Origin of the sequence: Citrobacter sp. C6_1 (assembly GCF_014596835.2) — a bacterium.
In the GTDB taxonomy this organism is placed as follows: Bacteria; Pseudomonadota; Gammaproteobacteria; order Enterobacterales; family Enterobacteriaceae; genus Citrobacter; species Citrobacter pasteurii.
Genome location: NZ_CP115031.1, coordinates 1091664 through 1149334, shown reverse-complemented (window position 1 = coordinate 1149334; position 57671 = coordinate 1091664). Strand labels below are relative to the sequence as shown.

Below are 57671 nucleotides of genomic sequence, written 5' to 3'. Positions count from 1 at the left end.
GATATCTTCGTTTACATTGAAGTGTTCTACAACTGGGCCCGGCATCACAGTAACCTCGACGGCGTCAGCCCGGAAGCCTTCAAGCAGGCCTCGTCGTGAGGACAGAATATGTCTACTGTTGTGGGGTCAGTCCAATAAGAACATACTGGTAAGCATAACGATACTCACTTTTTTACTTCTTAACCTTAGCAGTGAATGCTTTAATGCTGCAAAATAGTTAATCTGTGTAGTGTTAATAACCAGAAAGACCATTAATCAACATGAAAACTCCAGTTTTTAAACTCGATGGCATAGATCATAAAATTCTTAATGTACTCACCAGAAATGCCAGGATGACCACAGCGGAGATTGCAGAGCATGTAGGACTATCGCCCACACCATGTGGGCGTCGTATCCGTCAACTTGAAGAGGCCGGTGTCATTGAGGGTTACACAACCCGACTTAATCCTGAAGCTATGGGGCTCGGTATATGCGTTCTGGTTTCTGTGAAACTCTCTTATCAGGCCCCTGAAGGACATGAACAGTTTCTTAAAGCAACAAGAGATCATCGTGAGATTACTGAATGTCTCCTTGTTACTGGAGATAGCGACTACCTGTTACGTGTGTGGGTAGAAAATATGGCAGCCCTGGCAGAATTTATCCCTGCGGTGTTACAGGGGCTCCCTTGCGTTGCTGAAACCTCGACCACACTTGTACTGAAACATGTTCACGGTGCGCCAGGTAGTGCATGAACACGACCTTCAACCTCAGGCTGAATGAGATAAGACTGGTGTCAGATGAAGATAATGGGTTATTACCATTTAGGCATTCATCCCCCCTAAAAAGTAATAAATTTTTTTGGAGACAGTGCAGATACTCCACATGATTATTTCCGTTTTGATAAATAAGAACTTATGCATCCCATTGGTTATGCGAGTTGTACCCAGTTCAATGCGTAGATTTTCGGTATTCCTGCCCCGCCAATAATCACATCACATATGGTGAGTAAGATCAGCTTTTACCGTAAAAAAAAACCGGTATTCAAAATACCGGTAAAATAAAAAAACGGAAAATAAACTTCATTTCACAATGAAGTAATTCCGCGATAATCACTATAGCATTCGTTACCATAAGACTATCACGAACGGGGGTTTACATTAATCCAACGCCTGTTAGCGCCATATTAATATCTTCGATAATATCATCCGGATCCTCAAGACCAATACTGAGGCGGAAAAAACCATTATGGAATTCTTGAGGATAATATTTAATTTTTTCTGAAGTAACTTCATTATAAACTATCAGTGTTTCCCCGTCGCCGAGTGATACAGCATGAGAAATAAGAGATAAAGCATTTAGGAAAAGATAGTTGGTTTTTTCATCCCCTTTCAACGCAAAACTAATCATACCCGAATAGTCCGCCATTTGCTTTGTAGCAACAGCATGTTGAGGGTGTGATTCGAGCCCCGGATAATAAGCGAACCTGATACATGGAAGGGCTGATAAATGAACGGCCACTTTATGTGCAGAAATTGAGTGTTGCTTCATCCTTAACGGTAATGTTACTAACCCACGATTAATTAAGTACGCGTTGAAAGGACTCAGGATCCCGCCAAAGTTAACCATTGCAGTAAGCTTTATTTTCTCGATAAGTTTCTTATTACCTAAAACGCAACCTCCGAGAGCATCACCATGGCCATTAATATATTTTGTCATACTATGTACGACAAGGTCTGCACCTAACGCCAGTGGTTTCTGATACAGGGGGGAAGCGAATGTACCATCTACAGATAACAAAATATTACTAAGAGATGCCAACTTAGCAATTTCACTAATGTCACTGATACCTGTAGTAGGATTACCGGGAGTTTCAATATGTATCATTCGGGTATTAGATTTAATATGATTGCCTACATTCTTAGCATCTGTGGTATCAATCATACTTACTTCAATACCAAGTTGTTCAGGCAGTATTTCCCGAAAAAGAATATTCACGGAACTGTAACAAACCTGAGAACAGATTACATGATCTCCTTTTTTTAGTAAGGTAGCAAAAACAGCGTGTAGGGCCGCAGCACCACTGGCAAAAGTAGCACAATCTTCAGCCTCTTCAAGTGCCTTAAGTTTTTCTTCCAGAGCAGTCTGGTTAACATTACGGTTTCTGGCATAAATATTGGAATTAATACCACTCCAATCAACTGGCGTACCATCGGTAGGCAGCCGGTAATTACTCGTCAGATAGATGGGAGTATGCAGGGCACCGTAAAAATCGTCATTATTGTTACCTGAATGAACACATACTGTATTAACCTTCATATAATTTCCTATTAATGTCAGAAACTTAGAAAAGATAATTAGACAGGTGTATTGATCAACCTTGTTTCTGCAAAGCCATCCTGAAAAAAGATGCAACTGTGGAACAAAACTGTTTCTTAATACCTGCCAGACAACAATATTTATTTTATCAATTTCCCTAAAAATGTTCCGGTCAAAATGAATAAGAAAACATTACCTTATTTGCATGATAACTCTATTTTTCATGAAAAATTAGAGGAAAACTGCAAGTTTATTTTATTTGATATGACATGTACATCAACCAAGACATAAGCATTGAACGTCAAGATGTTAACTATATGTTAGTAACAAATCATGTGGCTTTTCTGGCTATCCTGAAGATGTTTTCTGGTGTGTAAAAATATATTCTTATTTATCATTGAGTTATACAAAAAACATATCAAGCAATAGTAGCAGAGAACGTAAAACTAGATATCGGTCAATATTTATATCTATAATGGTCATCATAATGACCTGGCGTTTTCTGACGATACGCAAACATTTAGCTATTGATATCTAAGTCTTTTATACAGGCAGCAGATGTAATGCCATCAGCATGCCGGCAAGAGGAAACCTTCATGTTTTCAAACAGGAACCCTGTCAGCCCTCCCGGACAGGACGTACACGAACCAGTGATTTTAAGAGACAAGCAACATTACGGCGTGCGCATTTTAAGAGGAAAAAATCATGACTAACCCTCCTAACACCAGTTCTGAAATAGGACTCGGAAAATATCCATGGCCACAGGTAATTAAATGGTTATTAATTATCTTAGTAGTATATGCCATAGGCAGTGTGTTTATATCCAATCCATTTTCTATCTTCGTTGATAGAACCACCCCGGTTGATTACTCTAGGGTGATGTATTTTCATGGCATGACTGTTGGTCTTGCAGGAATAACAGCTCTGATTATCAGCCAGGTTTTTAATCTTGATAAAAAATTCAAGAAAATTATATTCTTCTGCACAGTCGCCACTGTGATAATTGGTGTTACAGGTGGAGCGGTTAACCGCTCAATGGAATATACTAAAATTTTTCTCTGGTATCAAATCCTCGCATTTATTGCACTTGATGTTATTTTAATCACGATGACATACGGTTTAATAGTGATTAAAAATGAGGATCTCAAACGATCAGCTACATATTATTTAGTTTTATCGGCGTCAGCCACTGCTGTTATTGCCGCCCTGATTGGTGATCTGGCAGGATTTATCCTTGACTTTGGTGACTGGCCGGGGATTCTGGGATGGTACGCTGGCAAGATAGGCTATTCCTTACAAGAATGGCAGGATAATTTGTTAAGATCGCATTCAGATATGATGGTAGTAGCAGTAATTGGACTTATTTTATCTGTCATCAGTTGGAAATATGGACGCCATCTGTCAGGTTCTGCAGCAGTTGCAAAATCCACAGGGGAATGGATGGCCATAACAGGTCTGATTCTACTCATTATAATCATGGTTGTTTCCGGTTTTGGTGGCTCTGGTATGCAGATTCCTCATATTTTTACTGAGAAGGGATTCTATGCTCCACGGGGTCAGAGTGTGGCTGGCATTGATCTAGGGGACTTTACTATTGGTACGTTCTTCTTACTGGGCGGTATGTTACTTATCAGTGCTATTTTGTTCGGTAAAAAAATGCCGGAACATACGCTAACTAAGACAGCTAAATATACTCTCGGTGGTATTTTTATTACCTGGAGCAGCATTGTTATCACTGTTGCAGGCATGGGATTTCTGGAAGAGTACCGGGCCGATCTTTACAACTCCTCTAAAGATGTCCCCCTGGGAGACTACGGATTTGCTTTCAGAATGCTACATCTTGATGTCAGCCTAATCCTTTTTCCAGCAATCATGGTAGTGATGTTGCTAGCCCACCATTTTTTAAGAGATGACGAGAATAAATTTATTCAGTGGATATTGCGCACTGGTGTGATGCTCTGTTCTGCTGGCTCGCTTGTGTATATGGTTCTTAATCCAGGGCCATTTGGCCCAGGTTACTGGATTGTCGGGATAGGATTTGTGATTATTATCCTTGCTATGATTTACTTTTTCGTTCGTAGTGATAATAAAGAAAAAGAGAAATTCAATGACCATACTATAGTATAGACGCCAGTATATTATTATGGGTGCTGCAACAGCACCCTTATTAATTACTGGAACCTGTTTTTTACTACACCATATCTATGGTGGTAATAGAGCCAGTCCTGATAATTTTCTTCATACAGAAAAATACCCTTATCTTTAACACTAATAACACCATATTTAATTCTTAGCTTAAAAAGTGTATCCCGAAGTTCATTATATTTATATTTTCCTTCAGTCCTCATTTCCAGCGAAATCATACGCTTTTCCTCCAAAATCATCTTGTAGGCAGACCTGCAAGACTGCTGAAACCAATCCATGCCAACCTCTTAAGCATACTTCACTATTTTTTCCTGAATGCTGCTTCCTTACTGAAAAGGCTACAGAACCTCAATCACAATGACTCAAATAGTCATTATATTGACCTTTTATAGATCAAGGTCAAAATACCTACTTCTTTTGATCATTATATTGACCCCAAAAAGGAGTATGAAGTGCAATTTTTCAGCTTTTTTAGGCGTGAATACAGTGTTTGGATTTCAATTTAAGTAACTGATTACTTTAGAAAGAGGGAAGTATAAATGGCTTCATATCTGGAAAAGATAAAGGCATCAAGACGTACTTTATTAAAGAATTCAACAATGTGCGGTCTTGCTGCCATTGCAGGTAACGTGTTCATGCCATTTGCCAATATTCCACCTGTCAGGGCAGCCGGACAAACAGCAAGTCCTGACAAAGTGGTTTGGGGGGCATGTTCTGTTAACTGTGGCAGCCGGTGCGCATTACGCTTCCACGTCAGGAATGATGAGATTTACTGGGTGGAGACAGATAATACCGGTCTGGATGAATATGGTAACCATCAGGTCAGAGCCTGCCTGAGGGGACGATCAATCAGGCGACGAATCAATCATCCTGATCGGCTTAAATATCCAATGAAACGCATTGGCAGAAGGGGCGAAGGAAAATTTGAACGTATCAGTTGGGATGAAGCACTGGATGCGATTGCATCATCAATAAAAAAGGTGAAGAAAGAATATGGCAATGAGGCAATCTACCTGAACTTTTCTACTGGTGTCATTGGTGGAAACATAACCTATTCAGAGCCTTTCGATTCCCTTTTTGCACGTTTGATGAATTGCTATGGCGGTTTCCTTCGCTATCACGGTGACTACAGCAACGGACAAATTAATACCGCTATGGAGTATACCTATGGCCAGGATATTGGTAACAGCATGTCCGATGTTGAAAATACCCGACTCTTGGTCATGTTTGGTAATAACCCAGCAGAGACAAGGATGAGCGGAGGTGGCGTAACATATTACCTTGAACAGGCGCGTGAAAAATCAAATGCCCGGATGATAGTTATCGACCCCCGCTATACGGATACCGCAGCAGGCCGTGAGGACGAATGGATCCCTATTCGCCCTGGTACAGATGCTGCTCTGGCTGCCAGTCTGGCATGGGTGCTTATTACTGAAAATATGGTCGATCAGAATTTTCTGGATAATTACTGTGTTGGCTACGATGAAAAAACACTACCAAATGGCGTCCCGGCCAACAGCCATTACAAGGCTTATATACTGGGCTACGGTGAAGACAATACAGCCAAAACACCTGAATGGGGTGAAGGCATAACCTCTGTTCCAGCTGAGAAAATCATTAAACTTGCCCGTGAAATAGGTTCTGCAAAACCAGCATTTATTTGTCAGGGATGGGGGCCGCAACGCCAGGCAAATGGCGAACTCAATGCGCGCGCAATCTCCATGCTGGCGATACTTACCGGAAATGTGGGTATCCATGGCGGAAATAGTGGTTCCCGTGAAAATTCTTATATGATGCCAATTGAGCGGATACCGGTTTTTGAAAACCCGGTTACAACCAGCATTCCCTGTTTTAAATGGGCTGATGCGGTTGATCATGGTACTGAAATGACCGAACTAAAGGATGGCGTAAGGGGTAAAACCAAGCTTGATGTTCCGGTGAAATTCATATGGAACAGGGCTGGGAATATGTTAATTAACCAGCATGGCAATATTAACCGGACACATGAAATTCTTTGTGATGAGAATAAATGTGAAATGATCGTCGTCTCTGAAATCTTCATGACTGCCTCTGCTAAATATGCCGATATTTTAATACCTGATCTTATGAGTATTGAGCAGGAAGATTTTATGCCAAATGAATATGCCGGAAATATGGGGTATCTCATTCATGTTCAGCCGGCAACCAATGCTAAATTTGAGAGGAAACCTATATACTGGACGGTTAGTGAAATTGCTAAAAGATTAGGCGATGACATCTATAAGAAGTTTACTGAAGGCCGGACACAGGAACAGTGGCTGGAGTTCCTGTATGATAAAATGCGCACTGATGACCCTTCCCTTCCCTCCTATAAGGAATTCAGGGATATGGGGATTTATAAACAAAAAGACCCAGCTGGACATCTGGTTGCCTTTAAGGAATTCAGAGATGATCCGGTAAAACATCCCTTATCAACACCATCAGGTAAGATTGAAATTTATTCTTCAAGGCTGGCAGAACTGGCGCAGAAATGGGAACTCCTGGATGATGAAGTCATCAGTCCGCTTCCGGTTTATGCATCAACCTTTGATGGCTGGGATGCTCCTGAGCGTAAATCTTATCCGCTACAGATGACTGGATTTCATTTTAAAGGACGAGCCCACTCCAGCTATGGAAATATCGATATCCTCAAAAGTGCCTGCCCACAGGAAATATGGATCAACCCACTTGATGCAGAACAAAGGAATATCATACACGGAGATACTGTTAAGGTATTTAATGCCAGAGGTGCGCTCACTATTAAAGCTAAGGTTACCCCAAGGATCATGCCTGGCGTAGCAGCGATGGGAGAAGGCGCATGGCATAACGCAAATATGGACGGGGATAGAATTGATCATGGTTCCTGCATCAATACTCTGACCAACCATCGATCTTCTCCGTTGTCCAAAGGAACTGCGCAGCATACAAACCTTGTTGAAATTATAAAATATGAAGGGTAAGTAAATGTCAACTCAATATGGTTTCTATATAAACAGTGAACGTTGCACTGGTTGCAAAACCTGCGAACTGGCATGTAAGGACTATAAAAATTTAGCTGCCGATATTAATTTTCGCAGAATATATGAATATACAGGTGGATCATGGCTCAGAGAGGAAGGTGAAAGTATCCATAATAATGTTTTTACATATTATCTCTCAATATCCTGCAATCACTGTGCCGATCCTGCCTGTACCAAAGTCTGTCCCAGCGGAGCCATGCATAAAAGGGAAGATGGCTTTGTGGTGGTCAACGAGGATGTTTGTATTGGGTGTAAATACTGCCACATGGCCTGTCCTTATGGTGCTCCGCAGTTTAACGAGGAACTTGGACATATGACAAAATGTGATGGTTGTTATTCGCGGGTTCATCAGGGAAAAAAACCGGTCTGCGTTGAGTCGTGTCCGCTTCGTGCAATTGACATGGGACCAATAGAAGAGCTCAGAAAGAAATATGGCCAGTTAGCTGCTGTTGCACCTTTACCGTCATCACATTTTACCCGGCCCAGCCTAGTCATTACGCCGAACGCAAACAGCCGGCCAGTGAATGATCGCACTGGATACCTGGCAAACCCTGAGGAAATTTAAAATGAATAATGGATGGCATGAATTACCCCTCGTATTTTTTACTGTACTTAGCCAGTGTGTGGTGGGAACGTTTATCATTTTAGTCTATGGGTGGTTTAGTAATAATAACAGTCTGGTAAGAAAAAAAATCCTGACAAGGATGTTTATATTGTGGATCATGATGTCTGTTGCGTTTGCAGCCTCGACTTTTCATCTGGGCTCTCCATTTCGCGCACTAAATGCGCTTAACCGAATTGGTTATTCAGCATTAAGCAATGAAATAGCTGCAGGGTCTGCTTTTTTTGGTATTGCTGGTCTATGGTGGCTAACCTCATGGATTAATATACTGCCTTTGAAATTAGCAAAGTTTTTTTCTCTTGTTGCGGTCATTTCCGGACTACTTTTTCTGTATCTGATAACAAAAGTATACTCTTCGGTGCCAACCATTCCTACATGGAATAATGTATTTACGCCATTGTCTTTTTATATGACAAGTTTAATAGTAAGCCCTGTTCTTGGTGCTATGCTGTTACAGTCCAGTGGTGTTGAACTTAAAAAAAATATATTGCATATTTTTATGGTACTGGTCGTATTTCTTAGTCTGATGATTACCCTTTTACAATGGCATGATCTGTCACTCATAAGTACCACGTTACATCGTGGGAGCGAAATTCTGCCAGAATTCCCCTGGCTGGTTGGATTGAAATACTCATTCATTATTTTTGGGGTATACCTGTGCATATTTTTCATTTCAATACGCGTTTCCCCTAACCCTGCCTGGCTTTTTTTATCATGTATAATGGTATTTTTCGGAGAAATAGTAGGTCGATTCATTTTTTATAGTTTACATTTCACTGTTGGACTTGTTTAGGGTAAGGATGATTAAGTAATGGGAATTTTTAATGCTGACAAATTAGCTTTAGTAAAATACAGCGGAAGAATTTTAGGTAGCCTTTTTCTTAATCCCCCTTCTTCTGGTGGAAACAGGGAAATTATATCTTTTATTGCTTCTCATAACTGGATTTGTGATTGGCCAGAAAGAAATAAACATATAGACAGATATGCCTCACATTTAACATCAAGCCTGGAATACCAGGGGGAAACCCGGGATACAGCTTACACCCGCCTTTTCATGGGACCGGGGAAACTTACAATTCCACCATGGGGGTCAGTGTGGCTTGATAAGGATTGTGTGAATTTTGGACACTCAACATGCGAGCTTCGTAACTGGATGGATGTTAAAGGTATTGCATATCCCCGCAAGGATGCTGAACCTGAGGACCATCTGGGTTTGCTTTTATTGTTGGGTTCGTGGCTTGCAGATCAAGATGATGAAACTGGATTAAGTGAACTCATGTCTATACACCTTCTTCCGTGGGCGTTTCATTATCTGCACAGCCTGACCTTATATGCAGACCACCCTTTTTACTCATCATTAAGCGCACTGACTAATGAAACGCTCAGGTTATGGCAGAAAGAGAATCCAGTACCTGTCCGGAGCCGGAAAATATACTTTTCAATCCGGGAGGGCAGGTGAAATGGCGAGACTGGTTTTTCATTAGTCTAACCCAACGGTGAGCTGTATTCTGGCATGATAGATGAATAATTCCTGGCTCAGAACAGAGTACAGTTCAGCTTCTGATAATTCCTAGCTACCTGCTAGGAAAGCTTCTGCACAGATGTTATAGTCTTGAGATGACTAAATTATAACCGCCTGAGGACGACCTCCGGCGCGAGTAACCTGAACGGGACGGCCCATTTTCTTCTGGTGAGGAATATGGGCCTTTTTTATCTTTTTCATTTCACTTTCCCTGTTTTACTTCTTGTAAAACCACGTGGCCCCCTCCCCTTTTTTAGTCTGGCTGATCTGGTTTTTGTTGCTTCAAGCCCGAAAGTATTCCCTCATTCTATCTATCAAAAAAGGAGTCTTTATGGTAACTGGTAACGCAATAGTCGGAGGTTCGTGGGCACTGGTCGTTTTTGTAATCGGCGCCATCTCCATCAGCACTCTCCTGCTGATACTCTCACGCTTTCTTGGGGGACGTTCAAAAGGTCACAGTAAGCATGAACCCTTTGAATCAGGTATCTCACCAGTAGGGACTTCCCGGCTACGGATCTCAATTAAATTCTACCTGGTGGCCATTGCCTTTTTGATTTTTGAAGCGGAGGCCTTATTTTTGTATAGCTACGCCATCTCGGTGAGAGAAACGGGTTGGGCCGGTTTTATTGGTGCTGCTGTGTTTATCGCCATTCTGCTGGTAGGTCTTATCTATGAAGCACGCATGGGGGTTCTGAAGATAGGCGGACAGGACAACACGAGACACACCCGGCCTCCGACAGATAAATGAGATGGCTTTTGTTGCAATCTGACAGGACAGTATTCCGTTGGTTTAAGGTTAGCCAGCCGGAATACTGTACCATTGTTAAATGTAATAAATGCGGTCTGAGTCATCCTGTCAAAGCGGGTTCAGGGTCAGACAAAAGTGTATGATCCTGGCTGTGCTGAACACCGTGAACAGCCCGTGCTACAGGAAGAAGATAATCAGTGTTACCTGCGCCTTTTTTTATCCACTATTCCTCCTAGTTTCCAGCCGATTATTGCCAGTACAGGAGGTATGGAGAACATCAGAAATGAGGCTTTGAATCCTGGATCAACACCTGTATCAATGATTAGCTGCACGATGATATAGCCAGTCATCAAACCGATAAGCAGAAAAAGGGGTTGAACAGTACTCATGATACACCTCCGGATATAATCCGAGGGTCGTCCCTCTGGGAAATAGTTAGATAATACACTGCGGGTCGTCCCGTCAGCCCAGGCCCTGTTGCACCTGGAGAATACTTTATACCACAGATTCAATAGCGCTTAAAATATATAATAGCATAAGTCATTGCTCAATAATTTTAACCACTCATAAACAGATCAGGAGCAACCTCAACCTTTTAACAACGAGTCAGTGATCTTTATCATCAATTTTTATCTGGCCATTATGTTCAATAAAACAGTTACAAACACGCGTATCAAAACCAGTAGGCATAAGAGACATTTAATTTTAAGTATTGTATCTCTCTCTTCAATGTATATAATTGGAATGTAGCCGGGACGACCCGGTTAACATCAACACTTCGGGACGACCCGGCACGCAGGAGTTCTTATGGCCTGGTTGTACTTAATTCTGGCTGGTATTTTCGAAATTGTCTGGGCAGGAGCAATGAAGGAATCACAGGGATTTACACGTCTCATTCCCAGCATTGTTACTCTACTGTTCATGATCCTCAGTTTTGGTTTACTGGCTGTATCAATGAAAACTCTTCCTCTGGGTACGTCCTACACAATATGGGTCGGTATCGGCGCAGTCGGTGCCTTTATGCTGGGTATCACCCTCTTCGGTGAGGCGGTTAACCCGATGAGGTTGATTGCTGCCCTATTGATCATTGGGGGAGTGATCATGATGAAGTTCGCCACGAGATAATTTTCGCCTGCAGGAAAATATTGCTTTTTCCTGCAGTCTTCCCCTTTATAGCACATCCGTGATGACCAGAGATTAGTGTCCGGAGCTTGATGCGCACTGCCTTTCTGATAAAAATCTACGTGATGCTATGTCGTTACATTTAAAGTAACAGCGTTTTCAATAATTCCGGGAATGCCGGTTTTATTGTGGGCATAGTATTAAAATGAAAATATCTTCATATTTTATGCCAAGCATTACTGTTTATGAGGACTATGAGACCAAATAAGATGTTAAGTCTGTTCAGATTTTCGATTTAAAACAAACATTTTTGTTGACTGCAAGTTGTTAAATAAGAATACGCTACACTCGACATCATTTTATTAAACTGCCGGGAGGATACATCTCCAGCCCGGCAAAAATATGTCGTCAGGATGCGATCTTCATCATTATAAGACCAACCACAATTATTACTGCAGCCAGTATGCGCATTGGAGTGGCCGGTTCACCCAGAAAATACAAACCAGCACCAAATGAGCCCACCGCCCCTATCCCGGTCCAGATAGTATAGGCTGTTCCCAGAGGCAATGAGCGCATCGCTGCAGACAGCAAAGCAAAGCTCGCAATCATTCCAGTGATCGTCACTATTGTGTACAGCGGTCGGGTGAATCCTTCTGAAAGCTTCATGGCATATGCCCAAACCACTTCAAGTACACCTGCGCCAGCAAGCATTAACCAGGCCATATCTACAACTCCTATAACAGATCGGGTCGTCCCGTAAAAGCCCTATATGTAGCGGGTCGTCCCGCCACGGCTTGATTGTAATGAAATCCAGTTATATGCAGCGCCAGTACCTCTGCATATTCCCGTACGAAGAACATAGAGACTGTTAGGTCCGGGGATCACCATGATAACCAGCTCACCGGTCAGAAAGGTCCAGAAATTCAATACCCATAATCCTGGAGCATAAAGCCATCCCCTTATACAGCTCCTGAAATCTTTACCGTCTTCAGGAGCAGCCATACCTACCTGATAAAACCGGCAGAAAACGTTTTCTGCTGACTATCCGACGGGTTATTTTGTCAGTGATTATTTTTAAACGACAGCCGAATGCGGCCCGACAGGGAGATCACGAGAACTGCTGACAGGACACTCAGGCTTAATACGAGCGGCGCGTAGGTCCCCAATGTCATCATCTGGCCAGCTGCAGCGGTACCCAGTGAGCCAGCGGTGATCTTCATGGCTCCAACCCAGACGAAGACCTGGCCACGACAGGATGGTGGAGAATATTCGCAGCGCGCGGCGAGCGTTGCGGCAAAAAAAGCTGAATTGAGCATGCCAGTGATAAAAAAGCAGACAAAAACCGGAAAATAGCCACTGACCCAAAAAATGGAAAACAAGCCGCCGGCAGTCAACCATCCTGTGCTCAGCATCAGCCCGTCGGGTTCTCCTCTCAGTGGAATAATCATTAGGAAGACTGATCCTGCCAGATTACCCGCTCCATAGGCTACAGTCAGGAAAGCGGCTGTAGCAGAAGTGACACCCAGAACCTCTGACATATTTACAGCAACAACCGGCAGGACTGCGACAGCAAACGCGACAGCCATCGTCAGAAAAAGCGTCCAGCGCAGATGAATGTGCCTGATCATCAAACCCACCGTTGCAATGGCACCGGTAACTTCTACAGGCTTTCCGGATTGTGTGACCGGCGAAAGTGGAAGACGCATGATAAAAAAAGCTGCAATAACAGTACCCACAGCAAGAAGGTAAAAAGCAGCGGAAGGAGAAGCCCAGGCGGAGATGGCGGCAACAGCAGAGGGACCCAGTGTGCCACCGAAACCGTAGGTCGCCACGTCAAGACCCTGAGCCCGGCGCTGACTTTTCTGCTCCGACCCTGCAATGGCAGGCAGAAAAGTGCTGATCCCACCAGTGAAAAGAGGACCACAGAGTCCTGCAGCGACCAGAAGTAATACAGTCAGAAGTACAGGGACGTGGCCGAAAGTCGCTGTCAGTAACCCTATGAGGGCGGCATAAGCCAGACAGGCAGTTGCAATTACCCTGCGCCCGTCGATGGCTGTATCGATCCTGCGGGCAATGAACGGTCCAAGCATATGTGGGAGGGTAATGCAGGCTGCCATCCACCCCGTAACCGAGAAATACTGTTCAGATGACTGGCACAGTAAAATCACGGCCAGCACCCCGCCCCCATCTGCAATGCGTGCCAGCATCGCTGCACAGGCATAGCGAAAAAGGCCTGCCTTAACAGGAGCGTTTGTACACCGTAGGGTTGTCATGAGGATTATTGCCCGGTCATTTTTCAGAAAGACCGGCAGAATGCCAGTCCTGTGGGTGGGTTACTTCAGCTCAAGCTCAGTTATCACATGGGCAATATCCGCGATATCGCCTGCTGACAAAGGCTGTAGAGGACGAGGCAAGCAATCCGTATCAGTCAGCCCAAGCACGCCAGCAGCTGCAGCAATAACGCGAATACTACCGCCATGTTTACGGAATAACGCCCACAACGGTTCCAGCCGGGTTGTCAGTTCGGTTACACAGGCATGATCCCTTGTTGCTGCTGCCTCAGTGATCTGTTTTGCTGTTTCCGGGAACAAACCGCCGCACACTGAGTACCAGACCTCACAGCCTGCATTTAATCCCAGTCCGGCATAAGCATCGCCACTAATACCGATCGTCACTCCCGGGTGAAGATATCTGCGTAGCGCAGCCACCCTCTCAGTGGCCGCAGCCAGATTATTAGGGACACCAGGAATCTTAACTGAACGAACGCCTTCGAGTGATGACAGAAGACCATGGAGTTCATCTGTAAAGGTAAAATGCGTGGTGCCCGGATTATCATAGACACATACAGGGACAGACACATGCCGGGTCACCGTCTCAAAAAGTGCAAAGACCTCTTCATCACGGAGTGATTGATAGCTGACCGCCGGAAGCAACAGGGCATCCGCGCCCGCTGCCTGTGCATCATCTGCCAGATACAGGATGGCATCGGTACTGACCGCCCCCACACACACCATCACAGGAATATCTCCAGCAAGCTGTTTCGCCAGAGTAGCAATACGATTTCGCTGTTCCCGGGTCAGATACGCATAACTTCCTGTTGATCCCAGAATGCCCATCGAATCAACACAGGCCGCCGTAAGGCGGGCCAGAATCTTACTGAACCCCTGTTCGTCGACGCCGCTGGCGGTGATTGGGGTTAACGGGAATGCAGACAATCCGGTGAACATTGTGTTTCTCCTGAATGATATTACTGTCATTGCTCTTCGATGAGAGCCACTTCAAACCACAGACCGGGCATCATTTGTTCAAGGCCGTCAGTCAGCTTCCTCCCGGCTTCATGAAGCTTCTCGAGGGGCATTTGTGGCAGGCTTTCCAGAATGAACCACATTTCTTGAGCATCCACACTTAAGCGGGTTCGGATCCCCTGTCGCCAGTTCCAGCGACGGCAGGTCACTCCAAGGTCATCACACCAGATAACTTCACCTTGTGGAGGATATTCAACGGCAGTCTCACCTTCTTTCACAGTATCAAAAGGTTCTGTACCTCTTGCCACAACCAGACGTGGTGAACCCTGATAGGCAGAGATATTCTCCCCGCCAACCGGAACGGCATACTGCAGACTGACAGCGTTGTACAAATCCACTACCGGGTCGAGCGCCGGCATTGTACCGTCGCGAAGAACGCGCTTACGTAAGGCATCTGCTGAGCAAGGAGTACGTTTTGGCTTGGCACCAAATCCCTTGAATGCTTCTGCCCAGGCCGACAGATGAGCCTCAGCCCAGTCGGGATTGCCAGCCAGAACAGCTTCACAGGCTTCTTTCAGAGCCATTTTTCCAACGTGAGGGTTAAGAACAGGCGCCGCCTGCACATAAATACTAAGAGCACGGAAACCGGGGGCGATGCCGTAAACTTCAGGAGCAATTGACGGAGATACTTTCGACACGAGATAATCCTGTAATGACCAATTTACTTCATGATATCGACCAATGACCAAAAAAGTCAATTTAGTGACCGAAGCCGGTTCAGATGTTAGTATCATTAACGAAGCTGTTTCGCACCGGATAAAGCAGTACCGCAAGCAAAAAAAATTATCTCTCGATGAGCTATCCAAACGAGCAAACATCAGTAAAGGCATGCTGGTAGAGATCGAGGGATGTAAGGCCAACCCCAGTATTGCGCTGCTGTGCCGTCTTGCTGCAGCCATGGGGGTATCCGTTGCGGATTTTGTTAACGTCAGTACAAAGCCAGATGTCCGCATCATTGCGAACACTGAGATCCCTGAGCTCTGGAAAGGAGAAAAAGGGGGAAGTGCCCGGCTTCTTGCAGGATCGGGAGGGCCGGACATGACTGAACTCTGGATGTGGGAAATGATGCCTGGGGAAAGATTTTCTTCGTCAGGGCATCCTTCCGGAACGCTGGAATTACTTTATGTACAGGCCGGTACGCTTACGCTGGGAGTAAAAGAGAGTTTTTTCCAGGTGAGTTCCGGTTACTCCGCGATCGCCAGAACAGATGTCCCGCACTTTTATGAAAATCAGAGCGATGGCATCCTGAATTTCATCATGACCGTTAACGAAAAATCATCCTGAGGGGTGTCTGGCAGAATATGAATTTTACATAACCACATGGAGCACATGAACATGCATAAATCATCAGGCTTTTTCGTCACACTTATGGAACTCAAGAAATATCAGGAAATCGCTTTCTATGACCTGTTACTTTCTCCTGAATGCCATTCCCGGCCTGATGTTGTTCGTGTGGGAGCATACTGGCTCAACCACATTCATATCGTGGATAAGATTTTTAAGGCACATTTATGTGGAGAAAAGCATGGCCTTGACTCTACTGTCAGTGATGACATTCCCGAGCTGCAGGTGCTCAGGCAACAGGCTGTAAACAGCAACGACTGGCTTATTACCTATGCCAGATCTTTGAATTCAGACACAGCCGCTGAGAGACTGCAGTTCACTTTCACTGACGGGGACCCTGGCGACATGACACGTGGGGAGATCCTTCTGCATCTGCTCACACATGCCATTTACCATCTGAGCACCTGCAGTCCGTTACTGGAGAAAAACAGACTCCCAATCCCTCCCATGCTCCTGACCACCATGCTGAGTTCCTCTTATGAAGATACTCTTTGTGGCAATAAATAGCACCTAGGCTGACAGGTATCCTAAAGGAGGTGCCTTGTGCACACTCAACATCTGACTTTTAAAAAAGACGGCTATACAGTGACAACTGACCCTTCACTTTTCCGGACTGATGCCATACGCGATTATCTTTCGCAATCATCCTGGGCTCCCGGAATTGATGAGGAAACCGTCAGGCTATCCGTGTGTAACAGCCTGTGTTTCGGCTTACTAGACGGTTCGGATCAAATCGGATTTGCCCGGCTTGTCACTGACTATGCCACCTTTGGTTATCTCTGTGACGTGTACGTACTTGATAAGTACCAGAAGACCGGACTGGGCAGGTGGATGATTGAGTGCTGCCATGCGCACCCGGTTTTTTCACGCCTTCGGCGGATAATGTTGGTTACAGACAGTGCGCCGTGGCTATATCAGAAATTAGGGTTCAGTCCTCTGAACCAACCTGATTTTGTCTGGCAAATCAACCGACCGGACATCTACCGGAAATCTGGCCAGAGTGAGTGAAACCTGAACGTCCGATAATAAAATATTCAGTGATGTCTTACCGTCAGTCTGCACGGGAAGCCGTGCAGAAATCTGCCACCCGGGCGACTCTTATGCGAGAGTCGCTTTGCTTAATTTCGGCACTCACTTGCCCGACTTCGGCCTATTTGCGTTCTGCCCTAACCCGAGTGACCTGCTCCCCTTAAATTGACACAGAGAATTGTGTTGGCAAGGTCCGCTTCTGGCACTAAGCGGACGAGCTTAGTGAGCAGAAGATCTGCTGTGAGCGAGATATAGTCATTCGCTCCCTGAGAATTACACTTTGAAGTGATTCAGGGTATGCGCTTACTGGTTACGAATATTGAGCGAGAATCACGAGATGACCGCCGCTTTTCTTTCGAGCCAGTAGGTGCTCTGATACTACCCACATAATGTGTACGCGGCTCTAAGCGAGGTTCTGACTTTCAAACTGTTTCGGGCTGAGACTGATCTTACCTGCGAATATTGGACACGCGACTAAGAGAGTAGACTCTTTGCCAGCATGCCGAAAATACTCCCTTTTGATAGGAACTATTGTCCCTGAAAATCAACTATCGATCAGAGCAGCAGAGAAAGCAGGCCGTAAATATTTTCTCAGATATGAATTTCTTAGCTTTATTGGTACACCTATGAACAATAGTTTTATTCGAATTAAAAGTTATACCTGAGCACAGAATAAATGAGATGATATAATCCAGCTTTTCACCTCACTCTAACAATCACAATATGGATAGAGTTGAAGAAATTCTTTATTGATGGAACACTTTTACTGAAAAACCTTCCTGCTATATAAAATTTCGAATAAATGCTGCCCTGCTCTCTAGATAGCATATACCCCAATTTATACCCCTATCAACGCCTGATATTTTCAGCCACCCACTGACAATCATGTAATTTCCGCCACAAACAAACAAATTTATTAATGATAAATAAAAAACAGCACTTTTTGAAAAAATTACATTCTCTATATAAAACATCGAATTAAATTGATTAAATAAAAAGAAAACGCTTTCTTATTTTTAATCATTAAAAATAAATTTGATTTTTATTTAATTAATAATATATATTCATTTCATTCAAACAATAAAGGAGAATGAAAATGAAAAAACAAAATTACCCAACACTAACAAACTATCTTGCTAAAACAAAAAAGAATGCAGATCTCTACAGATTATATAACCCACAATTTTCTGTATTTAGCAAAACAGCCAATGAAAAACAGGATTTTTATTTTTGCTACTTCTCCAGACATATGATTACTCAGAGAAATATCTTAACCCTCTTTTCTATTCATACCTTTCTCTCTTACAACATAAGCAAGAAAGAGACAATTAAATCATTTGTTCATTTTCTCAGAAACGCGAACCATGACGCCTTCAACAATGCATTCCAGTTTCGCGGGTGCAATATCATTTATCAAAACAAGAAAAGAGAAGTTAAAGAGATCTCATGGTTTTCATTCTCTCGGATCTATGACGATATCGTCAAAATCAAAGAGTATAGTGCTAACAATGAAATTTATAACAAATTCGCAGCTTAATAAAGGAGAATAGCCATGACAATGTATACAATAGATAATTTGTTTTGCAGTTGGACCAGAGAGAACGTCCATGATTGTATCAAAGCAGGAATCGACATTAATTCATTAAATGAAGATGGTCGTAATGCTCTTTTCTTTTGTAATCATGTGGACGCTGTAAAAGCAATGATTGAAGCAGGCATAGAAATAAACCTCACAGACCGTTATGGTAATAACGCACTGTTCTGTAACACTAACCCCAAAATTCTGGAATTGTTAATCCATTCAGGCATTAATATTCAGCATAAGAATAATAAAGGTCAATCCTGCCTTCACACGAAGCGCAATGATATAAAGTGCGCGGAGATCCTTTTTAACTCAGGAGTAGATATTCACAGTATCGATAATAAAGGCCAGACCATTCTGTATAATCTCTACTTCGAGGATATTTTTGATTACTGGATAAAAAAAGGCTGTAATATTAATCACACTGATCATAATGGTAAATCAGTACTCGATTTGTCTGTGGACAATGGAAAGTGGCATTACAAATCAAACGTCGGTGCTCTTATCCGTCATATAGATAAAATCGATAGCACACCTGTTTTAATCAGACATATCACCTATAACTCTTTAGAGCTTATTAAATTCCTCAAACAAAATGGTGTTAATTTCATGCTTGCAGAGCATTGTACAGTTGAATTATATGTTAAAGACATGAGATCAATCTTTAACGAAATAAAACAACATATCGAAATAAAGCACACACAGTTTTATAATTGTCGCAATGAGCATATTGGTATCTACACCGGCATAGAGAGAGTGAAATGGTTTATCCGAAATGGTATCCGAATGGACGACGATATACTCAGACAGCGTTCTGACTCCGATAAGATTTTTTCTTATATCGCAGGAAGAGAGAAAAAAGATCTGTTAAAAGAAATGAAGCCAGAGATCCCCCGTGCGCCTGTGCGAAAAAGACTCTAAAATTCAGAAGTGAACACCCTTCTTCTAAGTCTGAAAGGTTTTATTTCATGATAACTCAGTTTATAAGTCCTCTTGGGTATACTATTTGTTAAATGGTATACCTTTCTTAATCCAGCTAATTAAAATATTTACCCCACAACAACTTGACTTATTCACCTCATCAGTTATCTGTAGTAATAAACATGCAATAAAAGGATAACTATGAACAGTGACATGAGTAATGATGATGATATAACCAGAGTATCAAAACGCGGTAAATTCCATACTGACAAACTTCCTGATAATGAAATACGAACTCACTGCATCAGTGTCAGATTAAATGAGGAAGAGTTAATTATTCTCGACAGTAAGAGAGGCCAGTATAAAAAAGGAGAATGGCTTAGAATGGCATCTCTGAATAAACTCCCACCGGTTCTGCCTGAAATTAATCGTGAAGCATGGGTTAAACTCGGCAACCTTTCGCAGGATTTAAACCACCTGCTGAACCATCTCGACAGCAAAAGCCCTGACAGCGAACTGACCCGTACAGAACTCTTTGCCCTGCGCAGACAAATAAAAACTCTTCGCGATCACCTTATTCCTACAACCTTTCTGGAGTCAGACCGATGAAAGGCATGCAGAAAATAAAAAGGGGTAAACAATTCGCTGGTGTGATTCTCTACAGCCTGAAGTCAGGTTCTCACCACAAAATCACGCCTTATGTTATCGGTGGCAACATGACGGGCAGCGCTGCTGCAGAGCTTATAAATGAATTTGAAGGCACCCGACTGCTGCGTCCCGATGTCGCCAAACCTGTCTGGCATAATTCGCTTCGCCTGCCAAAGGGTGAGAATCTGTCAAACAGACAGTGGGCAGCATTCGCTGACGATTATATGGCCCGAATGGGCTTCACTGACACCCATCTTCGCTGCTATATCATGCACGATGATCCGGATGGGCAGCATATTCATATCATTGCAAGTCGTATTAACATGGTCGGTGGAAAACTCTACCTGGGGAAAAATGAAAATCTTATCAGCACGCGGATTATCAGTGAGCTGGAGAGAGTACACGGTCTCACCGAAACTACGAGTGTAACGGGTAGTCACCGCCAGGATAATAGGAAGCCTTCCCGTAATGAACTGATGATGGCAGAACGCACAGCAGCTCCCTGCCCTAAGTCACAGTTGCAGGCCCTTATCGGCAATGCATTAACCCCCCGTCCCGATTTACTAACTTTTGTTCGCTTACTGGAACAGGAAGGAGTGAGCTGCAAACCCAATATCGCCACAACGGGTAAAATGAATGGATTTTCATTTCAGTACCAGGGTATCGCCTTTAAAGCCTCTCAATTGGGTAAAAAATATGGCTGGTCTTCCCTGCAAGCACTGATTGATTTTACGCCGGAGCATCTGACTTTACTAAAAGAAGCGCAGAAGCCAACAGAACCTACAACTGTGCCAGTGCCAGTGCCAGTGCCAGTGCCAGTGCCAGTGCCAGTGCCAGTGCCAGTGCCAGTGCCAGTGCCAGTGCCATCATGCGCCCCTGAAGAACGGGTTGCAAACCGGGAAACGATTCTGGAGAAAATCCTTCAACTTGAAAAAAAAATTCGTCTGGAAAGACAACAGGAAACAGTGGGTGTCATTCAACTCAGGAGCAAACTGCATAATACAGCTCGTAAGATACCCCGCCAGCGTCGTCTGCATTCGTGGCTTGTATTGCTCGGCCATATTGTGGCACTTCTCAGGCGCAGGGGCATGTCTCTGCTACATGCCACTGCACATCCTTTCCACCAAATCCTGCACCTGCATCTTCTGACACCCTGTCATTCCATGACAACAAATCCCATTAAAGAACAATTAGTTAAAACTAACCCCCATCCTGCACCATAAGTTAATTAGTCCATACTTTAGTGATAGTCAATAAAATATTGATCGTTTATATAGATCGATAATCTAGTTATAATAGGCGCAGACTATCAACTAAGATCCATCGATCGGTACAAGCAATTTTACTAAAGCGGATCATTCATCGAAAATGTTCAAAAATACATCACCTTAAATCAGGCCACGGAGTCATGATGGATAATAAAACGATTAGCTGCCCCTTCTGCTTTACACAAAGCCCGCACGGCGTGCGGATTTGCAAAGGTTGCCATGCAAAAGTGGCCTATGGTGAAAGTCCGCTCAGTGTGGCATTCCTGTTTCAATTCGTGGCATTCGGTCTCGCCTGGTTAGTATTTTCATTGACCGGCAGCACTCCTGTCTCAGTCATTACATTTTTTGCCAGCGTCATTATTCTTATCTGCATAATTAAAAAGAAATATGCAGACAGAGTTGTTTTTATACGGTGATATTAATTTCACACCACCGCAAACATAAAAAATTAATATGAGAGAACTTATGAACAGATTCATGATTTCTGTGTTTTTTATTTCTTCTTTACTTATTTCTGGCTGTTCATCATCAGGCAACCAGCATCTAAAAAAAGAAACATCACAAAGTCTGCAGTCGAAAATCATCAAAAATAAAACAACGAAATCAGAAATCATTACCGCATTCGGTCAGCCCGAAACCAAAACTACACTTGATAGTGGCAATGAAGAATGGACTTACTCGATGGACAACAATCAGTTTGATGCCACCACATTCATTCCCGTGATTGGACTGCTGACAGGGGGTTCACAGACGCAGGCCAAAACGCTGGAAATCGAATTTAAAGGCGAAACGGTCAGCAATTGGACGTTCTCTGAAAACAGCAGCAAGATGAAAACCGGTCTTATTCAATAACGTACTCTACAGTCTGGGATTATTTTATGAAAACATATGCATTTACCACACTCATTGCGTCCATTTTTTTGCTGAGTGGCTGTACCGGTGAACCGTCTGAGCAGGATATTTACACTGCGATGAATAAGGTCGTGGAGCAGACGAATTCCATCGTTAAATCCATAGCGAGAAACGATATCACGCCTGACATGCTGCGGACGTTAAAATCAGTCAAAAAACACGACTGCGAAAAACTATCGGATAAAAGCTATAAATGCAATGTAACAGCTGTTGTCGATAACGAAAAACGCACAGCGGCTGTCACGCTGGTCCAAACGGATGATGGCTGGCAGGTCGTTGATAAGTAAGGCCACAGTAAAACAATCCCGCCTGGCAGGACACCAAACCGGTGGCTCCTGCCTTTTTAATGCCCGGTAACGTCTTGCGGGAAACGACTGGTTTATGTCACTCAGCCATACTCAGCCTTGTCCGACGCATTTCCGCTGTCTCACAGCCTTTTCCTGACCACGGATCCTGGTGGTGTATAAGCCAGAGAACGTGCAATGCGTTTCTTTTCATACTGTGCCAGTAAATCAGCATAGATGTGCTCTGCTTCATCCAGATTGCCTGAAATATAATTCACGAGCGAATTCAGGCAATGCAGCAATGTGTTACTGTTTGCGAGTTGCCTGAGCAGAGGGGCCTTCAGGGTAGAAACGACTCCTATAAACATCTGCATGATATTATCAACGTGATAACACGAATTGCGATATTGCGCCCGTGAATAAAAATACTTCAGATGGTATCCAGCGAAAAGCACATAAAGTTTTCTGTAAAAATTATTGTTGTTAACACTGTCGCGGTGGTGTGTTATATACTTATCAACAACAAATATAAACTTTTCTTCCTGAGAAGAAACACAAACATTACTCATAACCCTCTCCTTTTTTGTTTTTATAATTAAGTACTATCAGCTTTAAAATTTAAATCAATACAAAATTGAAAATATTTTATTTTAAAATGACAACTATTTATCCTGTTAATACTGGAAACAGCTTTCGCTGTTGCAATATTGAGCCCGATCGATTGCATTACCACTTTCTTTTTTCAAAAGCCAGGTAGTTTCCAGATTTCAGATAAAACCCCTTCAGGAATTTTTTTGAGAGAGTGCTACGCACCGGCTCACGCCCCGACGACAGATATATGTAGATTATTTTTACCCGTCAGATGAAAACCCAACGTTTAATCCCCCTTGCAGCGCCGCTGAGTGCCCACAGCACTCACTCGCTGAAGCAGAAAGGATTTTTCCGAAGGGGTTCCGGCGTAAGCCGTATTAAGTTAACGGGTAAATCATGTAGTCGGGTCCACTCTTTCGCTAAACTCAGCAGTCTGAATCTCTGCGCGAAGCGTATTTTTGCAGAGAGCTAAACCCGACTGTCCGAACTCCTGCGCGAAGCGTATTTGTACTGAGAGCTAAACCCAACTGTCTGAACTCCTGCGCGAAGCGTATTTCTACTGACAGTTAAACACTATAGCAATGTTCTGAAGCCCAGTGGCGCAACACACAGGTGCGCAGGCTTCACTTAAGGAATAATATTACGAAGGAAAATCAGCAATGGCAGTGTTTATCAAACTGTGTACAATGGAATTTTGTGTCAGTCTAAAGCTAAATTTCGGTTTCTTGTTTCTTTAGCACTCTTTTATCTTGCAAATTCAAAAATAAAATTAATCAATTACATTAACAAGTTAAGATAGAATATTGGTTGTATCTTTCAGAACCCAAAATTATTAATGACATAACAGGTGATGGTGAAATTTAGCACCCCTCGTAATAACTCTGACAACCCTTAATATTCCACTAAAAAAAATAATCACAGCGCAATAAATATAATATTTTTTAAATTTTCATTACTAATAGCATTGACAAACAAATTTAATATGCCATATCTGTTATCACAATAATAAAAAAGGAACCATTATGTCAAACACAAGTGTTATGTTAACTAAAGAACAAAAAGCAATTATTGCAGAAGCATTAGATGTTATGCCCGAAGATCTGGAAGAAATAAAAGTTAAAGCAAGTGCCTGTAAAAAGACATCCTTTCGTGACGATTTTTCGATGGTCTTTAAAGATAATACGGCCACACTCGCCCGAATGGATTTGACACCAACGGCATTCAGAATTGTTCTTTATCTTTTCTCAGCCATTGATTATGGAAATATTATCCCTGACTTTTCACAGTCACGTACCGCCAGAGAGTTAGGACTGAATAAATCAAATGTTTCACGTGCATTCAGAGAATTATTTGAGAGGAAAATACTGATCCGTAATGCTGAAGATGGTCAGGTTTACCTGAATTCTAATTTATGCGTAAAAGGCATTCCTCATCGTTTCAATGAAGATCTGATGGATAAATTCAGTAAATCCAGACTTGAGACTGAAGATTTTGCCACTTCATTCAACTTTTATCGCGCAGGACGCAAAACAAAGCCTGTAAAAAAATCCAGAAACAGATATCCAACTGACGGCATTCCCTTTTAAAAGACATAACAGCGCGGTGATTTTACGCCCCACACCAGTGAAAAACTTAACAAAATAAAAGATATCTTTATGAAGCAAAGACTCCCTGCTTACCTTTACCAGAATAAATTATCAGATGAACAACGCAATCTGAACAATACTGCTCACAATGTGTTTTGGCTTCTCACATTAATCGCTTCATACACACCAGATAAAAACACTGTTTACCTGAACTTTCACCGTGCAACATCCATCACACAGCAGGAAGAGATACATATTACGCCAGCCCGATTTTATCGGGCCATCGATAAACTGATTGATACGAATGTTATTATACCTACTGAGTTTAAATACCAGTATCGTTTAAACCCTGTATTTTTCAGTTATCTTAAATAAAACAAAGGGCAGAGAATGAAAGTTCAGGATATTCCTATCCTGCAATGCTTGCTATAGCAAAACCACATGACCACTATCAAAAGCACATAATTTTTATATACCATTGCCAGTAGAATTAAAATAAGAAGGTACAGACTTGTGCTGTCTGTACCCATGATAATTTATTACAGACTTTACACCTTTTTACCTGCGTTATTCTTTCTGATAATATTTTTTTCATTGACAAGGTGCTCAATACACATTCGTACTTCATCATTAATGGTAACATCTGTAGCACCCTCCACCAGTATAGAACACAACAAATAAAGAAGGACGTGCTCAAACTCTATCTCTTCGACTGGATCTACATAATTACGATAGGTTTCAATAGCCTCATACAAGCTATCCGGTGAAGTCACAAATGCACATACAAAATCTTTATCTTCCGGTACTCTGATTGAATTATTCATTTTAAATCTCCTGTACTTATTAATCTATAATGTCACGGTAAAAATGCGATTATAATTTCCACCAATGACTATTGTTATTACTTCTTAATACCAAAGCCTGACCTAATACTACTTGTAAAATATCAGGCGGCCCTCTGCTCATTGTTGAATAGCACCATTTATTTTTACACACCAAATTTAATACACTCATCATTAACCCCGTAATCAGGCTGCATTTTTACGTGAACGCTCAATTGCAGATGCGATCCATTCATCAATTTCGCTTTCGACAAATGCAATTGCACGCGAACCAATTTTTATGGGTTGTGGAAATAAACCTTCGTTGATTAGACGATAAATCCAGGCCTTGCCATAGCCGGTTCTGTTCATAACTTCTGGCAAGCGAATTAGGCGGGTATTTTGATTTTTCATTTTGTTTTCCCTTTATCGTTGTGATGGGATCACTATACGAACAGTTGGGAAAAGAAAGGAGCGAGTTTCCTAACTGCAGGGTTACGGTCTGCCCTGCAGTAGTAGACTTCGGGAATTCGAGATCAGTTAGAATCAGAGAGTTTCATCACATCTGAAACTCTCATGTTTTTCAGGTGGGGATTTCGGTTCATGAAAAAATTGAACTGCCTAATGAAGTCTATCGTTGCAGCTTTCATCGCAAGCGGACGATCTGAGTCTTTAATGTGATACCCTAAACGGGTAGTTGTTTCTTCATCTTCATCAGTATAAAGAAGCCGGGAGAGGCGATCATCTGAGATTCTTAGTTCTTTCCTTTTTGCCCAAAGTAAGATGTCCAGCATCGCAACCAACCTGTAATTTATGATTTTTTTAATGGTTCCATAGCCGAAACGAACGATACCGGTTTCATTAACTTCCACTCCTTTTACCGATCTCCATTGTGGCAGGGCCGCTTTTATCGATTCAGCTATTTCATCGTCAGTACCACTACCAAGATCGATTTCAAGCAACACCGTTTTCTCACATAAGGGGGACAAGAGTTGTGACACATAAGCTTCGTGATGAGGCGCATTAACACAATATTCATCGTTTCCTTCCTCCCAAGTGAAAAGATTCACACTAAGGGCCATCACACTAAGTTCAGCAAGCCTGGTGATATCCGTGATAAAAATGTGTGGAGGACTGTAGAGAGTATCGTTAACTGTTGGATAATCGAGTTGCTTCCCTTTGAAAAGATGGGGGTTCCCACTGAAAATTTCAGTCATGTACACCCATAGCCCTTTCTTTTCTTCGTCAGTAGGCCCTGGCTTGTACAGAAGCGCTCTTGCCCAAAGTTCGTGATACAAGGCATTTAAACTGATGTCTTCGAGCTTGCGATAGTTATCTATGTCAAGCCAAGCTTTGATTTCTTTAGTATGCTCTGGTGTCCAGTTTTTCAAAATTCAAATCTCCTGCCTTCTTAAAGATTTAAGTCATACGAATAGAGTTCAGTTAGTTTGAAAAAACTACCGTATTCACTAATCGATGAAAAGCAGTTCCTGCTTGCACGTTAACCTAGCCAGAAGGAAGTTGAACTGAGAAATTTGTTATCTTTTGATGCAACTTGCCAGGGTCTACGTCCTGTCAGGAGAGAAGAGGCAGAGATATGGCCCGACTACGCCCTGCCTCTTACTTTACTCTGGGCGTATCTTGTCGTTGTTCTCGACCTGTTTGCCAGAAAACCCGGTGGGTGGCAATGAAATTCAATTCGCACCTGACAGCAAACTTACCATCAGAGCACTGGAAATGGCTTGGGAGCGCCAGGGGTCAACAAGGGGTAAAAAGTGATCCACATACCTCCACCACCGACATTCTAATGTAAATCCACCTTGTTTACTCAGGATTAGCTTCAGCGACAACCCCGGCTTTCCGTTTTTGCTTCAGTCGATAGCCTTCTTCTTTTTATTTGTACGATGTGTGTGATGTAAAATCCGGTTCAATATTGCCGATATAATGGTAGCATCTCCCACGAAGGTTTGGTCCTATAGTCCGGACGGTAGGTTACAGGCGTAAATTTACTGCAGGTGTTTCTGATGTATCCACGGGTGGTTTGTTGAAATTTTTATTCCGCACATCATGAACACCTTTCCCCAGTTGTTGCATTTCACAGAATTTCTGATATCTAATGACTTAAACATTTTTTCATGGGGGTGTTTATGGACTTAGTCATGTCCTTATTACAAAAGGGATTATTAGAAAAGGCATTAGACCTTGCCATTTCTGAATCATTCTTCAATGCAACGTCGCCTGATGGTATAAAGAATGCTTTAAAAGTTGGCTATGATATTAATGCTGTTCATAATAACGGTGACAATGCCCTTTTTAGCTGCAGAACCCTGGAAGCCATGGATTGCCTGCTAAGTTATGGAATTAATATACACCATATCAACGGACATGGGCAAAATGCGCTCTTTCATCAAAAAAATCCAGAAATACTGAGGAAACTGATTGGACTGGGTTTAGACACCTCGCATACGGATACTAATGGCTACACATGCATTTTTGAACATTACAGGAATGCTGAAGGACTGACAGAATTAATTAATGCTGGTTGTGATATAAATCACATCGATAAAAAAGGAAGAAATATTCTCTTCTTGCCCCTCTCCCCGGAAGTTTTATCCGTAGCAATAGATGCTGGATGCAATGTCAATCAAATTGATCATTCAGGGAAAGGGTTTATTGACAATGTATATGATTATGAATTACATGATATCATTCTCTCGCATATTGATAGATTTGACAGAAGAACGCTGCATGTAGATTTTTGTAATCTCGACTCAGCCTTTTTTTTGTATTACCTTTCTGAACATGGATTCAAAATAGAACTTAATAAAGACCATTTCACCATTAACAGTTACATTGGTGATTATAAAGAAATCTTATCCATACTTGATTTCATCAGTGAAATTCATGATATTCACTTCTATAAATACAAAGGCGGTCCTCTCTATAAGGATATCGACAAGCGAATTGTAAAGTGGATGATAAGAAATAAGCTCTTGGTTGATTTATCAAAAATAAATAAACACAAGGATTACGAAGAAATTAATTCATACAAAATCCGTCGCGAACAGAAAGAAATCTCCAAGCATTTAAAACCTGCTAAAAGTATATCTGTAACAGTTAAAAATGGCGGAAGATTGTGAGAGCTTATATGTGTGATTTATTCGAATTGTTTCAATATACTGCCTCAACATGAACAAAGAAATTCAGCATTAACTATATTGGGAATTACTCTATGAAACGTATGGTGCTAAGGGTCTGACGCCTCTGCCTGGTGATGTGGAAGCAGCAGGCAATTTGAAAATATCTGCTCGTTGTTTAGTGAACTTGTCAATCATTATTTCGTCATTAGATCAGGACTTCGAAGAGCGGGTTGTAGCTAGGCTTGTCGAGTTAGCGAAGACCAGACAGGTCATAATATTCACACACCGCCTTTCGCTTGTTTCCATCATTGATGCTGTAATTAAAAAGCACAGTGAGAATCCGGCTAATGAGAAAATTAACCATACCGTGCAGTCGCTTAGACGATTAGATAAAATTTCGGGAATCTTGGCGCAACACAGCTTGCGGGATGCCAAGCCTGAAAAGTCGCTTAATATGATTAGGGATCATGTCATCCCTAAGCTCAAAAAGCATCAAGCCGATGCAGATGCCGATGTTTATGATCTTACGGCAAAAAGTGCATGCAGTGATTTTCGGATAATCTTGGAACGAATAGTAAATTTGTCCTTTTAAATGATGTGATTGTCCGGTTCAGACGTGATGTCAATACTAAAGGGAAGCTGCGGGGTATCACCAAGGTAATAGCAGAAGACTGTGATCTTATTGACGCGCTGATGACCAAGTATTCAGTTTACGAGCACTCTCAATCCGATGAGCTGCCTCTGGTTCCGGTTGAACTCGATGAATTCGAAAAAGATGTATTGGAGCTCATTGCATGGATAAATGAGTTTAAAACTCGAATCGGCTGAAGTTAAAATTGCGAGCGGCCTCGCAGCCATGGGCCGCTATTCGCTCACAACGGATCTTATAACTTTGCTTTCTGTCCGCTCCGTGCCAGGAACGGACATAGAAAACACGATGTTAAAAGATTAGGCGCATCTATCCGATCGTATTCATTGGACGTAATGATCGTACTAAGCCGATCTCAAAGGAAAGCATTAATCAGGTAATTGGGCTATTAGGATAAAAAGGAAGGCTGACGGGGCATGGTTTTCGTCACACAATGAGCACCATTCTGCACGTAGAAGGATACAACTCTGCATGGATCGAAACACTGCTTGCACATGTGGATAAGAACGCTATTCACGGGGCTTACAATCATGCACAATATTTGGAAGGGAGACAACAGATGATGCAGTGGTATAGTGATTACATAGATAGCTTGTCTAGAAATAAACTTCCGCAATTTTTTCTTCAAAAAAGGCTGTATGAACAATAAGTCTTGTTGATGCATACAAAGGTTTATTGTCGATAGCAAGAGGAGCGTCACAATCATGAATGTACAGGAAACCAAATTTTCATCTAAAGAATTTCTAAGGCGCCGTCGCCCTGAAAAATTTTCTGATTCAACAATCAGAGAGACTGGTACTTTAGATAGAGTTGTACTGGAACACTTCCTCTCTACTCTAAATACAAGAAATCAAGAATTACAATTCGAAGATTTTGCAAAAAAAATATGTGAAAAAATAATTTGCCCTAATCTCCTGGAACAGACTGGTCCTGTAGCAGGGGGGGATGGTAAAACTGACACACAAACATTCCCTGTTTCGGAACAGAATAAGCTTCTTTGGTTCGAAGGTGTTAATGAAGCATCAAATAAAGAACGTTGGGCCTTTGCGGTAAGTACACGTAAAGACTGGAAGAAAAAATGTCATGAAGATGTACTTAAGATAAAAGAAACAGAGCGTGGGTATACTAAAGTATTTTGCGTAACGAATCAATCTGCAAAGTCCAATATTCGTTCAGAGGTTGAGGATACACTAAAAACAAAAACTGGAATAGATGTCCGTATATTAGACATTAATTGGCTATTAGATCAAATTTACAAAAACCATTTTGAGCAATTGGTCATTGATTCATTGTCAGTTCCAACACAATATAAAAGAGAAATTATTTTTGGAGAAAATGATTATAAGAAACATAAAAAATATGAAGAATTAACCGAGTATATTAGAGAGGAAATAAACCCTGCTGAAATTTCATATGAACAAGTGGATATAGTTTTAGAAATTGCAGAGTTAAGCGCTGAACTTGAGAAACCTCTAATTGAAACACAAGGTCTATTTGAAAGAGCTATAAAAATCTCAAAAAAATTCGGGACTAATCAACAATTGCTAGATGCGTATTATCAATACGCCTGGAAGTCCCATTTTTGGATGGAAGATTTTAATCTCTTCGAAGAAAATCTTCAATTAGCGTATGAAAGTATAGCATCATCAACTAATTCCTCAAAATGGGAAAAAGTTTTAAATTTAGTAACCGTTCATAAAAGTTATATTAGACTTAACAACGCAACATCTACAATCGACATTGAGAATATTGAACGTAACATGCTCGCCAAACTAGATGAGATAGCTGACGATGATTCACGTCCCAGTAATGCGCTAACAGCGAGAACTCACAAAGCCATTTATAAATTGACAACGTTTTCAGATGTAGAAGATGCTTCGGTTGTATTTGAAGAGTTACATGAAATTTTTAAAAATAGTGGGAATTTAATAGGCTATCCTTTTGAGAAAAACTTCCAACTTTTGAACGAACTAGATGACATTTTTTTCGATGTAGATGCATATGAAAATTTATTAGACTATATGACTGAGCAATCTGCTGTTAGAGGTGGTGAAGTTAAAGGGGCATTATTAAATCTACGAAGAGGTATAAAGAGGCTTCAAAATGGTCACCCTTATCAGGCAATCAAGTATTTAGGAAAATCTTTTATTCCACTCTATAAAGAGGAATCACGAGATAAATTTATATTAGCATTAAAAGCTATTGCTTATGCTTACGAATCCATTGGATTGCTATGGAGTTCACGTTCATGCTTGCTTCTATCCGCTTCTTTGATTACAGATAACTTCTGGAAGTATGATGAGATATCATTAAAGCAGGCTGAGATTTATTATAGTTTATGCCTAACAGAAATAAAACTAGGGAAATTAGCACATGCCATTTTATGGTATGAACTGTTTTTAATAATTAACGAGAATATCAGTGATAGCTCGTTCGGCGATAAAGAAAATCAGCAAGTCGATTTTTACATAAGTCAACTCATTTTGAACACTGACCTAAAGGGAATAAATCGACAGAGTAATATCCCCGATGAACTCGATAGATTAGGCCTTTTTGTATCATCGGGATGTCTTAAATATGCTTTAGGTTATATTGAAGATTTTGAACGTGAGTACGAAGTTACTGCCGATAAAGATCATAATGATTTCTTGCAAAAAATACGTGACTTTGATGCAGGATTTAATAGTAAGGGCATAAAAGATAACCATGACAAACGAGGAGTACATACATCTTTTATTTTTGGATGCACCATAGAAATTAACTTTCCGAATCGGTCACCATTTATAGAATTTTCAACTAATGTCTTATCACTTTTAGAGGGTGCTTTTGCAACCTGTACGATTGACAACATCCATCTTAAAGAAGCATTTTTAATTATTGAAGTAATAGCAGATGACGATGATGACTTATCCTTATCACATGAAATAAATAGCAATAGTGGAAAACTAAATCTTACAATAAATTGCGCTGGTTTTGATGCAAGTGATTTTAGAATCGAGGCTCAACAAAAAATCACAAATGAATTCAAGAAATTAGTATTTGATCTTCTCCCTGAATTATTTTTTATAAAAAATACAGAATACATTGAAAAAATGATCTTCGAAGATGCTGCATTCGACAGAGCAATTAGTTTTGGTGCCTGTATCAAATCTATTGAAAATGTTCTTGGAAATGATATTGATCAACAAATTAAGAAAATTTATTCCACCAGTGCTGAAAAGAAAACTTATCCTCTTTTAAGAGATAAATCCTGGGATAGTGAATTTCCGAAAGTGTTGGAGATCGAGGATATAAAAGCTCCAACACCTGGTAAAGGAAGAATGCCTGAAGAGGAACTTAATCCCGAAAATATAACACATAAAGATTATTCCATACAAAGTCTAATCAAACCTCGTCTATGGGATAGAACACGCTGGCAAGGAGTAGGCTTCGCTCAATTTAAATCGTGTTATCCAGGGTTATATCTATTATTTAAACACCCCGATATAGGTGAGGATATTTTCAAAGATCTTATATCATCAGTAGGCTTGGTAGATAGTAAAGCCAGATTACGGGTTTGTATTGTCAAGGGTATTTCAGTTAAAAACCCAACTCATTATAGAGTACTAATATCTGAAAATATGATGACAACTCCGTTAACTAAAAGAATGACAATGATCAGTAGAATTAATACGATGACTCCTGATAGCAATGTCAATTTAGAAAGGTTTTTTGCTGCATATCAGGCTTGTGGAAAATTCTATCTTGGATGTGATGCGATGTTAAAAAATATTGTTCCTGAGCATCCACAAAGAGATAGTTTAGGGATAGAAATGAGTACGTTAGATGTTAGGTGGGCTTGGGAAATTGGGTTAAATGATGTTGATTGCATTGGGGTTAATTTAAAAGAAGATGACCCCTATATTCCTAGTGATGTAGCTGAGATCCCATTATTGCAATTGATAAACAGTAAATAAAATGTTTGCCAAGAATACCGCCTCTTAAGGGGGCGGGTTCTAAACAAATCTTTAGCCTCTTCACTAATGCTATTAGTGTTATTGCTTTCACAATAAATTACTGACCTACTCCCCATTGCTTAACACGCATCGAAGTAAGTATGCATTCCGAGGTTTCGCTCCTCGCTCATAGCAGACCTCGCCTCCGCTACGTGCCAAAAGCGGAAGTAGCTAACAACAGCCTGTGTTGATTCACGGGGAACAGGTCACTGGGTTAAACTAATTATGCCCTTTTAGAACCTTTTTTCTTAAGTGAATATATTCACACATTATTTTCTACTGCCTCAGTCATAAAGTTTATTTTTTGGCTTTTGACATCATGAGAAGAAAATATGAAGGGTGGCTCTTTATTTCTGAAGAATGGCTTGTTATATTAAAAACATCTTTTAGAATCGTAAAAGCTCCTGTAGCCAACGACACTGGATTTGGTGCACCAATAAAACCTATCAATGATGGCGCAATGTTAAGAAAAAGTTCTTTATTACTTTTCCGCTTATAGGCCTGTATTTTTTGCTCAATATCCGTCAATCCTTCATCCCATACGCGCTCGACAAAATGTTGATTTATCAGTTGTCTCTTATATGGGTCACTTTCTGCTTCTATGTCATACGCAGCTTCACGTAGTACAGAGCGGAAGGCATTAAAACTCGACTCGTAGTCAGTTCTAATTTTGTAGAGTTCTCTTGGAGTAAGTCCCTCTAAAAATGGAACGTCAATAGAGAGTTTAACCCTCTGAACTTCATTCTTTTGATCAAGTTTACGGAGAATCTCTCCATGAAATGGGCAATATGCCCCCAGGGACGCTCTACATGAATGCGCTTGGTTAAGATCAGTAATAAGGTTTTTATAATGAAAGAGAACTGTACGGTTTTTTGCTCCCTGCACCCACCGTTCATAACTTTTTTTTCCGCTATGATTTCCCATGACAAGTTCCATAGACATGGTGCCGTCATCATTATCAATGGCATTTTTTATATGTTGATACATATATCCATTTGTATACGAGCTTTCGCAACCTTTAATTTCCAACATGATTTCATTCGTTAAAGCATTTTTGTTTAATATCCGTATTTTATTTGTATTGCCCAGACGTTCTATATTCTTTACGGATAGTCTATTTTCATACAGACGGGCAACATTAGGGGGGAGATATCGAAATATAAAATTAGCATCAGAGTTATCGTCTAAAATTCCATTAGCTCTCTCCGAATCTTTAATAGAAGATTCGCTTCGTACAAAAACGATAAACTCTCCACGGATAAGATCAAAGTTTTCTTTAGCAAACCTGATAAACCTAGCAATTTCCTTCCTGAGATGTTCAACCTTCTCATTGCTATCGCTTTCAATAAATTTTTCAAATACGTTTTCTGAAAGATTCACCCTGTATCGTATGCTCAATGAATACAGAATGTCATCAAGAATGACTCTGTCCATTGAAAACAAACCACTCTTATACCTTTCAATATTACGATTCCCCGCCATGTAAACATTCAGCCGAGACTCCTGTACAGAATTTGTTTGTTCGATAATCAGTGAATCTATCCTTTTATTATATTCAGCTAACTCAATTAGCAATTCGTTCAATCCGATATTTTCATATTCCTGATCTAGAAGTCGATCAACCCAAAAAAGGCTTTCTGTGAGGGCATAGAGGTTGTTGTACATACTAGTTCCTTTTTACTAGGCTTCAGTACTGTGTTCCCAAAGTTTGTCAGTGGTTTCACACAGAGTACATATCATTTTACATTTAAATGTACTTCCAAGCATCCTGCTGTTAGTGCCGGATTACAGCATCTATCAACCGTATGTTTGGAAAACAAACTGCGCATAATCCTTGTGAGTTGTGATGTCCGCTCCTCGCTCACAGCGGACCTTCTGCTCAGTTAGTTCGGCCGCTTCGTGCCAGGAGCGGACTCAATGTAATGCTATCCATTAAATCCTTATTCGATGCGCTCCACATTTGGATAACGCTCGGTAGTAGCTTCATGGAAAATGTCACCCAGCCAGCAATCTCACCTTCTGCCATATCGTCTAGAATAGCGATGTCATAAAGTCGAGAAAACTTTCTCTCCGTCAGGTCGGCACGAAATACTAGCCACCGATCATTCTTGCGTTGAACACCAATATGCCGTCCAAAAACGTTATAAATCAACATATGCAATCTCCGATCATGCTAATGAGTCCCTGAATCTATGATACATACGTCTGGGCGGGTCATATGAAAGCCCAGCATCCATCCCTCACTCACACCAGCCATTTGCTTTACTTTATATCCTCCTGACAACTCGGAAGAAAATTAAGCATCGACCTTTTGAGATTGATTAGTTTGGCTTTATTTCATCCGTTACCCATCAGACCTAATCTGTCGGGCCCGAAACGCATTACTTCGCGGTTCGGCGGAGCTTACCAGCCTGCCGGTTAGCGCAGCTGGGCTGACGACCCGGCTGGCCGTGGTGGAACCGGAGGGGGCATTTAGGTTCGTTAAGGGAGATGTGGTTCAATGCCGTTAATAAAAGTAAGGGAAAGATCTGACTCGTTATGCGGGTTCGAGTACCAAAAACATAAGTTGCTGACAACAATCTGCATTCACTCTGAGCTAACGAGCTGAATGCTGTGGCCAGGATCAAATAACCAATCTCGTCATCACAGTAGACTCACCCTACACAAGCCAGTTTTTTGCTCCAAAGCTCAAATCTGTAGACAAAATGTACAACCTGAATGTATAACGACCAATTGGGATTATTCTTACTTGCTGACTGATATCTGGCACCCTGCCCACGGCTCTCACTTGGATGACAAATATGGAAATTGAGAAAAACACGATTGATGATGTTATGCGGACTGTGTTTGAAAATATCCTGTCAGATGGAGTTACTGTTGAAACAACACGGGGACCGACAAAAGAGATTCTGGGTACACACATCATTTTAAACAATCCGATTTGCCGGATTAGCAGAACAGAATCCAGGGGTAAAATATTCACCTGTCTGGGGGAGTTAATGTGGTACCTATCGGGCAGTGACGATGTCGAATCTATTCGCTATTACATCTCAAAATACCAGGATTCTGCAGAAAGTGATGGCACGATTAATGGCGCTTACGGGCCTCGTCTCTTTGGTACCAAGAATGGAATCAACCAGATTGAGAATGTCATCCGGCTTTTAAAAAAACGCAACACATCCAGGCGAGCAGCCATACAACTGTTTGACGCAAATGATATAGCCCATCCCTTCGTTGATGTCCCCTGTACTGTCGGGCTCCAGTTTGCGATTAGGAATGATTCCCTCGATATGTTCACATTCATGCGTTCTAACGATGCACGGGCAGGACTGGTTCACGACATATTTGCATTCACGATGCTTCAGGAAATGATTGCAAAAACCCTCGGTTTAAATTTGGGTGTTTATCGCCACTATGCGGCAAGTCTGCACATCTACATCGAGGATATTCCCCTCATCGAAGCTGCGCTCAAAGAGGGTTATGCGCCATCTGTACCAGTTATGGTAGCAATGCCCACAGAGGATATAACTAACTACTTATGCAACATTGTTGATGCAGAGAAACGCATCCGTGAGGGCGATATTCCAGATATTGATGCGCTAAGGCTGAGTGAATACTGGAAAGATGTCCTTCGTATGCTGGCGATATTCAGATGCAAAAAAGATAAGAACCTGCCAGCTGCTCAGGCCATTGCAGGGAAATTGCAAAATCAGTCCTACAAAATTTATCTTGAGTGGTTGTGAGGGAGAAAAATGAAACGACAGGACCTAATTGATGAAATTTCAGAACAGCTCAAATCATTCAGTACACATGAAACCCCGCTTGAGGGATTAGATACCCCCGACAAAATCACAACGCTCGCCGCACAGATACTCGACAGCAAGCGTCGCATTGAGTACGTCGGAGCCATTGGCAGAAATAAGATATCCCCGCTACGGGGAAATCCCCACTGTGATATTTTTGATCCGCTACGGGCTGCGTGGTTGCATGTTTATGAAGGGAATGTAGATGAGGCGTGCTGGCTTATTTTCCTGTCTACCCACTTTGGCAAACATCTTAAGTACGGTTGGCAGTTGTGCGCCGACATTTACGGTGGCCTCGGTGGCGATGTATGGACCTGGGAGAAAGTGGTTGCGGAAGTGGACACCTTTCACGCCTGGTATGAGGGCTGCTATCGCCAGATGCTGGCAGACGGTCAGAAAAGAAGGTTTGGGAACCACAGAAAGTACGAATCCCTCAGACCGGACTGCAAGCGCCCCCTTCCACGCGTCATCAGCTCATATGTAGCGTGGGTAGGAAACGCAGGTAGTCATGAAGCGCGGTTTGCTGAAGCCAAAGCCGCATCCAGTAGTCAGGAAGAGTACTTTGATATTCTTTACCGGAGCATGAAGGCGGTTTTGTCATTTGGGCGGGCTGGAAGGTTCGACTTTCTGACGATGCTCATCAAGTTCGGCATTATTGATGCCAAGCCGGGGACGCTGTATCTGAACGGGGCAACAGGACCTCTGGATGGCGCAAACCTTCTGTTTTACGGTGAAGCGAGAAATGCGGCCAATTATAAAGTATTGGACGAACTTCTGGCGAGGCTCAGCGCCTTCATGGACATGGGGCAGCTTGAAATGCAAATTCTTGAAGATGCTCTTTGCAACTGGCAGAAATCACCCTCTCGCCACGTTTACTTTGGAGGATGACTTCAGGACAGATCTTCACGGTTATATTTGACTTTGAATTTGGCAAAATGATCAAAGGGGATTCTTTGGGCGTGCTGTAACTGCCCCAGCACTATCCCTTTTGATACACCAATTTTCCGGGCAAATTTAATAATATTTTTCCAGTTCCGCCCAGTCAGCGTGTCAAACTCTGCACGGTATGCAGGGGGAATCAGGACGCTGCTGGAAAACTCGTTTGCTTCCTGTTCTTCTTTTTCAGAAAGGCCACTCATTCCTTCTATGCGGTGCTGTTCACAGTTGTGCAGAACCAGATGGCCAACCTCATGAAACAACGTAAACCAGAAATGATCGTCTCTCAGATACCGAAAACTCATTATCAGTGTCGCTTTGCCGTGTTCAAAAAAACAGGTAGCGCCGCTTGCTGGACATCCTTTTGGCGTTGGCAGGATCACAAGCGCTACACCAGCGTCAGCGAGTATGCTGCGTATCGCAGGAAGAAATACTTTGGGATCAGGCTCAAGAGAATGTTTTCTTAAATCTTCCAGACTGCCTTTAAGTATTTCCTTATCCCATGCATAAGTTCTCTGTTTCCGCGAAATATATTCAGCTTTCTTGAGCCAAGTAATTACGGCCATTTCTTCCGTTCTGAAAGCTTCGGATTTTCTGAAAGCTATAGCAGTCTGTTTATTTTTATAATAATTAAACCATTCGGGTACGGATGAAACGCCGAAAAAGCTCAGGCAACACTCGACTTTTTTATTACCGCTCAGGCCCTTCGGAATCCAACCCAGTTTACTCATATCTGACGTAGGCAGAGACTGAACCCATTCATTATTTTGGCGAATGATCGCATCTTTATGTTGGCGATATTTGTCTTCACGACTGAGCCAGAAAGTCGTGCTGACATCGAAGAGAGATTCGAGCTTGTTGGCAATCTTCTCAGTGAGAATAAGCTCACCAGAAATCAACTCACGACCTTTAATCAGGGAAAGGCCAACTCTTTTACTGAGCTCTTCTTCGTTGAAACCATGTTCGTCCATGAGGTCTATTATGGTATCTCCGGGGGCTGACACCCAGTCCGGGTTAAATCCGTTATCAGAAACCATAATCTTCGCCTATATGAACCAGTTTCAACCGGGTTACCCGCCCCCAGTCTAGTGAGTTGTCTGCCTTCCGGGGGGGGGCTAGATGCCCATTTACAAAGTACATTTTAACCCCTTCTGTGAGGTTAATTGTAATGTAATCGCATCCATTTTCGCATAAAAATTCTGTTTTAAGAAAACCCGGAAGCTTAGCTACCGATGCTGAAGACCAGATATCAGCACACCGCACGCGCAGTTTTGCAGCTACTGCATCACCGAACAAATTTATCCCTGCTTCTTTGAACTCAATTGAGTCTCTGAGTTCGGAACTGTCACAAAAAATCTGCAATGGGTTACCAACGCTGAGCGATTTATCAGAGAATATTATATTCTAATGTATAAAAAATCCACGATTTCACGGGTGGTTATGACCAGCTCCCCGTTGATTCACACAGAAGGCTGTTAGCAATGTCCGCAGATCGCTCATAGCAGACATGAATACTCTGCTGATTGGCCACTCCGTGCCTGAACGGGCGAGGTACACCATCTACTCAAACGGACAAGTTTATGGATCACTACAGTATTTGAGATAGAGCCGTTTTTATTGACCCCCTCAGTAATCAGACGCTAAATATCCCGCCACACTTACATTTAGTATGCCATAGAGGGTGTTATTTTGAAGTCGCTAGGCATGTTGGAACCATGCGAGGTACTGTGGTTCTACTTTATGGTTCCTTTTTGGAACCCATAACGAAATTAATTTAAACACAAACATTAAATATCAATACACTATGATTAAAAGTACAGGGACGCCAGCCCACCAAAATTCTCCATCGGTGATTACCAGAGTCATCCGATGAAGTCCTAAGAGCCCGCATGGCACAAGCCCTGCGGGCTTTTTTGTGTCTGTCGTTGTCCGAGAACATCCGGCTAAATCCAGAGAAAATTGGGCACCGCCTCATGTGAGCGGATATAGCGACCGACTGTCTGATTAATCTTCCATTTTGTCACGTCGATATTGTTGCGCAACTCTTGCATTCTGCGCAGGCTCGGTTCATCACCGGCAAGGGGCTGCTCGCGATATTTCCATTCAAGGTCGGCCAGCCCACCAAACACCGGTGACAAGCCCTCGGCGTAAGCTGAGGGCATTTTGTATCTGTTCGGTCTAACCCTAGCCCCACGAAAATTGGATTAGAACAACACCAAATTGCATCTGGACAACATATCATCTGCTTACTGTCATTCAATTGGGTGAATAAAATAGAATGAATACATCCGATTTTAATATATATATCCACAAAAAATAAAAACCGCATGGCACAATAGAAAAAAATCAAAACATCTAAAAAATAATGGTAAAATTCTTAGTAAATTTAATAATAAATAAGAAACCACGATCCATAAAAATTTAGCTTTAGTCAGCCAATAACAATAAGTTAGGCCATCATTGATTGCATTAATAGAACGTTTCAGGGACAATAAAAAACTGTTCTCCATTTTAAATTCATGCAGGAGGCATGATGGAGCAGCTTGATAAACAGGTCATACCCATTCGTCAATTACTTTCTGTTAAGCAATTAGCGATTCCGAGTTACCAGCGCCCTTATCGCTGGAATAGCAAAAATATAGCTGACCTTTTTTCCGATCTGGGATCACATCGTGATAAAACGGCCTATCGACTAGGCTCCGTTGTTTTCCATAAGCACTCGGAAGAAGAAAAAACGTGGCTGGATATTGTTGATGGTCAACAACGAACCCTGACCTTAATGCTGGCAGTCAAAGCATTGACAGAAACTCGCCTGCACAACCTCAAACGCAAAGACCTGGTCGAGCAACTTACCAAACTCAAACCTGATGTCGATGCTTTTATGGCACGTCAGCGTTTTACCAGTCTGGATTCACAAGCCAATCTTCGACGTAATTACCTGGAGTTACTCAGGCTTGTTGAACGCACCGAGTTCAGCGAAGAACTTATCGACTTTATGCTGAACCGCTGCGAAGTTGTCACTTTCGTGTTGAATGAAGTTTCAGAAGCATTTCAGTTCTTCGATTCACAAAATGCACGCGGTAAAGATCTGGCTCCCCACGATCTACTTAAAGCCTTCCACTTACGTGAGTTTTCCTCTGATGAAGCTGGGCTAAAAGCTAAAGCCGTCGCTCACTGGGAGAGGTTGCCTAGCGAAAGGCTGGCAACGCTCTTTGCCAATTACCTGTTCCGGGTTCGTCAGTGGGCAGAGGGTAAATCAGCCCGCTTCTTTGGCAAAGGTGAAGTTGACCTGTTTAAAGGGATCAATATTTCTCAGATCGCGCATTTCCCGTATGTGGGTTCATTGCGGATCGCCCACCACTATGTCGATGATTACAACAGTCAATACCAACGCAAAATTGACGGTCAGAGCCTAAGCTTCCCCTTCAGTCTGGATCAGATGATCATCAATGGCCGCCGTTTCTTTGAAATGGCCGAACATTATCAAAAGCAGGTCGCCGTTATTATCAACAGAGAAAAAGATGCTGATGAGAATAAGCCAATTACTCTATTGAATGAGGTGCTGGAACCCTGCGCAAGCAATATTCTATACACCCTGAACAGCTATGTCAGGCGCACCCGCACTGGCGATCGCTATGTCCGGGCGATGTTCGATTGCGCTCTGATTTTTTATATTGATAAATTCGGGACTCAGGAACTGTCTCTGGCGATAGAAAAATGCTTTATCTGGGCATATACCTGCCGTATTGGTCAGCAGGTGGTTCAATTAGCTACCGTCGATAACTATGTGCTACATAACAACCTACTACGTACTATCCGCGATGCACGTCACCCCAAAGATCTACATGCTTTCCCCCTGCGCACACTCGGCATCCAGGATAATAAAAATAATCGCAATGGAACTGAAGATGAGCTAATCATGCTATTCAGGAAGATGAGATATTATGAGTAATTCCCACGTACGGCCTTTTTTTATAAACGATTTACTTAGCGACCGCGCAAAATATTTGATTCCAATGTACCAGCGTAATTACGCCTGGGGCCAGGGCGAAATCACTCAGCTTTTACAGGATGTGCTGGATTATCAGAAAAAATCCACTTCCGCCAGGCACCCGCAGACTTATTACATCGGTACATTAGTGGTGTTTTCCCGGGGTGATGACTGCTATGAAGTTATTGACGGGCAACAACGCTTTACAACGCTCTCCCTACTTGCTAACTGGCTCAAATGCCACGCAGATAAATCTGTTGATATGCAGTGGTATCAAAAACTCAATCTCACTTTCGAAAGTCGTCCTGTCTCTACCCTCACCTTCGAAAAGTTATGGCAAGGCGTAGATGTGCAACATATGCGCGGTGACGATTATAACGAAGGTTTGATCAGAGGTTACGAAATGATCGGCAAAGCATTGGCTGAGCTTCAGCTTAAAGGCCGCGCGTTGAAGGTGTTTTGCAAGTATCTGTTCAATCACGTGCAGATTTCTCGTATCGAAGTGCCAGCAGATACCGATCTTAATCATTTTTTTGAGGCGATGAACAATCGCGGCGAACAGCTCGAAAAACACGAAATCGTCAAAGCGCGTCTGATGAATGTCCTGAATGGGATTAGGAATACCAAAGAGCGGCACAAAAGTCTTGATACTCTGGCCAGGGTATGGGATGCGTGTTCGAATATGGAACGTTACATCCAATACGGTTTTACGCCAAAAGAACGTCAACAACTGTTTGGCAAAAAGCATATACATCAATTTAATCCGACCAGTTTCTCAAATTTGGTTGAATTGCTGGATCAAGCTGGCTCATTTCCAGATACCGACGCCACAGAAGCGCAACATCAACGCCAGGGGCAAACTCTGGAAGAAATATTGTGTGACACTCGTCTGGACAGTACTCTCCAGCAAGAGGAAGACAGCGCAGGCTCAGAGCGTTTTAACAGCGTGATAAATTTTTCAAATTTCCTTCTTCATGTACTCCGTCTTGTCAGCAGAGACCCGGGTACAACTGAGGGAGTGCCACTTGATGATAAGCAACTCGTTGAGCAATTTGAGTCACGCCTGCTGAAGCAGGAAAAGCCAATCGCCGCGGTAAAATCTTTCATTTATAGTTTACTGAAATGCAAATATCTTTTTGATCGCTATATTATTAAGCGAGAATTCACTCAGGGCACTGACGGATGGAGCCTGAAACGCTTGTATCAATACTCGTCCCAAAGTGTAGGTTATGTTAATACCTTTGATAATAACGAGGGAGAGTTTGATGATATAAACCGCCAGGTCCTGATGTTGCTATCAGCTTTCCATGTCTCAACGCCAACACTGGTTTATAAACACTGGCTCAATGGTGCGCTGACATATTTGTTTGATGAGCACAGTCCGGAAGATGAAATTGATGCTGGAGACTACCTGGCATATCTTGAGAACATGGCTCGCCGCTTTGTCTTTATGCGATTTTTAGCCCAGGATGGGGCTGTATCATATTACAATATGATCTTTGGTGATGATGATTTTCTTCCAGAGATCATCTGCGACAAACGTTGGTCGCAGGCTATCAACGCTAAATTACGATTCGGGACTATCGAAAACAACTTTGTTTTTAACTATCTTGACTATTTACTTTGGAAAAAACAAAACACGAGTAACGATATTGCCCGCCGTTTTGAGTTTACCTTCCGAAGCTCGGTGGAACATTTTTATCCTCAGCACCCTATAGATGGCCACCCCAAAATGGATGAAGAGCAGTTACATGATTTTGGGAATCTCTGCCTGATTAGCCACAGTAAAAACTCGCGGCTAAGTAATTTCCAACCCCAGCAAAAGAGAGAACATTTTGAAGCCAGCCTGGCTCGTAAAGAGATCGACAGTCTGAAACTTCTGGCGATGCTCGAGCTGATGAAGCGCAATAAGCAGTGGAGCGAGAAAGAGATTATCAGTCATGGTAAGGAGATGGTAGCGCTGCTGGCCGAGGAAGTGGAAGAGATGTATTAATGCAGAAAGCCGCTCCCGGCAAGGTGTCGCGAGCGGATATAACGTTGTCGGCGTGTTATGGCGGTGCGGGCACCTATGCCGTCATTCTTTCATTGTTTATCAGCGTTGCCAGGCGCTTAATCTGTTGTCCTTCGCTATCAAAATTACCCTCATCAAGCCAAAGGGTGAACGCTTCGCGTAGCGCTGGGTATTCACTATCAATGATCGAATACCACGCGGTGTCCCGATTACGCTGGTGTACAACAACGGCCTGACGGAATATGCCTTCAAAGGTAAAACCAAAGCGTGTTGCTGCCGCACGAGAAGGCGCATTAAGCGCATCGCATTTCCATTCAACGCGACGATACCCCAGCCCCTCAAAAACATAATCTAACAGCAGCGACATGACCTCCGTTGAAACCCGCGAACGTTTCATGCGTGATGAATAGGTCACCCAACCCACTTCTATTACGCCATTCGATGCATCAATGCGCATAAGTGCCAGCGTGCCGACAGCCTGCATACTGGCCAAATCGATTACGGCAAAATGCATGGGGTCGGTCTGCGCCGCAATCTTCGTTAAATAGTTTAAGAAAGAATCAAAGGTCGCGAATGGCCCTGACGCGAGATAGGTCCAGTCGCGAGAGTCAGGCGTATCGCAATAGGCTTCATAAAGTGCCTTTGCGTGGCGTTCGACGTTAATACGCTCAAGTTTGCAATAATGACCGGTGATGTGCTGAGCCGCGGGAAATCGCGCACCTTGCCAGTCCGGTAACGCTAAACCAACGGGTTGCTGGAATTCATTAAACGTGGATGACATGCTATTTACCTCTCATAATAGAGTGTCAAATGACTGCAGAATAAGAGACATCTGACGGGGTAAAAAGAACCACAATGGATGTTTTTAACAGATCCACATGGCAATGCTATACCGAATACCAGCACCGTATTGCTTATGCGCAATTAAAAAATACCGGTCATGCAACTGTGGTGGAAATAAGAAACACTGCTATTAATGACATTATTATGCGCCATCGCTATCAGCATCAAAGCGACGCTACATGGCATGGGCAAGACGACGAATACCCTCAACAATAACCTCTGGTGGATGATTCGCAAAACCGATCAAAATCCCCTGTCGGGAGGTATCCCCATGATAATAATGACTCAATGATTGAATCCCCAGCCCCAGCATTCTGGCTTTCTGTTCGACCTCATCGCCAGTCAACCCGTCATGCAACCAGCAGACAATATGCACCCCAGAATCAGAAGGCTGAACGGTCATTTTATCGGCAAGATAGCATTGAATAGCATTGACCAACGCCGTTCGCCGCTCGTAGCATGCCTTACGAACCCGTCGCACATGGCTGGCGTAATGTCCTTCTTCAATAAAACTCGCCAGTACCGCCTGCTCAAGATAACTGGAGCCAATATCGGAAAAATATTTTGTCACGATAAACTGTTCTTTTAATCCTGGCGGAACAACTAAAAAACCTAAACGAAATTCTGGGTACATCATTTTTGAAAATGTCCCTGAATATATTACCCGCTGATGCTGATCTAATCCCTGCAAGGCTTGCAAAGAGCGTGCGGCATAACGAAACTCACTATTGTAATCATCTTCAAATATCCATGCCCGGTTAACCCGAGCCCATTCCAGTAACTCAAGTCGTCGGGATAAACTGAGTGTTCCGCTAAGCGGGTACTGATCGGAAGGAACAACATAGGCCAGTTTCGCATGAGGGAAATGATCAATGCCGTATTGAACATTCATTCCTTTGCTATCCACCGGCACAGGTCTCACAATTGCCCCTGTTGACATAAATACCCCGCGCGCACCTTTATAACCAGGGTCGTCCAGCCAAACGTCATTTCCTTTTGTAAGTAACGCCCGGGCAGTAATATTTAACGCCTGCTGAATACCGTTTACGATAATTATCTGATCTTCACTACAGTTAACCCCTCGCGTTGTTTTCACGTAGTGAAAAATTGCTTTTCGTAAGGGATAAAAACCGCAGGGGCTGGTATGAGAGCCGAGTTGATGCCGGGATTGTCTCCAGACTCGTCCCAGTAACTTGCCCCATAATGAATGAGGAAAGAGATCAGTACAGCCCACACCGACGGCGAACAGACGGTTCATTTCACGCCCTTCAACATCACCAGACCATAGACCACGAACGGATACGATATCCGCATTTAGCTGCCCATCGGCGGGCAGTTCATCTCCTTGCTGCGATTCAGGATAGAGCCCGCTGATGCTGCGGTCAGGAAGACTTGGCGTGACAAAGGTTCCAGCGCCTTTGCGCGTTTGAATATACCCTTCGTCTAACAGTCGGTCATAACCCGCAATTACCGAGTTCCGTGAAATTGACATCATCTCGGACAGCCCCCGGGTTGAGGGTATCTTTGTCCCTGGCGGCAGACGGCCTTCTACGATTGCGTTGCGTAGCGCATGGTACACCTGTTCCTTAATAACGCCTTGCTCTAAGAAAAGCTCCTGAAATAAAGGTGCACTATTTTTTTTCATTGCACTCACTCTTACGTTAAAAGTGGATCCTGGAAATATATGCAAAGTGTCTCTTTGCGGTGGCTTAAGCAATATTTAGGATAACCGCCATAGCAAACCACTCTGACTAAAATTATCAGGAGACCTATGAGTAACCAAAACACAACTACGCCGATTACCATCGAACCCGTCACCCAGCAAGACTACGCGGACTGGCTACCGCTTTGGATAAATTACCAGATTTTTTATCGTACTGAAATTTCAGACAAGGTCACACAATTAACCTGGGGCCGTTTTCTCAATCCTGTGGAGCCTGTTTTCTGTGCTGTCGCAAAATCTGACGGTAAAATTGTCGGTCTGGTGCATTATCTCTTTCATCGCTCAACCTGGGCGGAGTCTGATTATTGCTATCTGGAGGACTTATTCGTTAGTGAAGAAACCCGGGGCAAACACATCGGCAAGCAGCTTATCGAGTATGTTCAAAAACACGCCCGCAAGCGCCATGCTGCAAGATTATACTGGCACACACATGAAACAAACCTCCGCGGTCAGCGCCTTTATGACTGGGTTGCCAGCAAGAGTGGGATGATCGAGTATCGTATGTAAAATAAATAATACCCATTAAATCGGGTAGTTCTAAGTAAACATCCCCCCGTACTGTACCTTCATTTTTCAACACTTCGTCTGCGGCTCTGTTTCGCAAAGCCGCAGAATCCGAAATTGTCAGATTTCCGAGGCCAAATACCCGCTACGCTGAAAAGTGACATATTCATATATATTCTAAACTTGCCATCAATAAACAAGCATTACTTTTCAACACGTTGTACATATCTTATTACTCATGGTTTTTATTCCCACATAAAATTACCCTACACTTGTTTCTACATCTCTATATTGATGGAGCGTTCTCTAAACAAGCCGCCGGGTTGCATTTAATTGATGGAGTGCCAATGCAATTGTTCTAAATGTAGTTCATTCACCAGAGAAGTATATAAAAGAGCCAGACCATTAAATGCCGAGGTTTTAAATTACCTTGACGTCTATACAAATTGTTTCCCTAATAACAATGTTATACACACCTATCCTGAACTGGATGAAATAAATAGTAAGACATCTTATTTTTGCAGTTTAAAAAATCCGCTATTGTTTTCCTTAGAGAGAACGATTAACGGTTTAATTTAACAGCATAACTATAAATCCTGTGGCTCTGGAACAGCAGAGCCACAGACATTTGACACTAATCAGGCTTTACTGGGTATTGCACCTACGGCATGCGAACCTTTTACGGTCAACGTCACCACGGCGGAACATAACAGTGCGGCGATCATAAAGATAAATGCACTGTTGTAACTTCCGCCGCTGCTTTGGATCAGCCAGCCAATAACCGGTGCAGAAACTACCCCCGCCATCTGACCGCCAAAGTTAACGATACCGGAAGCCCGCCCCATGATATTGCTGGGGATGGTATCCATTAAAATGCCCCAAAATGTCGCCATGGCAAAAAACATAAACAGCGCAGAGATACACTGATAAACCACCGCCATATCCGCACTGCTCACGCTGAAGGTCAGATACAGGAAGCCCGCCGCAATAACCGACGTCGCGACATACAACGTCTTGCGCATCGGTTTGAATTTATCTGAGCAATATCCGCCGATTAATGTCCCACCCGCGCCAAACAGGAACGGAATTGCCGCCATCACCCCCGTCTTCGCCAGTGAGAATTCACGCACCGTGATCAGGTAGCTTGGCAACCAGGTTGAAAACCCCCAGAAGGTGATATCAAACAAGAACCAGATACTGGCCATCTGCCAGAGCACCGGCATCTTGAGCACATCTTTAAACGCGATAGCGCTCGTATTTTGCAGACCACCCTGATCGTCAGCTGCTAAATCGGCCAGATCCTGTTGCGTAATCGCAGGGTGATCTTTCGGGTTGTCACGTGTGAATAAGTAGATACCCGCAGCAATAAACAGGCCCGGGATCCCCAGCACAATAAAGACCATGTGCCAGCCAAACGCCCCGATAATACTTGCAGCAACCACCACCGCCAGTGCGGGGCCTAAGGTATTTACCGTTGACTGAATTGCTGTAGCTCGACCGCGTTCTTTCGAAGGGAAATAGGTGGAAATCATTTTCCAGGAAGCTGACGGGAAGCACCCTTCGCCAATACCGAAGAAGAAGCGAACAGCCAGCATCAACGGCAGCGTTAATACCGCACCGGTTAAGCTGGTGAAGACAGACCACCAGGCAATACCAATGGCCATAATTTTACGTGAGCCAAACTTATCCGCCAGTAAACCACCGGGGATTTGGAACGCAGCGTAACCAATGAAAAAGGCGCTAATAATTAAACCTTGTTGGGTTGTATCAAGATTTAAATCTTTGCCGATATAAGGCAACGAAACGCTCATGACCATTCTGTCGAGGAACGAGAGCAGCCATGCCAACCAGATTAATGTCAGGACGGTATATCTTGCTTTCCAGGTCTTAGGTTTACCTGAAGGTAAAGATGTTTGTAGGTTCATTGTGATGTCCTTGGGGTGTAGTGATCTACCGCGGCCATAAATGGTCGCGATAGATCCATGCGTGTTTAGCGTTATTTATTAATATTGTTTTCTGATAACAGTACCGCTACAGGCATAACTTTCCGTGCCATTAATTAAGGCTATGCGTCCATTAACCATCACGATTTCAATCCCTTCCGGATACTGATTAGGTTCAACAAATGTCCCCTTATCCGCAATAGTATTGGGATCGAACATCACAATATCCGCCGCATACCCTACCTTCAGTAACCCGCGATCCTGCAGGCCCAACACCTCAGCGGGTTTGCCTGTCATCTTGCGGATTGCCGCTTCCCAGCTCAGGCATCCTTCTTCACGCACGTATTTACCCAGCACGCGCGGGAAGGCGCCAAACACACGTGGATGTGGTTTACCCGCGCCCATCAGTCCGTCAGTGCACACATTTTGTTCCGGCCGGCAGAGAAATTTAATGACGTGCTCTTCAGTGCCGTAGAAATCGACCATGCCAACGGCATTTTCTTCTTCAAACAACAGATCGAAGGTGGCGTTGTACGGATCTTTACCGCGCAATTCCCCCAGTTGAACAAGGTTCAGACCAACAGCATCCTGATTTTTCTCTGTCTTGACGCTGGTGACAAAAATCTGATCCAGGCCTGCAAAATCAATGAAGTTATCCCAGCCAGGAATACCCTGCTGGATATCCTCTATCATTTTGGCGCGCAAATCAGGCGAGGCCAGACGCTCAAGTAATTTGTCCGTCCCGCCAGAGTGAACCCACGGTGGCAGGATCACGCCGAGCATGGTGCTTCCCGCCACGTACGGATACTGGTCGAAAGAGATACGGATCCCCTCTTCCTGGGCTTGCTCCAGCATGCCCAACATCTGGTCAATCAGCCCCCAGTTTTTCTTCCCACAGACTTTCATATGTGAAATATGCAACCAGACGCCGGTGGCTTTAGCGATATCGATCAGTTCCTGCGTTGAACTGATGATATCGTCAGCCTCACTGCGCTGGTGTACCACAAAGATCCCGTCATATTTCGCCGTGACCTTGCACAACTCAATCATTTCAGCGGTATCACCAAAAGCACACGGCATATAGATAAGCCCGGTAGAAAGACCAAACGCGCCGGCTTTTAGCTCACGCTCAAGGACTTCACACATCTTCGCCACATCTTCACGTGTGGAAGGGCGTCCATCCAGGCCCATCGCTTCCATGCGTACGTTACCGTGTGGCACCAGATACGCCAGGTTTGTCGCCGGATGTCGGGATGCCAACAGATTGAGATAACCGTCCGTGTTTTTATATTTCCAGTCAATTTTGTCGGTATCGCCGTCCAGTCCGGCAATATTTTTACGCCATGCCGGAATATACTCCTCCGGCAATGGTGCCAGCGCTACGCCATCCTGCCCCAGCAATTCGGTAGTAATTCCCTGGCGGATTTTCGCTGACAACGCAGGATTAATAATGGCTGACAGGTCAGAGTGTGTGTGAGTATCAATAAAGCCCGGACAAATAATTTTTCCTGTTGCATCAATAACCTGTTCATTGACGCCAACATCAATTTGACCAATTTCGACAATATGCCCTTCATCAACCATTACATCAGCAATTCGGCCTGGATTACCCGTTCCATCAATCACATTTCCGTTTTTAAAAATGGTTTTCATCGTTATTCTCCATTGCGGTGCCGCGAAGCAGCGCCACCTGTAAGGTAAGAGGTATTTATCTTTATTTTTTAACGGCGATAGAGTGTCTGGATGATGCTGTAATAGCCGCGGGCCGATCCGGTCAACTGATCGATCTCAATATACTCGTCGATGGTATGCGCCAGGTTTTCACGCGACGGCCCAAATCCGATGGTTTTGATCCCCGCTTCCCCCGCGTAGTGGCTGCCGTTAGTGCAAAATGAGTACTGAGTAATCGTTGGCGAGAAACCCGCTTCACGAACGCCCGCCAGAGCGGCCTGCACGAACTCGTCGGACTCGTCATAAACCCAGCCAGGGAAGAAACGCTCACCCTCAATGGTGGCGCCGGTATAGCAAGACTCCTTGCCAACGGCGTAAGAGACGCGGGCTTTGAACTGTGGGTCCTGAGCGGTTAGCTCCGCAAGTGCATTTTCCAGTGGCGCAATAACGCTTTCTTTGGTTTCGCCCACCAGCAAGCGGCGATCGTAAGTGGCACGGCAGTAATCCGGCACCACTGATGCGCCTGGATACGGCGACGATTTAATGTCTGTCAGTTCCAGGATTCCAGGGCCAAGAACCGGGTGGGTTGGCGGAGTAATGGTGCGAATTTTGTCGATCAACTGCGCCATTTTGTACACCGCGTTAATTCCTGCCTGCGGGTTAGCAGAGTGGGCAGGTTTACCAAAGGTTTCAACCACAATTTCAGCACGCCCACGCTGGCCGATTTTCAGATTCAGTTCAGAAGCTTCGCCAATAATGACGTAATCAGGCTGATAGCGCTCACTGACCAGACGAGCGGCAATGCCTTCAAAACACTCTTCATGAACGATACAGGCGACGTAAATTTTCCCGGCGAAATTACGCTGATTATCCTGGCCGAAAAATCCTACGGCGGAGATCATCGCAGCAACAGCACCTTTCATATCGGTGGTGCCACGGCCATAAATTTTGCCATCGTCAATATCCCCACCGTACGGGTTGCGGGTCCACTTCTCCTCGTTCACCGGCACAGTATCGATATGACCATCCAGAACCAGCGTTTTCCCCGGCTGATTTCCCACAATACCGCCGACGATATTGCCGTATTTATCAACATGGATGTCGTCGAACTGGTAATGCTGCATCATTATTTTTATGGCATTTACCACGTCCCCTTCCTGACCGGAATAACTTTTTTGCTGGATCAGCGCCTGGCAATTTTTAATAACTTCTTCAATACGGGTTGCAGATAACATGGGGTTTCTCCGTTAATACTCTCAATCAGGAAATTATTTATTGATGCCCGGGTACTGACCGCCCCAGACAATATCCAAATACTGTTGCGGGTCGGTATCACCTTCGGTACTTATCAGCAACACGCGGGAATGCTCATCCAGACCCAGTTGCTCACGGGTTTGGGCCAAATCCGGGGAGGTCATCAACAGCGCCAGAAGACCTGTCGTGACGGCCCCAGACTCACCTGAAATAATTTGTGGATCGCCCGCCAGCGGATTACCCAACATACGCATGCCCAGCGCCGCGACTTCATCAGGGCAGGAAGCAAATGCGGTGGCATAATCACGCAGTAACTTCCAGCCAATGCTGTTTGCCTCACCACAGGCCAGACCCGCCATCACGGTCTGTAAATCGCCGCCTACCGCAACAGCATCCCCCTCTTTTGCACGGGCTGAACGATAGAGACAGTCGGCAATTAACGCTTCGGCGACGATCACTTTCGGACGATTTTCGCCCCACGCGGCCGTCACCATGCCCTGCACCATTCCCGCAAATGACCCCACACCGGCCTGAACGAAAACATGCGTCGGGGCGACCTGATGGAGTTGATCAATCGCCTCCAGCATCAGCGTGCCGTAGCCCTGCATAATCCACTGCGGAATCTTTTCGTACCCTTCCCAGGCCGTGTCCTGTACAACGATCCAGCCATACTTTTGCGCCTGATCCGCGGTCATACGCACGGCATCGTCATAGTTCATATCCACGATTTCAGCGGTAGCGCCTTCATTGCGGATAGATGCCAGCCGCTGCTGTGAAGACCCTTTCGGCATGTAAACCACTGCATTTTGCTTGAGCTGGCGCGCCATCCACGCCACTCCACGCCCGTGGTTACCGTCGGTGGTGGTGGCAAACGTCACGGTCTTCAGGTCATGACGTACAGCTTCACTGGTCATGACATCAAACGGCAATTCGCTGATATCCTTCCCCACTAATTCCGCGATATGGCATGCCATCGCGTAGGCGCCGCCCAGCGCTTTGAACGCTTTCAGGCCAAAACGCTGAGACTCATCTTTGAGGTAAATATTTTTTACGCCCAGTTTTTGTGAAAGTGCCGGCAACGTATACAGCGGCGTTGGAGCGTATCCCGGAATAGACCGATGAAAATTCAACGCTTTTACCAGTTCCTGGCGACTAAAGGGTGCCAGCGGTGCGTTAGGGTGCTCGGTAAACGGCGTCTGGTTGATAAAAAATGATAAGTTTTGCTGCATCATAAAACCTCATTATCCTGGTAATTCATTCCCTGTAATCGGTGTAATACAGAGTTATTTACGCTATCGGTAATCCATAAAAGCAAAATGCTTACCAGTTTTTTAGAAAATGAGGGGAAACTTAAAAATAATTTAATAAGTTCTTTTATTTCAATGTATTAATCAATTTTCAATAATAGCAAGGTAAAAACAGCCGTCGTTAGTTTATCGCCAGATTTTGATAAATTCTCATAAATGATAAATAGTGTGATCACGAAGGATAAAATTAAAAAAACATCCAAAAACAATGCGGTAGATTGATTTTTCGCAAATCAATTTTGCAATAGTTCGCCTATTTATCATTTTCCTTGAGAAATGAGACACCTTACCGGAGAAGTATCATGATTTCAGTACTGAGCAATATCCAGGATGATATATGCAATTATGCCGACGCTATTTCCGGCATTACCGGGACTGATGTAGAAATCATTGATGAATCTTTAATGCGCATTGCTGGCACCGGTAAATACCGGCATATGCTCAATGAGAACGTGGCAAAAAATGGTTATATCTATCGGCATGTTTTGCAGGTCCGTGAGACGGTATTGATCAAAAACCCCGGTGAACATCCTCTATGTCAGCTGTGTGAAAAACACCATTACTGCTCTGAAATGCTGGATTTGAACGCCCCTATTTTTCTCAATAACCGCGTCATTGGGGTGATCGGCATTATTTGCTCAACGCAAACACAGCGTGACACTTTGCTAAGCCAGATCGATAAATTTGTCACGTTTATAGAGCAAATCGCCGTCATGATCTCCAGTAAGGTCTTTGAATGCCTGGAACGCTTACGCGCGCAGGAGACGCTCGGTGCCTTTCGTCGTCTGATTGATGCAATGGATCGCGGCGTTGTGGCCATCGATGGCAAGGGCCGCATCTGGCATGCCAACCATTCAGCAGATCGCATACTTAACCGTGAGGTTCAGGGATTACCCCTGACCATTGAAACGACCGGAGACAGTTTGTATGGCGATGAGGAAGCATGGCTGACGCTTGAAGGGCAAAAACACCATGTGCTGTGTAAACAAATCTCGCTCTCGTCACTGGATAACGACCGATTAACCATGGTTATCTTTCGCGATGCGTACGACTACCTGAGCACGATTGCCCCCTCACCCTATGAGTCTGACACACAGGTACGTCTTATTGGCCATTCCCCCTCAATGGAACAACTCAGAAGTACCATTAGCAAAATCGCCAACAGCTATGCCAGTGTACTGATCACCGGGGAAAGTGGTTCAGGTAAAGAAGTTGTGGCATTTGCTATTCATCAGAGCAGTCCGCGTAAAGCCGCCCCCTTCGTGACCATCAACTGCGCCGCTATCCCTGAACAACTCCTGGAAAGCGAACTGTTTGGCTACGTACGCGGCGCATTCAGCGGTGCCGATCCCAAAGGACGCGTGGGGAAATTTGAGCTGGCCAATGGGGGGAGTCTGTTCCTCGACGAGATTGGCGATATGCCACTGCATTTGCAGGCCAAGCTGCTCAGGGTACTGCAGGAAAAAGCCATCACCCGTGTGGGGTCTAACAACACCATCAATATTGACGTGCGGATTATTGCCGCAACCAACAAAAACATCAGCGCGATGGTCGAGAATAATCAGTTTCGTGAAGATCTTTTCTATCGCCTGAACGTGGTGCCATTGGTTCTCCCTTCCCTGCGCGAGCGACGGGCGGATATCGCCGTCCTGGCACAATATTTTGCCGATGAATTTTCGCTAAGCTACCAGCGACCGCCGCAAAAACTTCCCGATGATGTTATTAACCGCCTTTATGCCTGGCACTGGCCGGGCAACATCCGTGAACTGCGCAACGTCATCGAGTACATTTTTGTCATGCGCGGAGAAGCCGCCGGGATCAACGCCAGCCATCTGCCCCCTTACCTGCTTACCGCAGCCGATGGCAGAAAAAGCACAATGATGGCGCAACCTCGCCAGCTTGCCCACCAGGGCAAACAAGCAGAGAGAGATGCCATTGAAAACGTCATGCAGCGATTTGGTTCAAGCGTTGAGGGTAAGAAACAAGCCGCGACAGAACTGGGGATCAGCATTGCGACGCTGTACCGAAAAATAAAACTGTACGGGTTATGATTTCCCCTTGCGTCCGCCACGGGCAATCAATGTCTGATGGCGCCCCGCTTATCAGGCCTACGTCTTACAAGCTTTAGTAGGCCGGATAAGGCATCAGCGCCGCCATTGGGCAGTTACGGCTAAGCTTCTTAATCAAACACACCATTAATAATGGCGGTGACGACAGCGGTGCTCAGTGCAATCAACACCAGATTGTCACCGATAACCTGCCATTCATAGCCAGGATAATACGGGAGTTGATTCAGCATAGAGGGTGGGACGCTCTTCTTCGCAATTCCAGGAGGGAGTGGTTTTCCTCGAGCCAGATTTTTTGCAATACCCGGTGGCAGTGATTTATACCCCGTCAAACCATATCGGACAGCGTATTGCCTTGCCACGTGATAGCTGATGTCACTATCGACGTGATCAGGTTTGCCATAATTTTTACGCTGATCTGACTGCTGATTACCTTTGTGACCTGAATTTCCTTTCTGACTATTACCATGATTGCCGCTGTTACCATTCCCATTACCGTTTCCGGGGTTAGCAAATGCAGGCGTGACACATATCGTCATCGCGGCAACAGCGACTAAAGCCGTTGCTAAAGTACGGAGCATGGACATGATGATTCCTTTATCAGTGGTTACCTCTAAAAATGTACGATATGGCGTGAATTTGAGCCATTGCTATAACTCCGATTTGTACACATCTGCATGCCTGGAGTTCTGATGTCTCGCGCTTATTAGAGCGAGGTGGCGCAATCTCTATGTTCAGCTGTTTTGTGACCGTCTTCAGCGCCTTTAGTTTTGCTGGCGCCATGAATTTGACTGGCAAGATTTCAGCGAGAAACTTAAACAGTGCAAAATGTTTCTTTTTCCCTCGCCACATAATCCTGGTGGAATGGTGTGGTCACGGGAAACGCTTGAAAAAATCAGTCACTATTGCCAGCAGGCCGGCGTCATCATTCTATCCGATGAAGTGCATAGCGATTTAACCCTGCCAGGTAAGCAACACCTGCCCTTTTTTACCCTCGATGACGCAGCAGGAAGTCAGTCAATCGTACTGACCTCTGTCAGCAAGACCTTCAACACGGCGGCGATCCAGGGGGGGGATAGCCATTATAAAGAATGATGAACTGCGTCACCGGTTCTATCATTTTCTCGATAACTGTTATCTTGCAGAGACTCACTCACTGCAACAGGCAACGATTTATAGCGCCTATACCCATTGCGGTGACTGGCACCGGGAATTATTGGCTTATCTGGCTGATAACGTGACATTTGTTAGAAATGAAATCGAAATTCACTGTCCGTTGATCTCAATTGTCTATGGCGGCGCATCCTATCTGCTCTTTCTGAATGCCGAAAAAATGGCGCTTAGCGAGACGCAGCTAAGCGATTTTTTTGTCCATGAAGCCAGACCAGGCCTGTCACCAGGGTCACAATATGGTCCTGGCGGAGAGGGGCACATGCGTCTGAACGTTGGCTGCCCGCGCGCCTTACTGGTAGAGGCGATGAACAGACTAAAAGCGGCATACCAGAAACGGCTGAACGCATAACGCAGGCCGCTACGCTTGCCCTGCTTCGTCAGGGCAAAATGGCCCAAAGATATTGACCGAACTGCTATAAAGTCTTTCCCTTCTGTCGGCGGGTGTTAAACTGGAAAGTGTGATCTTCATCATAACCTGCTTAAACAGAGAAAAGAGACACTGCTATGCAACATATCATTGAGGGCTTCCTCAACTTCCAAAAAGAGATTTTCCCTCAACGTAAGGAACTCTTCCGCAGCCTGGCATCCAGCCAGAATCCTAAAGCGCTTTTCATTTCCTGTTCTGACAGCCGTCTGGTGCCAGAGTTAGTGACGCAGCAAGAGCCAGGACAGCTTTTCGTTATCCGTAACGCCGGTAATATCGTACCGTCTTTTGGCCCGGAGCCTGGCGGCGTGTCTGCTACCATTGAGTACGCGGTCGTTGCTTTAGGCGTGACTGATATCGTTATCTGTGGTCACTCCAACTGCGGCGCGATGAAAGCCATCGCAGAAAGCCAACCCCTGGACCCGATGCCTGCTGTCGCCCACTGGCTGCACTAT

At 43.7% G+C, this 57671-nt stretch carries 51 protein-coding genes and 5 pseudogenes (2 of these 56 cut by a window edge); 34 read left to right on the top strand and 22 right to left on the bottom strand.

What is annotated here, in order from left to right:
- Both IB196_RS05650 and IB196_RS05645 read left to right on the top strand, forming a co-directional pair.
- Positions 1–99 (top strand): annotated as a pseudogene (locus tag IB196_RS05650) (IS3 family transposase); its annotated part reaches 180 nt to the left of the window's first position; the annotation flags it as partial.
- Positions 100–260: 161 nt separating this feature from the next.
- A complete protein-coding gene (locus IB196_RS05645) occupies positions 261–731 on the top strand; it encodes an Lrp/AsnC family transcriptional regulator (protein ID WP_188232361.1) in 471 nt (156 codons plus the stop codon).
- A 400-nt stretch (positions 732–1131) separates the two neighbouring features.
- On the opposite strand, the gene IB196_RS05640 is transcribed toward IB196_RS05645, so the two are convergent.
- The gene (locus tag IB196_RS05640) at positions 1132–2295 is read right to left on the bottom strand and encodes an aminotransferase class I/II-fold pyridoxal phosphate-dependent enzyme (protein ID WP_188232362.1); all 1164 of its coding nucleotides are present in this window, start codon (positions 2293–2295) and stop codon (positions 1132–1134) included.
- Positions 2296–3000: 705 nt separating this feature from the next.
- Between IB196_RS05640 and IB196_RS05635 the strand changes: the two genes are divergently transcribed.
- The 6 genes from IB196_RS05635 to ndhC all read left to right on the top strand — a co-directional run bounded on the left by IB196_RS05635 (position 3001) and on the right by ndhC (position 10370).
- Positions 3001–4422, top strand: a complete 1422-nt coding sequence (locus tag IB196_RS05635) for a hypothetical protein (RefSeq protein WP_188232363.1) — start codon at positions 3001–3003, stop codon at positions 4420–4422.
- A 557-nt stretch (positions 4423–4979) separates the two neighbouring features.
- Positions 4980–7418, top strand: a complete 2439-nt coding sequence (locus IB196_RS05630) for a DMSO/selenate family reductase complex A subunit (RefSeq protein WP_188232364.1) — start codon at positions 4980–4982, stop codon at positions 7416–7418.
- 4 nt (positions 7419–7422) lie between these two features.
- Entirely contained in the window at positions 7423–8043 is a 621-nt protein-coding gene (locus tag IB196_RS05625; RefSeq protein WP_188232365.1) for a DMSO/selenate family reductase complex B subunit, read from the top strand.
- Between the two features lies 1 nt (position 8044).
- Positions 8045–8893 carry a DmsC/YnfH family molybdoenzyme membrane anchor subunit gene (locus tag IB196_RS05620; RefSeq protein WP_188232366.1) on the top strand — a complete coding sequence of 283 codons (849 nt, stop codon included), beginning with the start codon at positions 8045–8047 and terminating at the stop codon, positions 8891–8893.
- 18 nt (positions 8894–8911) lie between these two features.
- Complete coding sequence (gene dmsD, locus IB196_RS05615) at positions 8912–9559, top strand: Tat proofreading chaperone DmsD (protein WP_188232367.1); 648 nt, start codon at positions 8912–8914, stop codon at positions 9557–9559.
- Between the two features lie 394 nt (positions 9560–9953).
- Complete coding sequence (gene ndhC / locus IB196_RS05610; protein ID WP_188232368.1) at positions 9954–10370, top strand: NADH-quinone oxidoreductase subunit A; 417 nt, start codon at positions 9954–9956, stop codon at positions 10368–10370.
- A gap of 200 nt (positions 10371–10570) precedes the next feature.
- On the opposite strand, the gene IB196_RS05605 is transcribed toward ndhC, so the two are convergent.
- Entirely contained in the window at positions 10571–10759 is a 189-nt protein-coding gene (locus IB196_RS05605) for a hypothetical protein (RefSeq protein ID WP_188232369.1), read from the bottom strand.
- Between the two features lie 418 nt (positions 10760–11177).
- Between IB196_RS05605 and IB196_RS05600 the strand changes: the two genes are divergently transcribed.
- Positions 11178–11495: a multidrug efflux SMR transporter gene (locus IB196_RS05600; RefSeq protein ID WP_188232370.1), complete on the top strand. Its 318-nt coding sequence runs from the start codon at positions 11178–11180 to the stop codon at positions 11493–11495.
- Positions 11496–11900: 405 nt separating this feature from the next.
- On the opposite strand, the gene IB196_RS05595 is transcribed toward IB196_RS05600, so the two are convergent.
- The 4 genes from IB196_RS05595 to IB196_RS05580 all read right to left on the bottom strand — a co-directional run bounded on the left by IB196_RS05595 (position 11901) and on the right by IB196_RS05580 (position 15435).
- Positions 11901–12215 carry a multidrug efflux SMR transporter gene (locus IB196_RS05595; RefSeq protein WP_188232371.1) on the bottom strand — a complete coding sequence of 105 codons (315 nt, stop codon included), beginning with the start codon at positions 12213–12215 and terminating at the stop codon, positions 11901–11903.
- A gap of 338 nt (positions 12216–12553) precedes the next feature.
- Positions 12554–13699: an MFS transporter gene (locus IB196_RS05590; RefSeq protein WP_223237012.1), complete on the bottom strand. Its 1146-nt coding sequence runs from the start codon at positions 13697–13699 to the stop codon at positions 12554–12556.
- A gap of 126 nt (positions 13700–13825) precedes the next feature.
- A complete protein-coding gene (locus tag IB196_RS05585) occupies positions 13826–14719 on the bottom strand; it encodes a dihydrodipicolinate synthase family protein (protein ID WP_188232373.1) in 894 nt (297 codons plus the stop codon).
- Between the two features lie 26 nt (positions 14720–14745).
- Positions 14746–15435, bottom strand: coding sequence for a B3/4 domain-containing protein (locus tag IB196_RS05580; protein WP_188232374.1), 690 nt, complete (start codon positions 15433–15435; stop codon positions 14746–14748).
- A gap of 43 nt (positions 15436–15478) precedes the next feature.
- Between IB196_RS05580 and IB196_RS05575 the strand changes: the two genes are divergently transcribed.
- From IB196_RS05575 to IB196_RS05530, 10 genes are all read left to right on the top strand, one after another.
- Positions 15479–16081 carry a helix-turn-helix transcriptional regulator gene (locus IB196_RS05575; protein ID WP_188232375.1) on the top strand — a complete coding sequence of 201 codons (603 nt, stop codon included), beginning with the start codon at positions 15479–15481 and terminating at the stop codon, positions 16079–16081.
- A 51-nt stretch (positions 16082–16132) separates the two neighbouring features.
- Positions 16133–16648, top strand: coding sequence for a DinB family protein (locus IB196_RS05570; RefSeq protein WP_348936030.1), 516 nt, complete (start codon positions 16133–16135; stop codon positions 16646–16648).
- 36 nt (positions 16649–16684) lie between these two features.
- A complete protein-coding gene (locus IB196_RS05565; RefSeq protein WP_188232377.1) occupies positions 16685–17149 on the top strand; it encodes a GNAT family N-acetyltransferase in 465 nt (154 codons plus the stop codon).
- Between the two features lie 1117 nt (positions 17150–18266).
- Positions 18267–18707: a hypothetical protein gene (locus IB196_RS05560; RefSeq protein ID WP_188232378.1), complete on the top strand. Its 441-nt coding sequence runs from the start codon at positions 18267–18269 to the stop codon at positions 18705–18707.
- A gap of 15 nt (positions 18708–18722) precedes the next feature.
- A complete protein-coding gene (locus IB196_RS05555; protein WP_188232379.1) occupies positions 18723–19673 on the top strand; it encodes an ankyrin repeat domain-containing protein in 951 nt (316 codons plus the stop codon).
- A 201-nt stretch (positions 19674–19874) separates the two neighbouring features.
- Positions 19875–20282: an ATP-binding protein gene (locus tag IB196_RS05550; protein ID WP_188232380.1), complete on the top strand. Its 408-nt coding sequence runs from the start codon at positions 19875–19877 to the stop codon at positions 20280–20282.
- Complete coding sequence (locus IB196_RS05545; RefSeq protein WP_188232381.1) at positions 20279–21544, top strand: relaxase/mobilization nuclease domain-containing protein; 1266 nt, start codon at positions 20279–20281, stop codon at positions 21542–21544. Before IB196_RS05550 ends, IB196_RS05545 begins: the two co-directional genes overlap by 4 nt.
- Positions 21545–21732: 188 nt before the next feature.
- Positions 21733–22005, top strand: a complete 273-nt coding sequence (locus IB196_RS05540) for a hypothetical protein (protein ID WP_072010564.1) — start codon at positions 21733–21735, stop codon at positions 22003–22005.
- 49 nt (positions 22006–22054) lie between these two features.
- Positions 22055–22441: a hypothetical protein gene (locus IB196_RS05535; RefSeq protein WP_188232382.1), complete on the top strand. Its 387-nt coding sequence runs from the start codon at positions 22055–22057 to the stop codon at positions 22439–22441.
- A gap of 26 nt (positions 22442–22467) precedes the next feature.
- Positions 22468–22788: a cell wall-binding protein gene (locus tag IB196_RS05530; protein WP_188232383.1), complete on the top strand. Its 321-nt coding sequence runs from the start codon at positions 22468–22470 to the stop codon at positions 22786–22788.
- 140 nt (positions 22789–22928) lie between these two features.
- On the opposite strand, the gene IB196_RS05525 is transcribed toward IB196_RS05530, so the two are convergent.
- Positions 22929–23354 (bottom strand): hypothetical protein, encoded by a 426-nt coding sequence (locus IB196_RS05525; RefSeq protein WP_188232384.1) that lies wholly within the window; start codon positions 23352–23354, stop codon positions 22929–22931.
- A gap of 1044 nt (positions 23355–24398) precedes the next feature.
- Between IB196_RS05525 and IB196_RS05520 the strand changes: the two genes are divergently transcribed.
- Together IB196_RS05520 and IB196_RS05515 are read left to right on the top strand one after the other, a co-directional pair.
- Entirely contained in the window at positions 24399–24962 is a 564-nt protein-coding gene (locus IB196_RS05520) for a helix-turn-helix domain-containing protein (protein ID WP_045889379.1), read from the top strand.
- A gap of 69 nt (positions 24963–25031) precedes the next feature.
- Positions 25032–25337: a hypothetical protein gene (locus tag IB196_RS05515; protein ID WP_045281734.1), complete on the top strand. Its 306-nt coding sequence runs from the start codon at positions 25032–25034 to the stop codon at positions 25335–25337.
- 173 nt (positions 25338–25510) lie between these two features.
- On the opposite strand, the gene IB196_RS05510 is transcribed toward IB196_RS05515, so the two are convergent.
- The 4 genes and pseudogenes from IB196_RS05510 to IB196_RS05495 form a co-directional block, all read right to left on the bottom strand.
- Positions 25511–25786 (bottom strand): hypothetical protein, encoded by a 276-nt coding sequence (locus IB196_RS05510; protein ID WP_001065761.1) that lies wholly within the window; start codon positions 25784–25786, stop codon positions 25511–25513.
- A 204-nt stretch (positions 25787–25990) separates the two neighbouring features.
- A complete protein-coding gene (locus tag IB196_RS05505; protein WP_045281733.1) occupies positions 25991–26197 on the bottom strand; it encodes an AlpA family transcriptional regulator in 207 nt (68 codons plus the stop codon).
- A gap of 122 nt (positions 26198–26319) precedes the next feature.
- Positions 26320–27174, bottom strand: coding sequence for a DUF6387 family protein (locus IB196_RS05500; protein WP_045281732.1), 855 nt, complete (start codon positions 27172–27174; stop codon positions 26320–26322).
- Between the two features lie 433 nt (positions 27175–27607).
- Positions 27608–27777, bottom strand: a pseudogene (locus IB196_RS05495) (ATP-binding protein); the annotation flags it as partial.
- Between the two features lie 165 nt (positions 27778–27942).
- Here IB196_RS05495 and IB196_RS05490 point away from each other — a divergent pair.
- The 4 genes and pseudogenes from IB196_RS05490 (at position 27943) to IB196_RS05475 (ending at position 33528) form a co-directional block, all read left to right on the top strand.
- On the top strand, positions 27943–28923 hold the full coding sequence (locus tag IB196_RS05490; protein WP_223240158.1) for an ankyrin repeat domain-containing protein: 981 nt from the start codon (positions 27943–27945) through the stop codon (positions 28921–28923).
- A gap of 136 nt (positions 28924–29059) precedes the next feature.
- Positions 29060–29515 carry a hypothetical protein gene (locus IB196_RS05485; protein WP_223237014.1) on the top strand — a complete coding sequence of 152 codons (456 nt, stop codon included), beginning with the start codon at positions 29060–29062 and terminating at the stop codon, positions 29513–29515.
- Positions 29516–29882: 367 nt separating this feature from the next.
- A pseudogene (locus IB196_RS05480) lies at positions 29883–30221 on the top strand (tyrosine-type recombinase/integrase); the annotation flags it as partial.
- Positions 30222–30276: 55 nt separating this feature from the next.
- A complete protein-coding gene (locus IB196_RS05475; protein ID WP_188232386.1) occupies positions 30277–33528 on the top strand; it encodes a hypothetical protein in 3252 nt (1083 codons plus the stop codon).
- A 336-nt stretch (positions 33529–33864) separates the two neighbouring features.
- Here the strand turns inward: IB196_RS05475 and IB196_RS05470 are convergent, their stop codons facing one another.
- Together IB196_RS05470 and IB196_RS05465 are read right to left on the bottom strand one after the other, a co-directional pair.
- Positions 33865–35232, bottom strand: coding sequence for a hypothetical protein (locus tag IB196_RS05470; RefSeq protein ID WP_223237015.1), 1368 nt, complete (start codon positions 35230–35232; stop codon positions 33865–33867).
- Between the two features lie 275 nt (positions 35233–35507).
- Positions 35508–35722, bottom strand: a pseudogene (locus tag IB196_RS05465) (hypothetical protein).
- A 646-nt stretch (positions 35723–36368) separates the two neighbouring features.
- On the opposite strand from IB196_RS05465, the gene IB196_RS05460 reads away from it, so the two are divergent.
- Both IB196_RS05460 and IB196_RS05455 read left to right on the top strand, forming a co-directional pair.
- On the top strand, positions 36369–37310 hold the full coding sequence (locus tag IB196_RS05460; RefSeq protein ID WP_045281755.1) for a thymidylate synthase: 942 nt from the start codon (positions 36369–36371) through the stop codon (positions 37308–37310).
- A 9-nt stretch (positions 37311–37319) separates the two neighbouring features.
- Positions 37320–38258, top strand: coding sequence for a hypothetical protein (locus IB196_RS05455; RefSeq protein WP_045281727.1), 939 nt, complete (start codon positions 37320–37322; stop codon positions 38256–38258).
- A gap of 2 nt (positions 38259–38260) precedes the next feature.
- Here the strand turns inward: IB196_RS05455 and IB196_RS05450 are convergent, their stop codons facing one another.
- Positions 38261–39343 carry an ImmA/IrrE family metallo-endopeptidase gene (locus IB196_RS05450; protein ID WP_045888782.1) on the bottom strand — a complete coding sequence of 361 codons (1083 nt, stop codon included), beginning with the start codon at positions 39341–39343 and terminating at the stop codon, positions 38261–38263.
- A 921-nt stretch (positions 39344–40264) separates the two neighbouring features.
- A pseudogene (locus IB196_RS05445) lies at positions 40265–40423 on the bottom strand (phage polarity suppression protein); the annotation flags it as partial.
- A 413-nt stretch (positions 40424–40836) separates the two neighbouring features.
- On the opposite strand from IB196_RS05445, the gene IB196_RS05440 reads away from it, so the two are divergent.
- The gene (locus IB196_RS05440) at positions 40837–42258 is read left to right on the top strand and encodes a DUF262 domain-containing protein (RefSeq protein ID WP_040233339.1); all 1422 of its coding nucleotides are present in this window, start codon (positions 40837–40839) and stop codon (positions 42256–42258) included.
- On the top strand, positions 42251–44290 hold the full coding sequence (locus IB196_RS05435; RefSeq protein ID WP_188232388.1) for a DUF262 domain-containing protein: 2040 nt from the start codon (positions 42251–42253) through the stop codon (positions 44288–44290). The genes IB196_RS05440 and IB196_RS05435 overlap by 8 nt, the downstream gene beginning before the upstream one ends.
- Positions 44291–44363: 73 nt before the next feature.
- Here the strand turns inward: IB196_RS05435 and IB196_RS05430 are convergent, their stop codons facing one another.
- Positions 44364–45089, bottom strand: a complete 726-nt coding sequence (locus IB196_RS05430; protein ID WP_005123004.1) for a GNAT family protein — start codon at positions 45087–45089, stop codon at positions 44364–44366.
- Positions 45090–45326: 237 nt separating this feature from the next.
- Complete coding sequence (locus tag IB196_RS05425; RefSeq protein WP_005123002.1) at positions 45327–46796, bottom strand: PLP-dependent aminotransferase family protein; 1470 nt, start codon at positions 46794–46796, stop codon at positions 45327–45329.
- A 126-nt stretch (positions 46797–46922) separates the two neighbouring features.
- Between IB196_RS05425 and IB196_RS05420 the strand changes: the two genes are divergently transcribed.
- On the top strand, positions 46923–47381 hold the full coding sequence (locus tag IB196_RS05420; RefSeq protein ID WP_005123001.1) for a GNAT family N-acetyltransferase: 459 nt from the start codon (positions 46923–46925) through the stop codon (positions 47379–47381).
- A gap of 635 nt (positions 47382–48016) precedes the next feature.
- Here the strand turns inward: IB196_RS05420 and IB196_RS05415 are convergent.
- The 4 genes from IB196_RS05415 to dpaL form a co-directional block, all read right to left on the bottom strand.
- Positions 48017–49303, bottom strand: a complete 1287-nt coding sequence (locus tag IB196_RS05415; RefSeq protein WP_188232389.1) for an MFS transporter — start codon at positions 49301–49303, stop codon at positions 48017–48019.
- 78 nt (positions 49304–49381) lie between these two features.
- Positions 49382–50974, bottom strand: coding sequence for a D-aminoacylase (locus IB196_RS05410; protein WP_005122999.1), 1593 nt, complete (start codon positions 50972–50974; stop codon positions 49382–49384).
- A gap of 68 nt (positions 50975–51042) precedes the next feature.
- Complete coding sequence (locus tag IB196_RS05405; protein WP_149692466.1) at positions 51043–52227, bottom strand: YgeY family selenium metabolism-linked hydrolase; 1185 nt, start codon at positions 52225–52227, stop codon at positions 51043–51045.
- Between the two features lie 33 nt (positions 52228–52260).
- Positions 52261–53475: a diaminopropionate ammonia-lyase gene (gene dpaL, locus IB196_RS05400; RefSeq protein WP_040233393.1), complete on the bottom strand. Its 1215-nt coding sequence runs from the start codon at positions 53473–53475 to the stop codon at positions 52261–52263.
- A gap of 380 nt (positions 53476–53855) precedes the next feature.
- On the opposite strand from dpaL, the gene IB196_RS05395 reads away from it, so the two are divergent.
- The gene (locus tag IB196_RS05395) at positions 53856–55604 is read left to right on the top strand and encodes a sigma 54-interacting transcriptional regulator (protein ID WP_188232390.1); all 1749 of its coding nucleotides are present in this window, start codon (positions 53856–53858) and stop codon (positions 55602–55604) included.
- A gap of 128 nt (positions 55605–55732) precedes the next feature.
- Here the strand turns inward: IB196_RS05395 and IB196_RS05390 are convergent, their stop codons facing one another.
- A complete protein-coding gene (locus tag IB196_RS05390; RefSeq protein WP_040233336.1) occupies positions 55733–56206 on the bottom strand; it encodes an anti-virulence regulator CigR family protein in 474 nt (157 codons plus the stop codon).
- Positions 56207–56447: 241 nt separating this feature from the next.
- On the opposite strand from IB196_RS05390, the gene IB196_RS05385 reads away from it, so the two are divergent.
- From IB196_RS05385 to IB196_RS05375, 3 genes are all read left to right on the top strand, one after another.
- Positions 56448–56714, top strand: a complete 267-nt coding sequence (locus IB196_RS05385; protein ID WP_005122992.1) for an aminotransferase class I/II-fold pyridoxal phosphate-dependent enzyme — start codon at positions 56448–56450, stop codon at positions 56712–56714.
- A 142-nt stretch (positions 56715–56856) separates the two neighbouring features.
- Positions 56857–57141, top strand: a complete 285-nt coding sequence (locus IB196_RS05380) for a hypothetical protein (protein ID WP_223237016.1) — start codon at positions 56857–56859, stop codon at positions 57139–57141.
- Positions 57142–57296: 155 nt separating this feature from the next.
- Positions 57297–57671: the 5' portion of a carbonic anhydrase gene (locus IB196_RS05375; RefSeq protein ID WP_005122990.1), read on the top strand. Its footprint extends 261 nt past the window's final position; 375 of the gene's 636 nt are visible here — the first part of the coding sequence; it begins with the start codon at positions 57297–57299; its stop codon lies beyond the right edge, outside the window.

Bases quoted from the DNA above. Each gene is read 5' to 3' on its own strand.
- IB196_RS05595 (WP_188232371.1), bottom strand. From the start codon at position 12,215: ATGGCCTGGTTAATGCTTGCTGGCGCAGGTGTACTTGAAGTGGTTTGG.
- dpaL (WP_040233393.1), bottom strand. From the start codon at position 53,475: ATGCAGCAAAACTTATCATTTTTTATCAACCAGACGCCGTTTACCGAG.
- IB196_RS05450 (WP_045888782.1), bottom strand. From the start codon at position 39,343: ATGGTTTCTGATAACGGATTTAACCCGGACTGGGTGTCAGCCCCCGGA.
- IB196_RS05645 (WP_188232361.1), top strand. From the start codon at position 261: ATGAAAACTCCAGTTTTTAAACTCGATGGCATAGATCATAAAATTCTT.
- IB196_RS05560 (WP_188232378.1), top strand. From the start codon at position 18,267: ATGAAAAAACAAAATTACCCAACACTAACAAACTATCTTGCTAAAACA.
- ndhC (WP_188232368.1), top strand. From the start codon at position 9,954: ATGGTAACTGGTAACGCAATAGTCGGAGGTTCGTGGGCACTGGTCGTT.
- IB196_RS05540 (WP_072010564.1), top strand. From the start codon at position 21,733: ATGGATAATAAAACGATTAGCTGCCCCTTCTGCTTTACACAAAGCCCG.
- IB196_RS05510 (WP_001065761.1), bottom strand. From the start codon at position 25,786: ATGAATAATTCAATCAGAGTACCGGAAGATAAAGATTTTGTATGTGCA.
- IB196_RS05440 (WP_040233339.1), top strand. From the start codon at position 40,837: ATGATGGAGCAGCTTGATAAACAGGTCATACCCATTCGTCAATTACTT.
- IB196_RS05430 (WP_005123004.1), bottom strand. From the start codon at position 45,089: ATGTCATCCACGTTTAATGAATTCCAGCAACCCGTTGGTTTAGCGTTA.
- IB196_RS05640 (WP_188232362.1), bottom strand. From the start codon at position 2,295: ATGAAGGTTAATACAGTATGTGTTCATTCAGGTAACAATAATGACGAT.
- IB196_RS05420 (WP_005123001.1), top strand. From the start codon at position 46,923: ATGAGTAACCAAAACACAACTACGCCGATTACCATCGAACCCGTCACC.
- IB196_RS05635 (WP_188232363.1), top strand. From the start codon at position 3,001: ATGACTAACCCTCCTAACACCAGTTCTGAAATAGGACTCGGAAAATAT.
- IB196_RS05390 (WP_040233336.1), bottom strand. From the start codon at position 56,206: ATGTCCATGCTCCGTACTTTAGCAACGGCTTTAGTCGCTGTTGCCGCG.
- IB196_RS05545 (WP_188232381.1), top strand. From the start codon at position 20,279: ATGAAAGGCATGCAGAAAATAAAAAGGGGTAAACAATTCGCTGGTGTG.
- IB196_RS05575 (WP_188232375.1), top strand. From the start codon at position 15,479: ATGACCAAAAAAGTCAATTTAGTGACCGAAGCCGGTTCAGATGTTAGT.
- IB196_RS05455 (WP_045281727.1), top strand. From the start codon at position 37,320: ATGAAACGACAGGACCTAATTGATGAAATTTCAGAACAGCTCAAATCA.
- IB196_RS05460 (WP_045281755.1), top strand. From the start codon at position 36,369: ATGGAAATTGAGAAAAACACGATTGATGATGTTATGCGGACTGTGTTT.
- IB196_RS05410 (WP_005122999.1), bottom strand. From the start codon at position 50,974: ATGAAAACCATTTTTAAAAACGGAAATGTGATTGATGGAACGGGTAAT.
- dmsD (WP_188232367.1), top strand. From the start codon at position 8,912: ATGGGAATTTTTAATGCTGACAAATTAGCTTTAGTAAAATACAGCGGA.
- IB196_RS05475 (WP_188232386.1), top strand. From the start codon at position 30,277: ATGAATGTACAGGAAACCAAATTTTCATCTAAAGAATTTCTAAGGCGC.
- IB196_RS05630 (WP_188232364.1), top strand. From the start codon at position 4,980: ATGGCTTCATATCTGGAAAAGATAAAGGCATCAAGACGTACTTTATTA.
- IB196_RS05605 (WP_188232369.1), bottom strand. From the start codon at position 10,759: ATGAGTACTGTTCAACCCCTTTTTCTGCTTATCGGTTTGATGACTGGC.
- IB196_RS05505 (WP_045281733.1), bottom strand. From the start codon at position 26,197: ATGAAAAATCAAAATACCCGCCTAATTCGCTTGCCAGAAGTTATGAAC.
- IB196_RS05590 (WP_223237012.1), bottom strand. From the start codon at position 13,699: ATGCTGGCACGCATTGCAGATGGGGGCGGGGTGCTGGCCGTGATTTTA.
- IB196_RS05385 (WP_005122992.1), top strand. From the start codon at position 56,448: ATGTTTCTTTTTCCCTCGCCACATAATCCTGGTGGAATGGTGTGGTCA.
- IB196_RS05550 (WP_188232380.1), top strand. From the start codon at position 19,875: ATGAACAGTGACATGAGTAATGATGATGATATAACCAGAGTATCAAAA.
- IB196_RS05425 (WP_005123002.1), bottom strand. From the start codon at position 46,796: ATGAAAAAAAATAGTGCACCTTTATTTCAGGAGCTTTTCTTAGAGCAA.
- IB196_RS05525 (WP_188232384.1), bottom strand. From the start codon at position 23,354: ATGAGTAATGTTTGTGTTTCTTCTCAGGAAGAAAAGTTTATATTTGTT.
- IB196_RS05520 (WP_045889379.1), top strand. From the start codon at position 24,399: ATGTCAAACACAAGTGTTATGTTAACTAAAGAACAAAAAGCAATTATT.
- IB196_RS05530 (WP_188232383.1), top strand. From the start codon at position 22,468: ATGAAAACATATGCATTTACCACACTCATTGCGTCCATTTTTTTGCTG.
- IB196_RS05555 (WP_188232379.1), top strand. From the start codon at position 18,723: ATGACAATGTATACAATAGATAATTTGTTTTGCAGTTGGACCAGAGAG.
- IB196_RS05620 (WP_188232366.1), top strand. From the start codon at position 8,045: ATGAATAATGGATGGCATGAATTACCCCTCGTATTTTTTACTGTACTT.
- IB196_RS05395 (WP_188232390.1), top strand. From the start codon at position 53,856: ATGATTTCAGTACTGAGCAATATCCAGGATGATATATGCAATTATGCC.
- IB196_RS05515 (WP_045281734.1), top strand. From the start codon at position 25,032: ATGAAGCAAAGACTCCCTGCTTACCTTTACCAGAATAAATTATCAGAT.
- IB196_RS05435 (WP_188232388.1), top strand. From the start codon at position 42,251: ATGAGTAATTCCCACGTACGGCCTTTTTTTATAAACGATTTACTTAGC.
- IB196_RS05570 (WP_348936030.1), top strand. From the start codon at position 16,133: ATGCATAAATCATCAGGCTTTTTCGTCACACTTATGGAACTCAAGAAA.
- IB196_RS05535 (WP_188232382.1), top strand. From the start codon at position 22,055: ATGAACAGATTCATGATTTCTGTGTTTTTTATTTCTTCTTTACTTATT.
- IB196_RS05405 (WP_149692466.1), bottom strand. From the start codon at position 52,227: ATGTTATCTGCAACCCGTATTGAAGAAGTTATTAAAAATTGCCAGGCG.
- IB196_RS05415 (WP_188232389.1), bottom strand. From the start codon at position 49,303: ATGAACCTACAAACATCTTTACCTTCAGGTAAACCTAAGACCTGGAAA.
- IB196_RS05585 (WP_188232373.1), bottom strand. From the start codon at position 14,719: ATGTTCACCGGATTGTCTGCATTCCCGTTAACCCCAATCACCGCCAGC.
- IB196_RS05600 (WP_188232370.1), top strand. From the start codon at position 11,178: ATGGCCTGGTTGTACTTAATTCTGGCTGGTATTTTCGAAATTGTCTGG.
- IB196_RS05625 (WP_188232365.1), top strand. From the start codon at position 7,423: ATGTCAACTCAATATGGTTTCTATATAAACAGTGAACGTTGCACTGGT.
- IB196_RS05490 (WP_223240158.1), top strand. From the start codon at position 27,943: ATGTCCTTATTACAAAAGGGATTATTAGAAAAGGCATTAGACCTTGCC.
- IB196_RS05470 (WP_223237015.1), bottom strand. From the start codon at position 35,232: ATGTACAACAACCTCTATGCCCTCACAGAAAGCCTTTTTTGGGTTGAT.